Annotated in this window: 47 protein-coding genes and 2 pseudogenes (1 of these 49 running past the window's edge); 33 read left to right on the forward strand and 16 right to left on the reverse strand. The window is 70.0% G+C overall.

Annotated elements, in window-relative coordinates; translation table 11 throughout:
* On the reverse strand, positions 1-254 hold a 254-nt coding region (locus A5694_RS24705; protein ID WP_234787936.1), incomplete at its 3' end, for a hypothetical protein.
* Between A5694_RS24705 and A5694_RS24710 the strand changes: the two are divergent.
* Positions 244-612: pseudogene (locus A5694_RS24710) on the forward strand (LmeA family phospholipid-binding protein); the annotation flags it as partial. The gene A5694_RS24705 and the pseudogene A5694_RS24710 sit on opposite strands and share 11 nt — an antisense overlap.
* A gap of 196 nt (positions 613-808) precedes the next feature.
* Here the strand turns inward: A5694_RS24710 and A5694_RS16130 are convergent.
* Positions 809-1633: a carbon-nitrogen hydrolase family protein gene (locus A5694_RS16130; RefSeq protein WP_064922953.1), complete on the reverse strand. Its 825-nt coding sequence runs from the start codon at positions 1631-1633 to the stop codon at positions 809-811.
* Between the two features lie 24 nt (positions 1634-1657).
* Positions 1658-2164, reverse strand: a complete 507-nt coding sequence (locus A5694_RS16135) for a DUF2505 domain-containing protein (RefSeq protein WP_064922955.1) — start codon at positions 2162-2164, stop codon at positions 1658-1660.
* Between the two features lie 26 nt (positions 2165-2190).
* On the opposite strand from A5694_RS16135, the gene A5694_RS16140 reads away from it, so the two are divergent.
* Together A5694_RS16140 and A5694_RS16145 are read left to right on the forward strand one after the other, a co-directional pair.
* Positions 2191-3252, forward strand: a complete 1062-nt coding sequence (locus tag A5694_RS16140) for a UDP-N-acetylmuramate dehydrogenase (RefSeq protein WP_064922957.1) — start codon at positions 2191-2193, stop codon at positions 3250-3252.
* Between the two features lie 5 nt (positions 3253-3257).
* A complete protein-coding gene (locus tag A5694_RS16145; RefSeq protein ID WP_064922959.1) occupies positions 3258-4601 on the forward strand; it encodes a L,D-transpeptidase in 1344 nt (447 codons plus the stop codon).
* Positions 4602-4696: 95 nt separating this feature from the next.
* On the opposite strand, the gene A5694_RS16150 is transcribed toward A5694_RS16145, so the two are convergent.
* Positions 4697-5470 (reverse strand): SDR family NAD(P)-dependent oxidoreductase, encoded by a 774-nt coding sequence (locus A5694_RS16150; protein WP_064922961.1) that lies wholly within the window; start codon positions 5468-5470, stop codon positions 4697-4699.
* A gap of 211 nt (positions 5471-5681) precedes the next feature.
* Here A5694_RS16150 and A5694_RS16155 point away from each other — a divergent pair, with 211 nt between their 5' ends.
* The 9 genes and pseudogenes from A5694_RS16155 (at position 5682) to A5694_RS16195 (ending at position 25395) form a co-directional block, all read left to right on the forward strand.
* Positions 5682-6965 carry an ROK family protein gene (locus tag A5694_RS16155; RefSeq protein ID WP_064922963.1) on the forward strand — a complete coding sequence of 428 codons (1284 nt, stop codon included), beginning with the start codon at positions 5682-5684 and terminating at the stop codon, positions 6963-6965.
* 14 nt (positions 6966-6979) lie between these two features.
* Positions 6980-8316, forward strand: a pseudogene (mshA, locus tag A5694_RS16160) (D-inositol-3-phosphate glycosyltransferase).
* Entirely contained in the window at positions 8313-8825 is a 513-nt protein-coding gene (locus A5694_RS16165) for a YbjN domain-containing protein (protein ID WP_064922965.1), read from the forward strand. The pseudogene mshA and the gene A5694_RS16165 overlap by 4 nt, the downstream one beginning before the upstream one ends.
* Positions 8826-8838: 13 nt before the next feature.
* On the forward strand, positions 8839-9588 hold the full coding sequence (locus tag A5694_RS16170) for a phosphoglyceromutase (protein ID WP_064922967.1): 750 nt from the start codon (positions 8839-8841) through the stop codon (positions 9586-9588).
* A gap of 129 nt (positions 9589-9717) precedes the next feature.
* A complete protein-coding gene (locus tag A5694_RS16175) occupies positions 9718-10902 on the forward strand; it encodes a sensor histidine kinase (RefSeq protein WP_064922969.1) in 1185 nt (394 codons plus the stop codon).
* A gap of 182 nt (positions 10903-11084) precedes the next feature.
* Positions 11085-11768: a two-component sensory transduction protein RegX gene (gene regX, locus A5694_RS16180; protein WP_064922971.1), complete on the forward strand. Its 684-nt coding sequence runs from the start codon at positions 11085-11087 to the stop codon at positions 11766-11768.
* A 212-nt stretch (positions 11769-11980) separates the two neighbouring features.
* Positions 11981-19060 (forward strand): type I polyketide synthase, encoded by a 7080-nt coding sequence (locus A5694_RS16185; protein WP_234786586.1) that lies wholly within the window; start codon positions 11981-11983, stop codon positions 19058-19060.
* A 3-nt stretch (positions 19061-19063) separates the two neighbouring features.
* A complete protein-coding gene (locus A5694_RS16190; RefSeq protein WP_064922975.1) occupies positions 19064-24403 on the forward strand; it encodes a non-ribosomal peptide synthetase in 5340 nt (1779 codons plus the stop codon).
* A complete protein-coding gene (locus A5694_RS16195; RefSeq protein WP_064922977.1) occupies positions 24403-25395 on the forward strand; it encodes an NAD-dependent epimerase/dehydratase family protein in 993 nt (330 codons plus the stop codon). Before A5694_RS16190 ends, A5694_RS16195 begins: the two co-directional genes overlap by 1 nt.
* Before the next feature lie 28 nt (positions 25396-25423).
* Here the strand turns inward: A5694_RS16195 and A5694_RS16200 are convergent, their stop codons facing one another.
* Positions 25424-26938 carry an HNH endonuclease signature motif containing protein gene (locus tag A5694_RS16200; protein WP_064922979.1) on the reverse strand — a complete coding sequence of 505 codons (1515 nt, stop codon included), beginning with the start codon at positions 26936-26938 and terminating at the stop codon, positions 25424-25426.
* 136 nt (positions 26939-27074) lie between these two features.
* Between A5694_RS16200 and A5694_RS16205 the strand changes: the two genes are divergently transcribed.
* A complete protein-coding gene (locus A5694_RS16205) occupies positions 27075-27542 on the forward strand; it encodes an SRPBCC family protein (RefSeq protein ID WP_064922981.1) in 468 nt (155 codons plus the stop codon).
* On the opposite strand, the gene A5694_RS16210 is transcribed toward A5694_RS16205, so the two are convergent.
* The 5 genes from A5694_RS16210 to A5694_RS16230 form a co-directional block, all read right to left on the reverse strand.
* The gene (locus A5694_RS16210) at positions 27539-28984 is read right to left on the reverse strand and encodes an amidase family protein (protein ID WP_064922983.1); all 1446 of its coding nucleotides are present in this window, start codon (positions 28982-28984) and stop codon (positions 27539-27541) included. The genes A5694_RS16205 and A5694_RS16210 overlap by 4 nt on opposite strands.
* Before the next feature lie 91 nt (positions 28985-29075).
* Complete coding sequence (locus A5694_RS16215) at positions 29076-30428, reverse strand: FAD-binding oxidoreductase (protein WP_082952707.1); 1353 nt, start codon at positions 30426-30428, stop codon at positions 29076-29078.
* A 13-nt stretch (positions 30429-30441) separates the two neighbouring features.
* Positions 30442-32838 carry an FtsX-like permease family protein gene (locus A5694_RS16220; RefSeq protein WP_234786589.1) on the reverse strand — a complete coding sequence of 799 codons (2397 nt, stop codon included), beginning with the start codon at positions 32836-32838 and terminating at the stop codon, positions 30442-30444.
* Positions 32839-32954: 116 nt separating this feature from the next.
* Positions 32955-33746 carry an ABC transporter ATP-binding protein gene (locus A5694_RS16225; protein WP_234786585.1) on the reverse strand — a complete coding sequence of 264 codons (792 nt, stop codon included), beginning with the start codon at positions 33744-33746 and terminating at the stop codon, positions 32955-32957.
* Between the two features lie 251 nt (positions 33747-33997).
* Positions 33998-34837, reverse strand: a complete 840-nt coding sequence (locus A5694_RS16230; RefSeq protein WP_109535720.1) for a hypothetical protein — start codon at positions 34835-34837, stop codon at positions 33998-34000.
* Positions 34838-34919: 82 nt separating this feature from the next.
* Here A5694_RS16230 and A5694_RS16235 point away from each other — a divergent pair, with 82 nt between their 5' ends.
* The 9 genes from A5694_RS16235 to A5694_RS16270 all read left to right on the forward strand — a co-directional run bounded on the left by A5694_RS16235 (position 34920) and on the right by A5694_RS16270 (position 42564).
* The gene (locus tag A5694_RS16235) at positions 34920-35909 is read left to right on the forward strand and encodes a Ppx/GppA phosphatase family protein (protein ID WP_064922993.1); all 990 of its coding nucleotides are present in this window, start codon (positions 34920-34922) and stop codon (positions 35907-35909) included.
* Complete coding sequence (locus A5694_RS16240; RefSeq protein ID WP_064922995.1) at positions 35906-36970, forward strand: hypothetical protein; 1065 nt, start codon at positions 35906-35908, stop codon at positions 36968-36970. The genes A5694_RS16235 and A5694_RS16240 overlap by 4 nt, the downstream gene beginning before the upstream one ends.
* Positions 36971-36987: 17 nt before the next feature.
* Entirely contained in the window at positions 36988-37830 is an 843-nt protein-coding gene (locus tag A5694_RS16245) for a sugar phosphate isomerase/epimerase family protein (protein ID WP_064922997.1), read from the forward strand.
* A gap of 18 nt (positions 37831-37848) precedes the next feature.
* The gene (locus A5694_RS16250) at positions 37849-38691 is read left to right on the forward strand and encodes a thioesterase family protein (RefSeq protein WP_064922998.1); all 843 of its coding nucleotides are present in this window, start codon (positions 37849-37851) and stop codon (positions 38689-38691) included.
* Positions 38692-38738: 47 nt separating this feature from the next.
* The gene (gene proC, locus A5694_RS16255; protein ID WP_064923000.1) at positions 38739-39599 is read left to right on the forward strand and encodes a pyrroline-5-carboxylate reductase; all 861 of its coding nucleotides are present in this window, start codon (positions 38739-38741) and stop codon (positions 39597-39599) included.
* 139 nt (positions 39600-39738) lie between these two features.
* Positions 39739-39996, forward strand: coding sequence for a helix-turn-helix domain-containing protein (locus A5694_RS16260; RefSeq protein WP_064923002.1), 258 nt, complete (start codon positions 39739-39741; stop codon positions 39994-39996).
* Positions 39997-40180: 184 nt separating this feature from the next.
* Positions 40181-40282 (forward strand): 30S ribosomal protein bS22, encoded by a 102-nt coding sequence (locus A5694_RS22765; RefSeq protein WP_003402602.1) that lies wholly within the window; start codon positions 40181-40183, stop codon positions 40280-40282.
* 130 nt (positions 40283-40412) lie between these two features.
* The gene (locus A5694_RS16265; RefSeq protein WP_064923004.1) at positions 40413-41528 is read left to right on the forward strand and encodes an SDR family oxidoreductase; all 1116 of its coding nucleotides are present in this window, start codon (positions 40413-40415) and stop codon (positions 41526-41528) included.
* A gap of 4 nt (positions 41529-41532) precedes the next feature.
* Positions 41533-42564, forward strand: coding sequence for a lysophospholipid acyltransferase family protein (locus A5694_RS16270; RefSeq protein ID WP_064923006.1), 1032 nt, complete (start codon positions 41533-41535; stop codon positions 42562-42564).
* Positions 42565-42576: 12 nt separating this feature from the next.
* On the opposite strand, the gene A5694_RS16275 is transcribed toward A5694_RS16270, so the two are convergent.
* From A5694_RS16275 to A5694_RS16285, 3 genes are read right to left on the reverse strand one after another with little or no spacing between them, the layout of a single operon-like run.
* Complete coding sequence (locus A5694_RS16275; RefSeq protein ID WP_064923008.1) at positions 42577-43104, reverse strand: FAS1-like dehydratase domain-containing protein; 528 nt, start codon at positions 43102-43104, stop codon at positions 42577-42579.
* Positions 43105-43161: 57 nt separating this feature from the next.
* Positions 43162-44067 carry an HAD family hydrolase gene (locus A5694_RS16280; RefSeq protein ID WP_064923010.1) on the reverse strand — a complete coding sequence of 302 codons (906 nt, stop codon included), beginning with the start codon at positions 44065-44067 and terminating at the stop codon, positions 43162-43164.
* Positions 44068-44121: 54 nt separating this feature from the next.
* On the reverse strand, positions 44122-44580 hold the full coding sequence (locus A5694_RS16285; protein ID WP_064923012.1) for a nuclear transport factor 2 family protein: 459 nt from the start codon (positions 44578-44580) through the stop codon (positions 44122-44124).
* 36 nt (positions 44581-44616) lie between these two features.
* Between A5694_RS16285 and A5694_RS16290 the strand changes: the two genes are divergently transcribed.
* From A5694_RS16290 to A5694_RS16340, 11 genes are all read left to right on the forward strand, one after another.
* Positions 44617-44874, forward strand: coding sequence for a glutaredoxin family protein (locus A5694_RS16290; protein ID WP_064923014.1), 258 nt, complete (start codon positions 44617-44619; stop codon positions 44872-44874).
* A 137-nt stretch (positions 44875-45011) separates the two neighbouring features.
* Positions 45012-46391, forward strand: coding sequence for a glutamyl-tRNA reductase (locus A5694_RS16295; RefSeq protein WP_064923016.1), 1380 nt, complete (start codon positions 45012-45014; stop codon positions 46389-46391).
* Between the two features lie 5 nt (positions 46392-46396).
* Positions 46397-47332 carry a hydroxymethylbilane synthase gene (hemC, locus tag A5694_RS16300; protein ID WP_064923018.1) on the forward strand — a complete coding sequence of 312 codons (936 nt, stop codon included), beginning with the start codon at positions 46397-46399 and terminating at the stop codon, positions 47330-47332.
* Positions 47333-47376: 44 nt separating this feature from the next.
* Complete coding sequence (locus A5694_RS16305) at positions 47377-49107, forward strand: uroporphyrinogen-III synthase (RefSeq protein WP_064923020.1); 1731 nt, start codon at positions 47377-47379, stop codon at positions 49105-49107.
* Between the two features lie 73 nt (positions 49108-49180).
* Positions 49181-50152, forward strand: coding sequence for a porphobilinogen synthase (gene hemB / locus A5694_RS16310; RefSeq protein WP_064923022.1), 972 nt, complete (start codon positions 49181-49183; stop codon positions 50150-50152).
* Positions 50149-50589 carry a hypothetical protein gene (locus A5694_RS16315; protein ID WP_064923024.1) on the forward strand — a complete coding sequence of 147 codons (441 nt, stop codon included), beginning with the start codon at positions 50149-50151 and terminating at the stop codon, positions 50587-50589. Before hemB ends, A5694_RS16315 begins: the two co-directional genes overlap by 4 nt.
* 30 nt (positions 50590-50619) lie before the next feature.
* Positions 50620-51636 (forward strand): PHP domain-containing protein, encoded by a 1017-nt coding sequence (locus A5694_RS16320; protein ID WP_064923040.1) that lies wholly within the window; start codon positions 50620-50622, stop codon positions 51634-51636.
* Between the two features lie 116 nt (positions 51637-51752).
* Positions 51753-52307, forward strand: a complete 555-nt coding sequence (locus A5694_RS16325) for a hypothetical protein (protein WP_064923026.1) — start codon at positions 51753-51755, stop codon at positions 52305-52307.
* Positions 52301-52591 (forward strand): hypothetical protein, encoded by a 291-nt coding sequence (locus A5694_RS16330; RefSeq protein WP_082952706.1) that lies wholly within the window; start codon positions 52301-52303, stop codon positions 52589-52591. Before A5694_RS16325 ends, A5694_RS16330 begins: the two co-directional genes overlap by 7 nt.
* A 26-nt stretch (positions 52592-52617) precedes the next feature.
* Positions 52618-54708: a heavy metal translocating P-type ATPase gene (locus A5694_RS16335; protein WP_064923044.1), complete on the forward strand. Its 2091-nt coding sequence runs from the start codon at positions 52618-52620 to the stop codon at positions 54706-54708.
* A gap of 18 nt (positions 54709-54726) precedes the next feature.
* A complete protein-coding gene (locus A5694_RS16340) occupies positions 54727-55026 on the forward strand; it encodes a hypothetical protein (protein ID WP_064923028.1) in 300 nt (99 codons plus the stop codon).
* A 42-nt stretch (positions 55027-55068) separates the two neighbouring features.
* Here the strand turns inward: A5694_RS16340 and A5694_RS16345 are convergent, their stop codons facing one another.
* The 3 genes in view from A5694_RS16345 to A5694_RS16355 are tightly spaced (at most 48 nt apart) and all read right to left on the reverse strand, a layout consistent with a single transcriptional unit that may run on beyond the window.
* Positions 55069-55887, reverse strand: a complete 819-nt coding sequence (locus A5694_RS16345; protein ID WP_419179733.1) for an alpha/beta hydrolase — start codon at positions 55885-55887, stop codon at positions 55069-55071.
* A 48-nt stretch (positions 55888-55935) separates the two neighbouring features.
* The gene (locus A5694_RS16350) at positions 55936-56931 is read right to left on the reverse strand and encodes an ATP-binding cassette domain-containing protein (protein WP_064923030.1); all 996 of its coding nucleotides are present in this window, start codon (positions 56929-56931) and stop codon (positions 55936-55938) included.
* A 3-nt stretch (positions 56932-56934) separates the two neighbouring features.
* Positions 56935-57671, reverse strand: partial view of an ABC transporter permease gene (locus A5694_RS16355; RefSeq protein WP_064923032.1) — the 3' portion only. The gene runs 307 nt beyond the window's last position; 737 of the gene's 1044 nt are visible here — the last part of the coding sequence; the start codon falls outside the window, past its right edge; it ends in the stop codon at positions 56935-56937.

Here is a 57671-nt window from a genome sequence, read left to right on the forward strand (position 1 = left end):
TCGGTGGTGGGACACGACGGCAACGCCGTGCCGGTCGCCGGCACCGTCACCACGGTGGCACCCACCACCGTGATCGAAGCCCCGCCCACCCGGGCGCGGTCGGCCTCGGTGCTGCGGGACCCGCTGGCCCTGGTGCTGATCTTCGTCACGGTGATCGCGCTGGCGCTGGCCGGTTTGATCGGCGCCGAGCTGATCGCCCGCCGGATCGCCGACAACAAGGTGGCCAAGGCCACCGAATGCGTGGTGCACGACAAGGCCAAAGTGTCGTTTGGGGTGACGCCGCCGTTCCTGTGGCAGCACTTCACCGGCAACTACACCAACATCTCCATCCACACCGCGGGCAACCAGGTCAAAGACGCCCAGCAGATGACCGCAGACCTGAACATCTCCGACGTCGATCTGCACGGCACCGGTGACTCCAAGGGCACCATCGGCGCCCTGGACGCCACCTTGACCTGGCCGGCGGCCGGCATCAAGGAGACCGTCCAGTCGATGGTGCCGATCCTGGGCAACCTGGTCTCGGATCTGAAGACCAACGCCAAGGACGGCACCGTCGAACTCAATGGGGCGTTCGGCCTGGCCACCGTGGTGGTCAAGCCGGAGGTGGTCGACGGCGCGGGAGCCGCGGGTGGGCTGGGAATCCGGGTGGTCGGCTCGTCGCGGTGCGGGCCGCTGACCGGCATCTGCCGGGTCGGCGACGCGGACGGCTCCGGCCGAGGTGGCGTGATGCCCTCGGTGGGCTGGTCGGGCTGGCCGGTGGGGCGCGCCCAAGGTGACTGGTCGCCGTGGGAAGGTCCGGGCGGATTGCTCACCCGCGCGATTCTGCCTTACCGACCTGAACAAAGTCCGCACGATTGCTCAACACCGCCAGCGTTCGGCGGGCGGTGGCGACCGCGTCGAGGTCGAGGTCGCAGACCAGCAGCTGCGGTTGCGGGCCGGCCGCTGCCAGCACCTCACCCCACGGTGAGGCGACCAGGCTGTGGCCGACCCCAGTCGGTGCACCCGACGAGTTCGCCGGGTCGGGGCCACCGGGTTCGGCCTGCCCGGCGGCGAGGAGGTAGCTCGTCGAGTCCAGCGCCCGCGCGCAGGCCAGCAGTTCCCACTGCCGCAACTTGCCCGGCCCGGCGCCCCACGAGGCGCACACCGCGATCAGCTGGGCGCCGCGGTCGGCCAGCTCGGTGTACAGCTTCGGGAACCGGATGTCATAGCAGGTGGACAAACCGACACCGACGCCGTCGACATCGATCACCACCGGATCGAATCCTGGTGCGACGGTACGGGATTCGGTGAAGCCGAACGCGTCATACAGATGGATCTTGTGGTAGTGCGCCTCGGCTGCGGGCCCGGCTGCCAGCAGGGTGTTTCGCACCCGCGCGTCGTCGGCCGGGGTGAACATGCCCGCGACGACGGTGATGTTGTGCTGCGCCGCGATCTGCCGCACCCGATCCGCCCATGGCCCGTCGAGCGGTTCGGCGACCGGGCCCAGCGGCACCCCGAACCGGCACATGGCGGCCTCCGGGAACACCACCAGCTGGGCGCCCTGGGCCGCGGCCCGCTCGGTGTAATCGGCCACCAGCTGCAGGTTGTCGGCCGGGTCGGTGCCGCTGAGGATCTGCGCCAACGCAATCCGCATGGGTTCAGACTAATCCGGCGTCGGTTAACCGCCCTGCTGCAGCCACATCGAGGTGAACCGTTGCTCGGCGGTCATCAGCTCGGTCAGCTGGCTGCCGATGAAGTTCTCGATCTTGCCGCCCACCAGCGGGATGTCGACCTGCACCGTCGCGGTCAGGCGCAGCGCGCAGCCGCCGGCCGCCGGTTCGAGCACCGCATCCCCGGACAGCTTGGCCGGGGCGCCGACGATCTTGCCGGTGACCTCGGCGTGTGCCCGCCCGTCGCGGATCGGACGCCACCGCTCGTGGCGTGCCACCTCCAGGTCGCCGGGATGGAACTGGGCGGCCAGCGCCGGCAGCTTGTCGCGGTGAATGCCCTGGGTGGTGGCGACGTCGACACCGCCGTCGGTCCCGACGCTCATCGCGTCCAGGGTGGCGGTGTCGGCGCCCGAATCGGCCAGCCTGGCCAGCCAGTATTGCTCGTCGGCGAATGCGGCATACACCTGCTCGACGCTTGCCGGATAGTGCTCGGACAGCGTGAATGTACGCGGCATAGCTGGTCAGGCTACCGTTACCGGCCGTGGCGGGTTCCGAGTTCGCGGGCGCGCGTGTCGCCGAGGCGGTGCCGCTGGCGCCGTTGACCACGTTGCGGGTCGGGCCGGTCGCCCAGCGGGTCATCACCTGCGCCGACGCCGAGCAGATCGTGGCCACCGTGGGTGAACTCGACCGGGCCGGGGTCCGCCCGCTGCTGCTGTCGGGTGGCTCCAACGTGGTGATCGCCGACGACCTGGCCGACCTGACCGTGGTACTGCTGGCCAACGACGGCATCGAGATCGACGGCAACCTGCTGCGGGCCCAGGCCGGCGCGATCTGGGACGACGTGGTCGCCCGTGCGGTCGCCGCGGGCCTGGGCGGGCTGGAGTGCCTGTCGGGCATTCCCGGTTCGGCCGGGGCGACCCCGGTACAGAACGTCGGGGCGTACGGCGCGGAGGTCGCCGACACCTTGACCCGGGTGCGGCTGCTGGACCGTCGCACTGGCACCGTGCGCTGGGTATCGGGTGCGGAGTTGGGCTTCGGCTACCGCACCAGCGTGCTGAAGTACTCGGATGCGGCCGTGGTGTTGGAGGTGGAATTCGCCCTGGACCCCGCCGGGCGCAGCGCGCCGCTGCGCTACGGTGAACTGGCCACTGCATTGCAGGCCTCCGACGGCGACCGCGCCGACCCGGCCGCGGTGCGCGCCGCAGTGCTCACGCTGCGCTCAGCCAAGGGCATGGTGCTCGACGCCGATGATCACGACACCTGGAGTGTGGGCTCGTTCTTCACCAATCCGGTTGTGCCGCACGGTCTCTACCGGGAGATCGCCGACCGGGAGGATGGTCCGGTGCCGCACTGGGACGCTGCCGGCGGTGTGAAGCTGGCGGCCGGCTGGCTGGTGGAGCGGTCCGGCTTCGGTAAGGGCTATCCAAGCGACGGGCACGCGGTCGCCCGGTTATCGACCAAGCATGCGCTGGCGCTGACCAACCGGGGCGGCGCCACCACCGCCGACGTGCTGGCGCTGGCGCGCACTGTGCGCGACGGGGTGCGCGCGGCGTTCGGCATCACCTTGCACCCCGAACCGGTGCTGGTGGGCTGCACGCTGTAACGAACATCGCAGGTGGTCACCCACACCGGCCGGTATCTTGGGATGCCGTGAACCTGAACCGGCGAAGGGCTCTGGCCGCGCTGGCGGCCGGGGTGCTGGCGCCGCAGGCGTTGGCGGGCTGCTCCAGCCGCGCCGGCAAGAGCGCCGACAAGGCGCCGCCGGCCGCGCCCGCCCTGAACTTCGAGCCCCCGGTCGGCCAGACCGACGTGTTGCCCACCGCCGAAGTCGCCGTCACCGTCACCGACGGCTGGTTTCAGCGGGTGGCGCTGACCAGCCCGGCCGGCAAGGTGCTGTCCGGGACGTTCAACCGGGACCGCACCCGCTACACCGTCACCGAGCCGCTGGGCTACGACGCCGTCTACACCTGGAGCGGCTCGGTGGTGGGACACGACGGCAACGCCGTGCCGGTCGCCGGCACCGTCACCACGGTCACACCCACCACCGTGATCGATGGTGGATTTCAGCTGGCCGACGGGCAGACCGTCGGTGTCGCGGCGCCGGTGATCCTGCAGTTCGACGCGCCGATCGCGGACAAGGCGGCCGTCGAGGCGGCGCTGACCGTCACCACCGAACCACCGGTGGAGGGCGGTTGGGCCTGGCTGCCCGATGAGGTGCAGGGCGCCCGGGTGCACTGGCGTAGCCGCGACTACTTCCCGGCCGGAACCACCGTTCGCGTCGACGCCAAGCTGTACGGCCTGGCCTTCGGTGACGGCGCCTACGGCGCCCAGGACATGTCGCTGGAATTCTCGATCGGGCGCCGGCAGGTGGTGAAGGCCGAAGTCTCCTCGCACCGCATCCAGGTGATCCGCGACGAAGGCGTGATCATGGACTTCCCGTGCAGCTACGGCCAGGCCGACAAGCCGCGCAACATCACCCGCAACGGCATCCATGTGGTCAGCGAGAAGTACGCCGACTTCTACATGTCCAACCCGGCCGCCGGCTACAGCAACATCCACGAGCGCTGGGCGGTCCGCATCTCCAACAACGGCGAATTCATCCACGCCAACCCGGCCAGCTCCGGTGCCCAGGGCAACACCAACGTCACCAACGGCTGCATCAACTTGTCGACCGAGGACGCCGAGCAGTACTTCCACAGCGCGATCTACGGCGACCCGGTTGAGGTGACCGGCAGCTCGATCGAACTGTCCTACGCCGACGGCGACATCTGGGACTGGGCGGTGGACTGGGACACCTGGCGGTCCATGTCGGCCGTGCAAGCGGACTCGTCGGCGCCGCCGTCGCCCCGGACCTCGCTGCCCAGCACCGCGCCGGCCACCCCGACCGACGCGCCGACGCTCTCGGGCACCCCGACGACGCCGTCGCCGAGCGCTACACGATCCGGCGGTTAGCGAAGCTCGACGAAGGAGAGCCGAAGCTGGACCGCCGCATCAAACCCGGCGGTTAGCGAAGCTCGACGAAGGAGAGCCGAAGCTGGACCGCCGCATCAAACCCGGCGGTTAGCCCGCGTGGCGCTGGCCTGGTCGCGGGGGCGGATCACGATCTGGTCCAGGTCGACGTGCGGGGGCCGGGAAGCGACGAACCCGATCACCTCGGCGATGTCGGCCGCCGTCAACGGAGTCAGTCCGGCATAGACGGCGTCGGAGCGCTCGCGGTCACCGTCGAAGCGCACCAGAGAGAACTCGGTGTCCACCATGCCGGGCGCGATCTCGGTGAGCCGCACCGGTTTTCCCAACAGCTCGCCGCGCAGCGTGCGGTGCAGCGCGCTCTGGGCGTGCTTGGCCGACGTGTAACCGGCGCCGCCGTCATAGATCTCGAACGCCGCGATCGAGGTCACAGTGACGACCAGGCCGTCACCGGAGGCAATCAGCTTCGGCAGCAGCGCACGGGTCACCTGCAGCGTGCCCAGCACGTTGGTCTCCCACATCCACCGCCAGTGCTCAAGGTCGGCCTCGCCGACCGGAGCCAGGCCCTTGGCCCCGCCGGCGTTGTTGACCAGCACATGTATCGAATCGGCGACCCGGTCGCAGGTTTCGGCCAGCGCCGCGACCGCGGCGGCGTCGGTGACGTCCGCCACGACGGCGGTGCCGCCGATCTCGCGGGCCAGTGCGGAGATCCGGTCGGCGCGGCGAGCCACGGCGATCACGTGAAAGCCTTGCCCGGCAAGGGTTCTCGCGGTCGCCTCGCCGATACCCGAGCTGGCCCCGGTGACCACGGCGACCGGTTGCCCGGTGCGCTGATGCTGCGCAGGTGTCGTCATCGACCCAACTTTAGTGACCGTGATACATTTCTCCGTTATGTACCGCAGTGCCCGCTATCTGACAGCGGTCTGTCTCCTCGCCGACGGCGCCTGTTGTCGCTGCGCATGTTGCCGCGCTTGACCTGCTGCGAATAGCGCTCCCTGATCGGAGAGTTCGCCGGGTCGTAGCTGCGGCCAGGCCCCATTCGGACTTTCCAGACAAGGACACAGCGTGCGCACCACCTCTCTCACCACCCACCGCTCCACTCACCGCAACGGCGCTCTCCGCGCGCACCCGCGCGTCGTGCCGCCGTCACTGCAGCTGCCCGAGACCGCCGGCGCCGCCGTCTTCGCCGCGGTGCGCCAGCGCGGCCCGATCGCCCGGGAAGCCATCGCCGGCGCCACCTCGCTGAGTGTGGCCACGGTCAACCGCCAGGTCAGCGCGCTGCTGCAGGCGGGTCTGCTGCTGGAGCGCGCGGATCTGGCGACCTCCGGCGCGATCGGGCGCCCGCGGCGGCCGGTGGTGGTCAACCACGAGCCGTTCCTGGTTCTGGGTCTGCACATCGGGGCCAAAACCACCAGCATCGTGGCCACCGACCTGCTCGGACGCACCCTCGACGTCGTCGAGACACCCACCCCGGCCAACGGGGCGGCGCCGGCGCTGGCCTCGCTGGCCGCCAGCGCCAGCCGGTATCTGACCCGCTGGCAGAAGCGCCGGCCGCTGTGGGTCGGGGTGGCGACCGGCGGCGCCGTCGACAGCAGCACTGGCCACGTCGACCACCCCCGACTGGGCTGGACCGCCGCCCCGGTCGGGCCGGTGCTGGCCGAGGAGCTGCGGCTGCCGGTGTCGGTGGCCTCCCACGTCGACGCGATGGCCGGTGCCGAACTGCTGCTGGGGGTGCGCCGGCCGGTGGCCGGCAGCTCCACCAGCCTCTACGTCTACGCCCGGGAGACGGTCGGCTACGCCCTGGTGATCGGCGGGCGGGTGCACAGCCCGACCAGCGGTCCCGGCACCATCGCCGGCCTGCCGGTGTCCTCGGACCTGCTCGGCGGCTCTGGACAGCTGGAATCCACCGTCAGCGACGAGGCGGTGCTGGCCGCCGCCCGTCGGCTGCGGATTCTGCCGGACGGCAGCGGCGCGGCATCGGCGGCGGTGACCGGCCTGGTGCGCGAGGCCCGGGCCGGCAACGAACGGGCCGGCGCGCTGCTCACCGAACGCGCCCGGGTGCTCGGCGAAGCGGTGGCGCTGCTGCGGGACGTGCTCAACCCCGACGACCTGGTGGTCGGCGGCCAGGGCTTCACCGAATACCCGGAGGGCATGGCCGAGGTGGAGCGGGCGTTCGCGGAGCGTTCGGTGCTGGCCGGGCGCACGATCCGGGTCACCGCATTCGGCAACCGGGTCCAGGAGGCCGGCGCCGGCACGGTGTCGCTGGGCGGGCTCTACGCCGATCCGGTCGGGGCGATGCGCCGCTCCCGCGGGTCGGTGGCCCGAGCGGTCCCGGAAGTGTCGGCCTGACCGGACCTGTAAAGATGGCGGGGTGGCGAGTGGCGTCGGATCCGATGTGCGCCGGGTAGCGGTGCTGTCGGTTCACACCTCGCCGCTGGCCCAGCCCGGCACCGGCGATGCCGGCGGCATGAACGTCTATGTGCTGCAGAGCGCGCTGCACCTGGCCCGCCGCGGGGTGGCCGTGGAGGTCTTCACCCGCGCCACGTCCTCGGCCGATCCGCCGGTGCAACACGTCGCACCCGGTGTGCTGGTGCGCAACGTGGTGGCCGGGCCGTTCGAAGGCCTGGACAAGAACGATCTGCCCACCCAGCTGTGCGCGTTCGCCGCCGGGGTGCTGCGCGCCGAGGCCGCCCATGAGCCCGGCTACTACGACGTGGTGCATTCGCACTACTGGCTCTCCGGCCAGGTCGGCTGGCTGGCCGCGGATCGGTGGGCGGTGCCGCTGGTGCACACCGCGCACACCCTGGCCGGGGTCAAAAACGCCGCCCTGGCCGCCGGTGACACCCCCGAACCGCCGCTGCGCACGGTCGGCGAACAGCAGGTCGTCGACGAGGCGGACCGGCTGATCGTCAACACCGACGACGAAGCGCGCCAACTCGTCGCGCTGCACGGCGCCGACCGCGGCCGCATCGATGTGGCCCACCCGGGCGTCGACCTGGAGGTCTTCCGCCCGGGCGACAAGCAGCAGGCCCGGGCCGGCCTGGGCCTGTCGCCCGACGAGCCGATCGTGGCCTTCGTCGGCCGCATCCAGCCACTCAAGGCGCCCGACGTCCTGCTGCGGGCCGTCGCCAAGCTGCCCGGGGTGCGCGTGGTGGTGGCCGGGGGGCCGTCGGGCAGCAGCGGGCTGGCCGCTCCCGGCGGCCTGGTTCGGCTGGCCGGCGAACTGGGTATCAGCGACCGGGTGACGTTCTTGCCGCCGCAGTCCCGGGAGGAGCTGGCCACCCTGTTCCGGGCGGCCGATTTGGTGGCGGTGCCGAGCTACTCCGAATCGTTCGGCCTAGTAGCTCTGGAGGCGCAGGCCTGCGGAACGCCGGTGGTCGCCGCGGCCGTCGGCGGGCTGCCGGTGGCGGTGCGCGACGGGGTGACCGGGAAGCTGGTGGCCGGACACGGCATCGAGGCATGGGCGACCGCCATCGACGACCTGCTGCGCCTGGGCTCCGGGCCCCGCGGCTGGGCGATGCGGCGGGCCGCCGCCGCCCACGCGGCGACGTTCTCCTGGGAGCGCACCGTGGATGCCCAGCTGAGCAGTTACACCAGCGCGATCGAGGACTTCGCCGCGGCCCGCGGGGCGCGGATGCGGGTGGTCGGGTCGGCGCGGCGGCCCCGGCGCTGGCCGGCGCGACGCGGGGCGCGGGCGTGAACCCCGACGACGTCCGTCAGCTCATCGAGGACACCCTCAAGGCGGCCGAGCTGACCTACTCGGAGTTCCCGGGCGCGCACGGCGGGCTGCCGGGTCTGGTCGTCGAGTTGCCGGGCGAGCGCAAGCTCAAGACCAACACCATGCTCAGCGTGGGCGAGCACTCGGTGCGCGTCGAGGCGTTCGTCTGCCGCAAACCCGACGAGAACCATGCCGGGGTGTACCGGTATCTGCTCAAGCGCAACCGCCGGCTCTACGGGGTGGCCTACACCCTCGACAACGTCGGCGACATCTACCTCATCGGCCGGATGGCGCTGGCGTCGGTGACCGCCGAGGAGATCGACCGGGTGCTCGGGCAGGTGCTCGAAGCCGTCGACTTCGACTTCAACACGTTGCTGGAGTTGGGATTTGCCTCCTCCATCCAGAAGGAATGGGAGTGGCGGGTGTCCACCGGGCAGTCGCTGAAGAACCTGCGGGCCTTCGAGCATTTGATTGACAAGGACGACGACTGAGACACTGACGCCCATGTCTGACACTGCCACGCTGGTGCTGCTGCGCCACGGAGAGAGCGAATGGAACGCCAGCAACCAGTTCACCGGCTGGATGGATGTCAACCTCACCGACAAGGGCCGCGCCGAGGCGGTCCGCGCCGGTCAGCTGCTTGTCGAGCACGACCTGCTGCCGGACGTGGCCTACACCTCGCTGCTGCGGCGGGCGATCACCACCGCGAACCTGGCGCTGGACGCCGCCGACCGGCACTGGATCCCGGTCCGGCGCACCTGGCGGCTCAACGAACGCCACTACGGCGCGCTGCAGGGTCTGGACAAGGCCGCAACCAAGGCCCGCTACGGCGATGACCAGTTCATGACGTGGCGGCGCAGCTACGACACCCCGCCGCCGCCGATCGAGGCCGGCAGCCGCTACAGCCAGGACACCGACGCCCGCTACGCCGACATCGGCGGCGGCCCGCTGACCGAGTGCCTGGCCGACGTGGTGGCGCGCTTCCTGCCGTACTACACCGACGTCGTCATCCCGGACCTGCGGTGCGGCAAGACGGTGCTGATCGCGGCGCACGGCAACTCGTTGCGGGCGCTGGTGAAGTACCTCGATCGGATGACCGACGACGAGGTGGTTGGCTTGAACATCCCCACCGGCATCCCGCTGCGTTATGACCTGGACGCCGACCTACGTCCGCAGGTCGCCGGCGGTGTGTACCTGGACCCCGAGGCAGCCGCAGCGGGGGCCGCTGCGGTGGCCAGCCAGGGCGCCAAGTAGCCCTAGCTGGCCCTCCAGTGTGAATTCCGGGTGGAAACGGGGTGAAATCTTCCCCCTGAATTCACACTCGGCGCACGTCGTGGTCGAGCGCTGGTCAGATAGGGCGGTCAAACTGCGTACGATTTTGCCGTGGCTGCGACCTCGGCGCTGACGCTCGCTGCGGTGTCGGCACTACCGGCGCTCGCGGCCGGCGTGGCGGCTGGTTTCTGGCTGGCGCCGCGGCTGGCCGAGCGGCGCCGCCGGGTGGTCACCGAACGGGCGGGGATCACCGTCTCGCAGATGCTGCAGCGGATCGTCGCGCATGCCTCGTTGGGGATCGCCGTCGTCGACACCCACCGCGATGTCGTCTACCTCAACGAGCGCGCCTCCGAGTTGGGGCTGGTGCATGACCGGCTGCTCGACGATGTCGCCTGGGAGGCCGCACAGCGGGCCCTGGCCGGTGAAGAAGAGGTGGTGTTCGACCTCTCGGCGGCCAAGCGGGCGGCCGGGGCTACCCGATCAGAACTGTCGGCGGTGCGCGGGTACGCCCGGTTGCTGTCCGACGAGGATCGCCGGTTTGCGGTGGTGATCGTCGACGATCAATCCGAACAGGCCCGAATGGAAGCCAGCCGGCGCGACTTCGTGGCCAACGTCAGCCACGAACTCAAAACGCCGGTCGGGGCGATGGGCCTGCTCGCCGAGGCACTGCTGGCCTCAGCCGACGACCCCGAGGCGGTCCGCCCGTTCGCGGAGAAGGTGCTGCTGGAGGCGAACCGGCTGGCCAGCATGATCGGCGAGCTGATCGAGCTGTCCCGGCTGCAGGGCGCCGATCCGCTGCCGGACCTGGGCGCCGTGGACGTCGACAGCGTGGTCAACGAGGCGATCTCCCGGCACAAGGTGGCCGCCGACAACGCGGAGATCACCATCACCACCGACGCCCCGAGCGGCTTTCGGGTGCTCGGCGACGAGCCGCTGCTGGTCACCGCGCTGGCTAACCTGGTGTCGAACGCGATCGCCTACTCACCGCACGGCTCGCCGGTGTCGATCAGTCGCCGCAGCCGGGACGGTTTCGTGGAGATCGCGGTCACCGACCGCGGCATCGGAATCGCGCGCAAGGACCAACAGCGGGTCTTCGAGCGGTTCTTCCGCAGTGACAAGGCGCGCTCGCGGGCCACCGGTGGCAGCGGGCTCGGGTTGGCGATCGTCAAGCACGTGGCGGCCAACCACAACGGCACCATCACGCTGTGGAGCCAGCCGGGCACCGGTTCGACGTTCACTCTGGCAATTCCCGCCTACCAAGCCGATTCGGAGCGAAGGGATGAAGAGCAGCGATGACATCTGCTGTCGACGATGCAGAGCGGAGCGTGCGGAGCGATGAGGAGGAGCAGCAGCGATGACACCTGCTGTCGACGATGCAGAGCGGAGCGTGCGGAGCGATGAGGAGGAGCAGCAGCGATGACATCTGCTGTCGACGATGCAGAGCGGAGCGTGCGGAGCGATGAGGAGGAGCAGCAGCGATGACACACGTGTTGATCGTTGAGGACGAGGAGTCGCTGGCCGATCCGCTGGCGTTCCTGCTGCGCAAAGAGGGGTTCGAGGCGACCGTGGTCACCGACGGAACCGCGGCCCTGGCCGAGTTCGACCGGGCCGGCGCCGACATCGTCCTGCTGGACCTGATGCTTCCGGGGATGTCGGGCACCGACGTCTGCAAGGCGCTGCGGGCCCGCTCCAGCGTGCCGGTGATTATGGTCACTGCCCGCGACAGCGAGATCGACAAGGTCGTCGGGCTGGAGCTCGGTGCCGACGACTACGTGACCAAGCCGTATTCGGCCCGCGAACTGATCGCCCGGATCCGCGCGGTGCTGCGCCGCGGCGGCGACGACGAGGGCGGCGTGGGCGAGGGCGTACTGGAATCCGGCCCCGTCCGCATGGACGTCGAACGGCATGTGGTCATGGTCAACGGTGAGCAGATCACCTTGCCGCTCAAGGAGTTCGACCTGCTGGAATACCTGATGCGCAACACCGGCCGGGTGCTCACCCGCGGCCAGCTGATCGACCGGGTGTGGGGCGCCGACTACGTCGGCGACACCAAAACCCTGGATGTCCACGTCAAACGACTCCGGTCCAAGATCGAGGCCGATCCGGCCAACCCGGTGCACCTGGTTACCGTGCGCGGCCTCGGATACAAGCTGGAGGGCTGAGCCCGCAGCCGGTGGCTGATGGGTGACCTAACTTGCTCGTTGCGGTCGTCGTCGCCGAAAATCACGGAATTGACGTCCTCGTTCTTAATGTAGCCTTAATGAAGGTTGCCTACGGACGCTTGGGCCCAATCTAAAACCAATTTTCGTTAGCCATACGGGAGACGCGATCGATGAGCGGGCCGGACGAAACGGTGCATACCCTCCGCACGTTGGTGGACCTGCTGACGCAGCGTGCCGGGCTGCGCGGCGACCGGCCGGCGTTCACCTTCTCCCGTGACGGCGACGAGCACGAAACCAGCCAGGTCAGCTACCGGCAGCTGGACCTGCGCGCCCGCCAGATCGCCGCCGACCTGCAGCGCCAGGGGGCCACCGGAGAGCGGGTGCTGGTGCTGTGCCCGCCGGGCCTGGACTTCATCGCCAGCTTCTTCGGCTGCTTGTACGCCGGTGCGATCGCGATCCCCGTGCACCCACCGATGCGCGAGCACCTTCTCCCGCGTGTCGAGTCGATCATCGCCGACGTCCAGCCTGGCTTCGCCCTCACCACCGCCGAGATCGAGCCCAGAATCAAGCCCGCCATCGACGGGCTGCCCGGCGGGCAGGCGCTGCAGTGGTCGATCACCGACTCCTACCCGCCCGGCACCGAGGCGGCCTGGGTGGCGCCGCAGATCGACGGCGACAGCATCGCGATGCTGCAGTACACCTCCGGGTCCACCAGCGCGCCCAAGGGCGTCGTGCTGACCCACGGCAACCTGGTGCACAACCTGAAGACCATTGCCGAAGCCTGGGACGCCAACACCGACATGCCGCATGTGACCGGCGTGTTCTGGCTCCCGCCGTACCACGACATGGGGCTGATCGGCGGCCTGCTCGAGACCCTGTACGTCGGGGGGCATTCGATCCTGATGCCGCCCACGGCCTTCATCAAGCGGCCGATGCGGTGGCTGGAGGCGATCTCGCGGCACCGCGCCATGATCACCGCCGCACCGAACTTCGCCTTCGACATGTGCGTGGAGCTGTCCAGCCCGCAGGAGCGCGCGGCGCTGGACCTGTCCAACTGGACGGTGGCGCTGTGCGGCGCCGAACCGGTGCGCACCGCCACCTTGGCGGGGTTCGCCGAGGCGTTCGCGCCCGCGGGTTTCCGGGCCGAGTCGTTCTATCCGGTCTACGGGCTGGCCGAGGGCACCTTGCTGGTCTCCGGCGGATCGGACTCGCCGCTGCCGGTGGTGCATAACGTCGACCGGGTCGCCCTGGGCGACAACCGGGTTGTCGGCGTCTCCGCCGACGATCCCAACGTCGCACCGCTGGTCGGCTGCGGCAAGCCGCGCGGTGGTCAGCGGGTGATCATCGTCGACCCGGAGACCCGCCGGGAATGCGCCGCCGATCGCGTCGGCGAGATCTGGGTGGCCGGGGGAAGCGTCGCCCACGGCTACTGGGGGGCCCCGGAACTGTCCGCCGAGACGTTCGCCGCCACGCTGTCCGACAGCGGTGAGGGTCCGTTCCTGCGCACCGGAGACCTGGGGTTCATCCATTCCGGCGAGCTGTTCGTCACCGGCCGCCGTAAAGACCTGATCATCATCCGGGGCACCAACCACTACCCCAACGACATCGAACTGACCGTCCAGAACACCAACCCGGCGCTGCTGCGCGGCCGCGGGGCGGTGTTCTCGATCGCCCCGGAGCCGGGCGCGGCCGAGCAACTGGTTGTGGTGCAAGAGGTGGACCCGAGCCGCTTGGGCGGGGAGCAGGCCGACGCGGCCATGCAGGTCATCCGGACCGCGGTCACCGAGAACCACTCGGTTCGCACCTACGCGGTCGTGCTGGTGCAGCCGCTGCAGCTGCCGACGACCTCCAGCGGCAAGATCCAGCGCAGCGCCTGCAAGCAGCGCTATCTCGACGGCGCGCTGCCGGTGGTGGCGGCCTGGCCCCCGGCCGCGCCCGAGCCCGCGGCCCAGCCGCCGGCGCCGGCCGCACCCGAACCCACCCCGGTGCCGGTGGCCGAGGCAGCAGCGGGCACACGCAGCGCAGCGGAGATCAGCGCCTGGCTCGTCGACCGGTTGTCGCAGGAACTCGAGCTTCCGGTCGCCGAGGTGGACCCGGCCAAGCCGTTCGCCTACTACGGCTTGGACTCCATCCACGCGGTGCGCCTGTCGACCGCCCTGGAACAGTGGCTGGGCTGCGAGCTGGCCCCGACCATCGCCTACGAATACCCGTCGATCGACATCCTGTCGGCGCACCTGGCCCGCGCCGCCGCGAAAACGCCGGCCGCCGAGCAGACCCTCCAACATCCCGAACGGCGCGCCGCCGACGAGCCGATCGCGATCGTCGGAATCGGTTGCCGGTTCCCGGGCGCCGACGGCCCCGAGGAGTTCTGGCGGCTGCTGTCCGGCGCGGTGGACGCCACCAGCGAGGTCCCGGCCGACCGCTGGGACGTCGACGCGTTCTACAGCCCCGACCCGTCGGTGCCGGGCACCGCGGTCACCCGCCGCGGCGGGTTCCTGGGTCAGGTCGACCAGTTCGACTTCCAGTTCTTCGGCATCTCGCCGCGCGAGTCGGCGCAGATGGACCCACAGCAGCGGCTGCTGCTCGAGGTGGCGTGGGAGGCCCTCGAGGACGCCGGGCAGGTGCCCGACGCCCTGGCCGGCAGCCACACCGGGGTGTTCGTCGGGATCTCCACCAACGACTACGGCTTCCTGCGGCTGGGCCAGCCCCAGCTCGTCGACGCCTACACCGGCACCGGCAACGCCCTGAGCATCGCCGCCAACCGGCTGTCCTATACCTTCGATTTCCACGGGCCGAGCCTGTCGGTCGACACCGCCTGTTCGTCGTCGCTGGTCGCCGTCGACCTGGCCTGCCGCAGCCTGCGCGACGGTGAGTGCGACATGGCGCTGGCCGCCGGTGTGAACGTGATCCTGTCGCCGGCCCTGGCGATCAACTTTTCCAAGGCCCGGGTGATGGCCCCCGACGGCCGCTGCAAGACGTTCGACGCCGACGCCGACGGCTATGTGCGCGGCGAGGGCGCCGGTGTGGTGGTGCTCAAGCCGCTGAGTAAGGCGCTGGAGGATCGCGACCCGATCTACGCGGTGATCCGGGGCAGCGCCACCAACTCCGATGGCCGCACCAACGGGCTGATCGCGCCCAGCGGCCGGGCCCAGGAGAGCGTGCTCACCGAGGCGTTCCGTCGGGCGGGCCTGCCCGCCGGTGCGGTCCAATACATCGAGGCGCACGGCACCGGGACGTCGATCGGCGACGCCATCGAGGCCAACGCGCTGGGCGCCGTGCTGGCCGAGGGCCGCCCGCAGGGCAGTCGCTGCCTGGTGGGTTCGGTCAAGACCAACATCGGCCACCTGGAGGCGGCGGCCGGCATCGCCGGCCTGATCAAAGTGGCGCTGTCGCTGCAGCATCGGGCCATCCCGGCCAGCCTGAACTACACCGAACCCAACCCGCACATCGGCTTCGACCGCCTGCCGCTGGAAGTGGTGCAGACGCTGACGCCGTGGCCGGCGGGCAGCCGCGCCGTCGCCGGGGTGAGCTCGTTCGGCTTCGGCGGCACCAACGCCCACGTGGTGCTCACCGAGGCCCCGCAGGTGCGTAGCAGCCACCCGGACCCCTATTCCGACGACGCCGCGCCGCGGCGCGCCGAGCTGCTGGCGCTGTCCGCCCGGTCCCCGGAGGCACTGACCGCGCTGGTCGGCGAGTACGAGATGGCGCTGTTTTCCGGTGGTCTGGACGGCGGACGTTTCCTGACGGACCTGTGCTACACCGCCGGTGCCCGGCGCGGCCACCATGACTACCGGCTTGCGGTGGTCGGTGACTCCCCAGCGGCGCTGTTCGAGTCGTTGTCGGCCTACCGCCTGGGTGAGTCGCGGCCGGGCCTGTCGGTCGGGCACTGCGCGCCGAGTCGGCCCGGCCCCGGCGTGACGTTCATCTTCTCCGGACAGGGCTCGCAATGGCACGGCATGGCCCAGCAGCTGCAGGCCGATGAGCCCGTCTTCGCCGACGCCCTGGCCTCCTGCGATCAGGCCCTGTTCCCGCACCTGGGGCACTCGATCCTCGAGGAGCTGGCGCGGGGTGAGGACGAATCCAGGCTCACCGACATCGGCATCCTGCAGCCCACGATCTTCGCGATTCAGGTGGCGCTGGCGGCGTTGTGGCGTTCTTGGGGCGTCGAGCCGGCCGCGGTGGTCGGCCACAGCCTCGGCGAGGTGGCGGCCGCCCACGTGGCCGGAGCACTGAGCCTGGAAGACGCCGCGCGGGTGATCTGCGCTCGCGCCCGCATGCTCCGCGGCGTGCGCGGTCGCGGGGCGATGATGGTCACCGAGACCACGATGGCCGAAGCGCAGGAGCTCATCGCCGGTCACGAGCGCGAGGTCGCCATCGCCGCCAGCAACAGCCACCGCTCGACGGTGCTTGCCGGGGAGCGCCCGGTGCTCGAAGAGCTGATGGCCAAACTGACCCAGCGGGACCGGTTCTGCCGGTGGATCGAGGTCGACGTCGCCTCGCACAGCCCGCAGATGGCGGCCCTCGCCGCCGGCCTGCGGGGCAGCCTGGTCAAGCTCAAGCCGACCGCGCCGACGGTGCCGATGTACTCGACGGTCACCGGGGAGCTGGTGGGCGCCACGCTGCTCGACGCCGACTACTGGGTGGCGAACCTGTGTTCGCCGGTGCGGTTCTCGCCGGCGCTGCGGCGGCTGCTGGAGACCGGGCACGACACGTTCGTCGAGCTCAGCCCGCACCCGATCCTGCTGACCGGGGCCCGCGAAGATGCCGAACACCTGCATCGCAGCGCCACCCTGCTGCCGTCGATGCGCCGCGACGACGACGGTTTCCGGGGCCGCTCGACCATGCTCGGCTCCCTGGGCACTCTCTACACCCTGGGACACCCGGTGGCCTGGGAGCAGGTCTACCCCGAGGGCAGCCGGTGCGTCCCGGCCCCCACCTACCCCTGGCAGCGGGTGCACTCCTGGCTGGACGCCGGGTCCATCGCCGCGCCGCGCTACAGCGGCGCCGGTGGGAACGGCTGGCGCGGGCCCATCCGGTCGGCCACCCAGAACACCGTGCTCACCGAGATCGACGTGACCACCGGGGCGCTGTCGGCCGAGCAACTCGGTGAGCTCGCCGGCCAAGCGGTCGAGCTGGCCTTCGGCCCGGGCAGCCGGTCGGTCGGTGCGCTGAACCTGTGTGCCGGTCCGGTCGAGGCACGCACCGTGCAGTTCGCCCTGACCGACGACGCGTTCGAGTGTTACGGCAGCGCCGCCGGTACCGACTGGTCCCTGCTGGCCACCGGCAGCATCGTCACCGGCCCCTCCGGCGCGCCGGCCATCACCACCGCCCCCGCGGACCCGGCCGAGCACAGCTACCGGCTGCGCTGGCGGCCGGCGTCGCTGGCGGCCGACGGGGAGGGCCGCTCCGGGGAACCTGGCAGCTGGCTGATCCTGTCCGACGGCCCGGTGGCCGACACGCTGCGCGACCACCTCGAGGCCCACGCCCAGTCCTGTGTGCTGGTGGAGCCGGTCGTCGGGCTCGCCGAGATCGAGCGGGTGAGCGCCGACAGCTACCGCATCGACCCGGGCCGTCCCGAACACTTCGGCGAGCTGCTGCGCGCGGCGTTCGGCGGTGACCGGCCGCCGTGCCGCGGCGTGCTGCACCTGTGGAACCTGCTGGCCGACACCGAGTCGCTGGAGACGGCGACGACGCTGGGGTCGCTGAGCGTGGTGCATCTGATCCAGGCGCTGACGGTGGCCGGCTGGCTGGAGTCGCCGCGGTTGTGGTGGGTGACCCGCGGGGCGCAGCCGGCCGGCTGGGACGACGGCGCCGAATCCGCCGTCGTGTCGGTCGGGCAGGCCCCGGTCTGGGGGTTGGGCCGCAGCATCGACCACGAGCACCCGGAGCTGCGCGCCACCGGAATCGATCTGTCGACCGACGGCGGCCCCGAAGAACTGCGCGGGTTGTTCAGCGAGATCTGGGCGGACAACCGTGAGACCGACGTGGCGCTGCGCGGCCACCGGCGCTACGTGGCGCGCCTGGAGCCCTACCGGGCCGGGCAGCCGGGCGAATTCGCGCTCTCCGCTGACGCCACCTACCTGGTCACCGGTGGTCTCGGCGCGGTCGGCGGCGAGGTCGCCGGCTGGCTGGTCGAGCGCGGTGCGCGCCACCTGGTCCTGATGGGCCGCAGCGCCCCGTCGGCGACGGCGGAGGCGACGCTGGACGGGCTGCGCGCGGCCGGAGCGCAGGTGACGGTCGTCCAGGGCGATGTCACCAAGGCCGACGACGTTGCTGCGGTGCTCGCCGCCATCGGCGCGTCGATGCCGCCGCTGCGCGGCGTGGTGCACGCCGCCGGCACCGTCGACGACGCGATCCTGGCGCGCCTGGACGCACCGAAGCTGCGGGAGGTGATGGCGCCCAAGGTGCAGGGCGCCTGGAACCTGCACACGCTGACCGCCGATGCGCAGTTGGACTTCTTCGTGCTGTTCTCCTCGGCCGCCTCGGTGCTGGGTTCGCCGGGGGCCGCCAACTACGGGGCCGCGAACGCCTTCCTGGACGCGCTGGCCTGGCACCGCCGCGCGGCCGGGCAGCCCGCGCTCAGCGTCAACTTCGGCCCGTGGGCGGGGTTGGGCATGTTCACCAACTCCGAACTGCACCGGCACTTCTCCCACTACGGCGTGGAAGGCATGCCGGCGCAGGACTACTTCGCAGCGCTGGCGAACCTGCTGGCCGGCTCCGGCGGGGGAGCGCCGCAGGTCATGGTGCTCGACATCGACTGGGCGCGCTGGCGTCCCAGCGCGCAGTCGCCGTTGCTGCGCGACCTGCAGGTGTCGGACGGCCCGGCCGAGGCAGCGACCGGAAGCGGTCTGTTCGAAGCGGTGCAGGCCGCCGATCCGCAGGAACGCCAGCGGCTGCTGGAGACCTACCTGCGTGATCTGGTCGCCGGCAAGCTGGGCCTGGCCCCGGCCGTCCTGGACGTGGCGGCGCCGCTGAACAGTCTCGGAGTGGACTCGCTGATCACCCTGGAGCTTCGCATCCAGGTGGAACGCGAACTCGGGGTCGTCGTTCCTGTTGCCCGGCTGTTGGATGGGCCGAGCGTGGTCAGCCTGTCGGGCTGGCTCAGTGCGCAGCTGGGCACCGGGGCGGAACGGTCTGTGGTGCCCGAAACCGTTGCCCAGCAAGACGTTCCGGCGGCGCCGGTGCAGGAGATGGAACTGCTGTCACAAGTGTCCGATCTCTCCGACGACGCCGTGGATGCACTGCTGGCGAAGATGATCGCCGACGGTGAGCACGTCAAGGACGGGGGTTAGCCCGTGACGGAGCGACCCGAGGCGCCCATCGACATCTCCACGCTGTCGCCGGAGCGCAAGCGTGAACTGCTGGCCCAGTTGCTGTTGGCCAAAGCGCAGAACGCGGCGTCCGAACACGAGCTGTCCTACGGGCAGCGGTCGATGTGGTTCGTGCACCGGCTCGCGCCCGCCAGCGCCGCCTACACCGTCGCCTACGCCGGACGCATCAGCGGGCAGCTCGACGTGCCGGCCCTAGAGCGGGCCGCCCAGGCCCTGGTGGACCGGCACCCGATGTTGCGGACCACCTACACCGAGCGGGACGGCCAGCCGGTCGGGCTGGTGCACCCGCACTGGCCGGTGCGAATCGCCACTCATCGCATCGGTGCGGACCCGGCCGAGCTCGAGCAGTGGATCCGCACGCAGACGGACCGGCCGTTCGACCTGAGCACCGGGCCCGTTCTGCGGCTGACCCTATTAGAGCGCCCCGCCGATCACGTGCTGCTGCTGACCGTGCACCACATCGCCGTCGACTTCTGGTCCATCGACATCATCCTCGACGAGCTGCGCGCGCTGTACGCGCATGAACACGGCGCCCCGGCACCTGAGCTGACCGCGGACCGATACGTCGACTACGCCGAGCAGCAGAACCGGATGTTGGCCGGGCCCGCAGGCGAACAGCTCTGGCAGTACTGGCGGGAGAAGTTCAGCGGCGAGTTGCCGACGCTGGCGTTGCCCACCGATCGGCCGCGGCCGGCCGTGCAGACCTACGCCGGTGCGCTGCACCGGTTCAGCATCGACGCCCAGGTGACCGCCGGCCTCAAACAGGCGGGGCGCAGCGTTGGCGCGACGCCCTACATGACCCTGCTGGCCGCCTACGCGGTGCTGCTGCACCGCTACAGCGGCCAGGACGACCTGATCATCGGCTCGCCGTTCGCGTGCCGCGACCGGGCCGGCCTGATGGGCATGGTCGGCTACGTCACCAACCCGCTGCCGTTGCGCGTCGATGTGCGCGACGACCCGAGTTTCGCTGCGCTGCTGGGTCAGGTCAAAGACACCGTGCTGGGCGCGATCGCGCACCAAGAGTATCCGCTGCCGCTGCTCGTCGAGCGGCTGCGGCCGGTCCGTGATGCCGGACGCACCCCGCTGTTCCAGGTGTCGTTCGCCTGGCAGCAGGTCCGGCTGTTCGAAGACGGCGCCGGTGCGGGTGATGGCGTGCTGTCGCTGGAAACTCTGCACATCGGGCAGGGCGGCTCACCGTTCGACATCACCATGCAGGTCGGCGAGCACGAGGATCGGCTTGAGGTCGCGCTGCAGTACAACACCGACCTGTTCGACGCCGCGACCATGGCGACGATGGCGCAGCGCTTCAGCCTGCTGCTGGCCGGGATCGCCGCTGACCCGAACACCAAGGTGTCGCAGCTGCCGCTGCTCACCGACGGCGAGCGCGCAAAGCTGCAGTCCTGGAACCAAACCCGGGTCGACTACCCGGATGTCCCGGCCGGTCTGCACGAGATGGTGGCCGCCGCCGCGGCGGGCACACCCGACGCCGTCGCGGTGAGCTACGACGGCCGCGAGCTCAGCTATGGCGAACTGGACCGGCGGGCCAATGGGCTGGCGCACCGGCTGCGTCAGCTCGGAGTCGGTGCCGACGCTGCCGTGGTCCCGGTGCTGCTGGAGCGTTCCGAAGACCTGGTAATCGCACTGCTCGGTGTGCTCAAGGCCGGGGGCGCCTTCCTGCCGTTGGATCCCGCCCAGCCGACCGGGCGGATGGAGGCGATGCTCGCCGACGTGCCCGATGCGCCGGTCTGCGTCACCCACCGAAAGCACCTGACCCACGTACCAACGGGTTTCACCGGTGCCCGGCTCTGCCTGGATCAGACGCCGCCCGCGGAACAGGATTCGGCCCCCGACGCCGGCTCGGCTGACCTGGCCTACCTGATGTACACCTCCGGTTCCACCGGCGCACCCAAGGGGGCGCTGAACAGCCACGCCGGCATCCGCAACCGGCTGGCCTGGATGCAGGACGCCTACCCGCTGACTGCCGACGACCGGGTGCTGCACAAGACACCGATCAACTTCGACCCGTTCGTCTGGGAGATCTTCTGGCCGCTGATCGTCGGTGCCCGGGTGGTGATCGCCAAACCCGAGGGCCACAAGGACGCCGGCTACCTGGCCCGCACCATCATCGAAGAGCGCGTCACCACAATGCATTTCGTGCCGTCGATGCTTCGCCGATTCCTAGCGGAACCCGAGGCGGCGTCCTGCACCGGCCTGCGGCAGGTGTTCTGCAGCGGTGAGGCACTCACTGCAGACCTGCGCGATGCGTTCTTCGCCGCGCTGCCCGCCGAGCTGTACAACCTCTACGGTCCGACCGAGGCCGCGATCGACGTCACCCACTTCCATTGTGAGCGCGGGGTTTCTGACCCCATCATCCCGATCGGGCGGCCGATCGCCAACATCGCGATCCACCTGCTCGACGCCGCCGGCAACCCGGTGCCGGTGGGGGTGCCCGGCGAGCTGTGCATCGGCGGTGTCGGCGTGGCCCGCGGCTACCTGAACCGGCCCGAGGCCACCGCCGCCGCATTCGGCGACGACCCGTTCAGTTCTGTTCCGGGCGCACTGCTGTACCGCACCGGCGACCTGGCCCGCTACCGTCCGGACGGCAACATCGAATACCTGGGCCGCCGCGACGACCAGGTGAAGATCAACGGTTTCCGAATCGAGCTCGGCGAGGTGGAGGCCGCGCTGGCCAAGCACCCGGAGATCGCCGAATGCGCTGTGGTAGCCCGCAAAGACGCCTCGGGCAACACGATGCTGATCGCCCATATCGTGCCGGTTGCGGCAGCGCCAGGCACCGCCGAACTGCGCCGCTTTCTGCTGGACCTGGTCCCCGCGGCAATGGTGCCCGCCGTGTTCCGCGCAGGCGACCTGCTTCCGCTGTCGCCCAGTGGCAAGGTGGATCGGCGGGCGCTGCTGGCCCTCGACGCGGAACTTGATGGCGCGCCAACGGAGTTCGTCGCCCCGCGCAACCGCACCGAAGAGGCGCTAGCTGCCATCTGGCGCGACGTGCTCGACGCGGACCGCGTCGGGGTCACCGACGACTTCTTCGCTCTCGGCGGGGCTTCCACCCAGGCCCTGGAGGTCGCGGTGCGGGCGGGCGAACTCGGTATGGAGCTGCGCCCGGAGTCGCTGTTCGTCTACGGCACCATCGCCGAGCTGGCACAGGAGTTCGGCCCGGTCCGCGATGACGCCGCCGGGGCGGCCGCGGTCGCCCCGGTTGCTCAGCAGGCGCCCGCAGCCCCGAAACCTGTTGCGGTGCCAGTGCTCAAACCGGTGCAGACCGGTCCGGCACGCAACGTCGTGATCGAAAGCCTCGGCGTGTACCTGCCGCCGCAGTCGGTCTCCACCGAGCAGGTGCTGGCCGACTGCGTCAACGAGGTGAAGATCCCGCTGGAGCGGCTCACCGGCATCAAGAACCGCCGGATGGCCGGGGTCGACGAGTTCTCGATCGACCTGGGCCGCAAGGCCATCAGCGACTGCCTGTCCCGGTCGAGCTATGCCCCCGAAGAGATCGACCTGGTTATCGCCTGCAACATCTCCCGGTGTGACGGCCCGGAGCACATGTTCACCTTCGAGCCCAGCACCGCCTCCCAGCTGCGCGACCAGCTCGGCCTGACGGGCGCCGTCTGCTTCGACATCAACAACGCCTGCGCGGGCATGTTCACCGGCGTCAGCGTGGCTCAGGACTTCCTCAAGACTCACTTGGTGCGCAACGCACTGGTGGTCAGCGGTGAGTACATCAGCCACATCACCGAAACCGCGCAGAAGGAGATCGACGGGCCGATGGACCCGCGGCTGGCCTGCCTGACCGTCGGCGATGCCGGCGCGGCGGTGGTGCTCGAACTCGGGGCAAGCGACCGCGTCGGCTTCCACGACCTCGACCTGGCCACCTACAGCGAGTTCGCCAAGCTGTGCATCGCCAAGGCCACCGACGGCCCGCACGGCGGCGCCATCATGGTCACCGACTCGGTCACCCAGACCGCGATCGCGGTGAAGCACTCGGTGCCCTACGTCGCGGCGGTGATGCAGCGGCACGGCTGGCGGCCCGAGACGGCCGATCAGCTGCTGATGCACCAGACCTCCGAGGCGTCGATCAACGACGCGATCCTGACCATCAACCGGGTCTTCGGGCCGGGCGCGGCCAGTCGGGCCAACACCATCTGCAACCTGGCCGAGCGCGGGAACACCGCCACCACGACGCATTTCGTCGCGCTGTATGACTACATCAACGCCGGCCGGATCAACTCCGGCGACAACGTGGTGCTGTCCATCACCGGATCCGGCCAGACCATCGGCACCGGGCTGTATACCTTCGACGACCTTCCCGACCGGATGCGGCGTGCCGCGGCCGGCCACTCCGGCCGCCCGGTCCGCGCCGGACGGTCCGCCGGCCGTCGGGAACTGCCGGCGACACCGCGGGTACGTATCGACGGCATCGGCATCGCTCCGGACGGCCAGGGCCCGCCGAGCTCCATCGCGTTCGCCGCCGACGCCGCCCGGGCCTGCCTGGACGACAGCGGAGTGGACTCTTCCCAGGTCGGCCTGATGATCCACACCGGCATCTACCGCGACGACTTCTTGAGCGAACCGGCGGTCGCCACCCTGGTGGCCGGCGAGGTCGGGATCAACGCCGAGCCGGAGTCCGCGGATGCGCCCAAGACCTTCGCGTTCGACATCCTCAACGGCGCAGTCGGTTTCCTCAACGGCTGCCATGTCGCCGCCGGCATGATCGGCGCCGGCCGCACCGGCCACGCCATGGTGCTGGCTTCCGAGGTGGAGAACAACACCCCGCAGAGCGGCTACCCGCGCAACGGCATCACCGAGACCGGTTCGGCGATCATGCTGAGCCCCAGCCCCGGCCGGGAAGGCTTCGGCCGGTTCGTCTTCGAACACCACCCGGAGTACCGCGGGGCGCTGGCCACCCACACCCAGGAGCGCGACGGCCGGATGTGGCTGCGGGTGGATCGCGACCCAAACCTGGCGGCGATCTATGTGAGCTGCCTGCCGTCCGCGGTCAAGCAGTTGCTGACGGCCGAGGCGCTGGATCCCGAAGACATCGCACTGGTGTTGCCCCCGTATCTGCCCGGTGCCGCTCTGGACGACCTGGCCGCGCGGATCGGGGTGGACCGGTCACGGTTCGTCGACCTGGAGACGCAGGGCCACGCCAGTGACCCGTTCACCTCGACCCTGCCCTATCAGATCGCCGACGTTCGCCGGCGGGGGCTGGTCAAGCCGGGCGATGTCGCGCTGATCATGGCCGTCGGTTCCGGCGTTGAGGTCGGCTGCACCACCTACCGGTTCTGATGCGGGCATTCGTCACCGGGGGAACCGGATTCGTCGGCTCGAACCTGGTAGCAGCGTTGCTCGATCGCGGCATCGAGGTACGGGTGCTGCGACGTGCGACCTCGCCGATGGCCGCCCTCGAAGGCCTCGACTTTCAGACCTGCATCGGTGACGTCCTCGACGGTGTCGACGCGCTGACCGAGGCGATGACCGACTGCGACTGGGTATTTCACACTGCGGCGGTGTCGGACTACTGGCGTTACCGCACCCAGACCCGGCTGTACCGCACTAACGTCGACGGCACCCGCGACATGGCGGAGGCCGCCCGGCGGGCCGGCGTCAAGCGGTTCGTCTACACCAGTTCCATTGCCGCCCTGGGCGTTCCGCGGCGCGGCCAGGAGCTGGTCGAGACAGATGAGTTCAACATCCGTCCGCGCCGATTCCCCTACGGGCACAGCAAGCATCTCGCCGAGGCGGTATTGCGCGAGGCCGTCGCGGCGGGCCTGCCCGCAGTGATCGTCAACCCGTCGGTGGTCATCGGACCGCGCGACGTCAACCGCATCGCCAGCGCGATGATCGTCGAGGCGCAACGCGGCCGGTTGCGGGTCGCCGCACCGGGCGGCACCAATTTCGTCTCGGTCGATGACGTGGTGGCCGGCCATATCGCCGCGGCCGAACGGGGCCGGATCGGTGAACGCTACATCCTGGGAGGGGAAAACCTGCTGTTCCGTGAGGCGTTCGCGATCGCCAACGAGGTCATCGGACGCCGTGGTCCCTCGATCGTGCTGCCGCGCTGGACGATACCGGTGGCGGCGGCCGGGATCAGCGTCGCCCGCGCGGTCGTGGGGCCCCGGCTGCCGATCGGCGCCCACCAGATGCGGCTGTCGAAAGCGGAGATCTACTGCGACGCCACCAAGTCCCGCACCGAACTCGGCGTACCGTTCACGCCGTTCCGCACCGCGCTGCGCAGCGGCTACCAGTGGTACCGCGACAACGGATATCTCGACGGGTGACCTGACGCGCCTCCATCGACAGCGGTTGTCAGCCGGCATGTTCCCACTCGGCGTCGTAGCCGTAGGTGCGGTGAAGTTCTTCGAGGGCGGCGTCGTAGTCGAAGTCGTCGTAGTCGAGATCTGGCGGCTGGGGATCGGGTGGCTCGTCGGCGTCGTCATCAGATCGGGCGGGCCGGTGGTAGTCGATGACGGCTTCGATGAAGTGGAACGGGTTGATCCGGGGTTGGCCGTGGTCGAGTTTGGGTGGGGGGATCCATTCGACGCGGCCGGACTCGCCGAGTCGGGTGGTCCAGCCCTGCTCGCTGGCCATCCGGTTATCCGGTGCGCATGCCAGGGCGAGGGAATCAATGTCGGTGTGGCCGTTGTCGGCCCAGTCCCGGTCCAGATGGTGTGCCTGGGTCAAATATCCCGGCACCGTGCACCCGGGTCGGGTGCAGCCGCGATCGCGCGCGTGCAGCACGATGCGCTGATCGGCTGAGGCGATCCGCTTGGTGCGGCCCAGCCACAGCGCTCGGCCCTGGCCGTCGAAGATCGTCAGATAGTTGTGGGCGTGCGATGCCATCCGCAGCAGGTCCGGAATCGGCAACAAGCTGCCGCCGGCGGTGTGGGCCTTGCCGGCGGCGGTCTGCAACTGCTCGAGGGTGGCCGAGGCGATCACCGTGACCGGCAGGCCGTTGAGCTGCCCGAGATCCCCGCACGACAGTGTCGCCCGCAAGGCGGCCAACAGCGCATCGTGCTGGCGTTGGTCGCGGGTGCGGTGATCGGCCTGGATCTGCTCCTGCGAGGGTGTGCCCGACACGCAGGGCTGCTCATCAGCGGAATTGCACATTCCGGGTGCGGCGAGTTTGGCCAGGACCGGTTCCAGGGTGGCCCGCAGCTCCGGGGTGATCGTGCCGGACAGGGTGCTCATCCCGTCGGGGCGTTGAGGCCCCAGCCGCAGGCCGCGGCGGGCCTGGCGTTGCCGGTCGTCGGGCTCGTCGCCATCCGGGTCCAGTACCGCGATCAGGTGAGCGGCCAGGCGTTGAAAGGTTTCCGGGCCGAACAAGGTGCCCAGCTGCGCCAGGTCACGCTCGGCGCGCTCCCGATCGGCCACAGTGACTCCGGCCGGGATCTTGTCCATCGCCTTACGGGCGATCGCCACCTGCTCGGGGCCGACCTGCCCGGCGGCCTGGGCCGCGGCCAGCGCCGGCAACACCGGTTCCAGGGGCTCACCGGTGATCGCGGTGCGCGGCCCCAATACGGCGGCGTCATCGATGCGCCGCCGGGCCTCTTTCGTGCTGATCCGCAACCGCTCCGACAGCGCCTTGGCCAGCGAGCACCCCGCCAACACATCCGAATGCCCCTCGGCCACCAACCGGGCCAGGATCTGGTGATCGATCACCGGCGCCTGCCACGCCAACGCTTCGCGACGGGCCAGCACCTCCACCAACTCTTCGGAGCTCAACCCATCGAACGAGCACTGCGCCAACTGGGCATGAGCCGCCTCAGCCACATCGAGACACTCCATGATGGTGTCTCGATCCGCCAGCGCATCCCTACCCATACTTCGAACACTAGTTCGACCCTCCGACAGAAAACCGGTCCGATCCAGCAACCCAGCTCTAAGAAAACCATGAGGAAAACAGCTCTCCGCGCTCGGTAGAGTCGATCCACAACCCCATCACCGAAAGGGGAACACCGTGGCAGTCACCGTCGTCGACGCCGGCCCCGGGCAGGTCAGCCGGTCAGTAGAGGTTGCGGCCCCGGCTGCTGAACTGTTCGCGTTGGCTGCCGATCCCCGACGCCATCGCGAACTGGACGGGTCGGGAACCGTCCGCGACAACGCCAGGGCGCCGGCCGACATCACGGTCGGGTCGAGGTTTTCGACGAACATGAGGATGTTCGGGGTGCCCTACCGCATCACCAGCACCGTGACCGCGCTCCAGCCCGACGAGCTGGTCGAGTGGCGCCACCCGGCAGGCCATCGTTGGCGATGGGAGTTCGAGGCGCTCTCGCCGGGGTTGACCAGAGTCACCGAGACGTTCGACTACCGCAACGGCGGTGCGCTGCAACGGAAGTTCTACGAACTGACACGGGCGGTCAAGAGCAACGCCGCGGGTATCGAGGCGACGCTGACGGGGCTGCGTGCACGCTACCCGGCCAACTAACCGACCTGGGACAGTAACGCCTCGGTCGGCGGCCGGCGCTGAATCCACGGCCGCACCGACTCGATCTGTGCGGCAAGCGAAATCAGGGTCGCCTCGTCGTTGGCCCGCGCCACCAGGTGCACCGCCTCCGGTACGCCGTCGGCAGCCAGCCCGGTCGGGACCGAGATCGCCGGCTGGCCGCTGTAGCACTGCGGGAAGGTGAACGGGATGAACTTCAGCATCCGCAGCATGGCGCGGGTCGGGCCGTACCCCTCGAAGTAGCCGACCCGCACCGGCGGGATCGCCACTACCGGCGTCATCAGGATGTCGAAGCCGGCGATCGGGCGCTGGGAGCGGGCGGTGATCGCCGGCTCGGCGGCCACCGCGCGCCGGGCCAGCCAGTCCGGCACCAGCCGGCTGGTGCGGGCCTCGGCCTGCATACGCCGTTCCAGCAGTTCGGTTTTCGGCAGTCGTTCGATCTCGTGGGCGAACCCGTTCATGAACAGTGCGAGCACGGCGGCGATGCCCGCCACCGGATAGACCGGGTCCCGCTCGATCACCTCGTGGCCCAGCGAACGCAACAACTCCGCGGTCTCCAGCACCGGCCGGCGCACCTCGTCGCTGACGTGCACCGGCACCACCGGCTTGAACGACATGGCGATCCGCAGCGGCCGCGGCGGCGCCAGCAGCGCGTCCATCAGCGGCGGTGCCGGTGGGGGAGAGAGGATCTCGTCGTCGGGTTCGGGCCCGGTCATCGCATCGTGTAGCAGCGCCACGTCGACGACGCTGCGGGCCAGCGGGCCGATGTGGTTGAGGCCGTGGAACCGGTAGGCCCGTTCCGGTGACTCCTTGGTGCTGACCCGTCCGCGCTGGCCCTTCAGGCCGACCAGCCCGCAGCAGGCGGCCGGAATGCGTACCGAACCGCCGCTGTCACTGCCGGTGGCACCGGGCACCATGCCAGAAGCGACGGCCGCAGCCGAGCCGCCACTGGACCCGCCCGGGGTCCGGTAGAGATCCCACGGGTTGCGGGTCACCCCCCAGGTCGCCGATTCGCACACCGGGTAGGCGCCGAACTCCGAGAGGTGGGTCTTGCCGATGATCACCGCTCCGGCGGCCCGCAATCGGCGCACCGCGGCGCTGTCGGTGCTCGCCGGGCCGGCGTCAATTCCGGTGCCGCACATCGACGAAACGCCCGCCACGTCGGTGTCGTCCTTGACCGCGATCGGGACGCCGGCCAGCGGCAGCACCTCACCGGCGGCCAGCCGGCGCTCGACCTGGGCGGCCTCGGCCATCGCCCGGTCGCCGAGCACCGTGCGAAATGCGTTCAGCACCGGGTCAAGTCGGGCGATCCGATCGAGATACAGCGTCACCAGTTCGCGCGGCGACACCTCCCGCTCGCGCACCAGCTGCGCCAGACGCGCGACGCCGGCGAAGGCCAACCCATCATCGTGCGCGCCCGGCATGCTTGCGTCCTTTCCCCCGCGGACAACAATACCGACCCTGCGCTGCGCAAAACGTGTGTCGGTGTTGGCGACACACGCAAGACCGTGAACGTCAGCCCGCGGGCTTGATGTTGTGGTTGAGGGTGAACCGGTTGTGCGGGTCCAGCCGCGCTTTGAGCTCGGCGAGGCGTTTATAGCCGGCGTCGCCGAACGTCGCGCGGATGCGGTCCTGCCCTTCGTCGCCGACGAAGTTCAGGTAGGCGCCGGCTGGGCCGAGCGGCCGCAGGATCTCGAAGGCCTGACCGGCCCACGCCGTGCAGCGCGCGGTGTCGGCCGGGTCGGTCCAGGTCGTCATCAGATGGATGATGTACGGGTGCTCGCGGGTGGGCACGGCCGTCGCCTCCGGCGGCACCCGGCTGGCGTACCCGCCGAGCCGGATCAGGTGCAGCCGGGTCTGGGCCGAGGGCCGCGAGCGGCCGAGCAGGGCGATGCGGCGGATCGCCTCGTCGGTGAGCTCGGTCACGAACAGCGACTTCCAGTAGTTCAGCCAGCCGAACGGCGCGGTCTGGTCGATGGCCTGCTGCCAGGTCGGGTATTCCAGCTTGTGCTGCAGGGCCAGCACCGGCGAACTCGCCGCGCCGCGCACGTTGAGCAGGGCGCGGACATCGTCGCTGCCTACCGCATCGGTGCGCGTCGAGCAGCCCAGGATGTTGACCAGCGACTGACCGGACTTGAGGTCGGTGGAGAAGTCGAGGATGGACGCCAGGTGATCCGGGGCGTTGTCCATCTGGGCCCGGAAATGCTTCAGCGCCGCCTCGGCGTCGGTGTCGGCATAGGACTGCACGCCGGCCACCACGCCGTCGACCGGGTGCAGCCGCAGCACGAACTGCGCGACGACGCCGAAATTGCCGCCCCCGCCGCGCAAGCCCCACAGCACGTCGGCGTTCTCGGTCTCGCTGACCGTCAGCACCTCGCCGGAGGCCAGCACCAGCTCCGCGCCGATGAGGTTGTCGCAGGTCATGCCGTGGGCGCGGGACAGCCACCCGATACCGCCGCCGAGCGAGAAGCCGCCGACACCGGTCGTCGACACCACCCCGCCGGGGCAGGCCAGGCCGTAGCGGCTGGTGACCGGGTCGACATCGCCCCAGGTGGCACCGGCGTCGACGTAGGCGACCCGCGCCTGCGCGTCCACGCGTACCCCGCGCATCTGCGTCAGGTCGATGACGACGCCGCCGTCGGTGGTCGAGTGGCCGGCCACACTGTGGCCGCCGCCGCGCACCGCGATCTCGGCGCCGACGTCCACGGCGTAGCGCACCGCGGCGACGATGTCCTCGCGCGAGCGACACTGCAGCACCACCTGTGGCCGCTTGTCGATCATGCCGTTGAAGACCTGACGCACCGTGTCGTAGCGGGCGTCGTCGGGGTAGATGGCGTCGCCGGTGAACCCCGGCACGGTCGCGGTCATTGCATCCTTCATGTCACTCGTCGCGAAGTTCGGTCGCAGGGGTGGAGCGGGTGGACTTCCAGGCGGGAATGATGGCCGCGAACACCGCGGCGATGGTGGCCAGCACGGCGTAGACCACCGCGTCGGTCCAGGGGAACACCAGCGGGGTGATCAGGCCGACGTTGACGACGGCCGCCCGCCGCACCGCTTCGGAGATGGCGATCGACAGCACCGCTCCGAACAATCCGCCGGCCGCGCCGGCGACGACGGCCTCGACGGTGGTGATGGAGAACACCCGCACCCGGGTGGCGCCCAGCGCCTGGATCAGGGCCACCTCCCGCCTGCGCCGGATACCGACCAACAACAGCGTCGACAACACCGAGATGAAGGCGATCGCGAGGAGGCCGTACTTGAGGGTGTTCAGCGGCGTGAGGTAGCGGCCGATCGAGGTCGCGATCTCGGAGGCGTAGCCGGCGGTGTCCACCGCGGTCACCGGCTGGTCGAACCGGGTGGCCCGGATGTTCTCGATGACCTGACCGGCGGTGAACCCCGAGGCCGGGGTGGCGAAGATCAGGCCGGCGGGCTGCGGACCGTAGATCTGCTCGGCGACCGAGTAGGGCATGTAGATCCGGCGGCCGCCGTATTCGGGAGTGGCCACGATGGTGCCGATACTCATCGCGCGCGCGTCGAGTCCACTTCCAAACACCAATACGTCACCGATGCGGAGATCCTTCTCGCGGGCCAGGACACTGCCGATCACAACCTGATTGGCTTTCTGGCTTGCCTCCGGGGACTGCCCGGCGAGTAACCCGAACGGAAATGTGGGCCGGTCCTGCGCCTGGATATGCGCCAGTGACCCGTCTTTGAGGCTGATCTCGATCTCGGCCATCCGCTCGGTCTTCTCCACCCCGGTCACCGCGTCCAGCTTGTTGACCGTCTGCGGGGCGAATCGGGCATCAATCGGCCCGTAGTCGGCGAACTGCGTCGTCGTGATCGCAATGCGCCCGTCGGCCTGCGATTCGGCGACCTTGGTGGCCCCGATGTGGATCGCCACCAGGAACCCCGACAGCAGAATGGCAACCACGACGGGTACCGCGATGGCTCCCGAGATCGCCGCGGTGCGCGACCGGTCCGACCGCAGCGCGTTGAGGGCGATGGTCAGCGTCGCCCCGTTGGACTTGTCCGGCCGCGGGCGCAGGCTGGTGATCGCCTGCGCGCTGAGGTAGGCGGTAGCCAGCAGCAGACCGACGAGTGCCACGACCGCACCGGCGTCGGCGAGGATCGCCTGCCAGGCGACCAGCGCGCCGGACAGCGTGGCCAGCCGGGCCGCGATCACCCCGGCCAGGCCGATCGCCAGCAGCAGCAACGCCCTGGACCAGATCTTGCGCCCGGTGGTCTGCTCCTGGGCCGCTCGCCCGGACAGCTCGGCCGCGATCGGCGTGTTCGACGCCGACAGGGCGGGGCCGATCGCAGCACCCACCGCCAGCACGATGCCGGCCAGGACGCCGAGGATCAGGATCACCGGCTTGAGGACTACCGGGACGGTGACGCCGACGAACCGTTCGGTCAGCTCGCTGGCGCTGGCCACGATGGGTTCGGAGATCACGATGCCGGTCAGCACGCCCATGGCCGAGCCCGCTGCGCCCAACAGGGCGGCCTCGCTGAGGAACCCGGTCATGATCGAGGCCGGCGACGCCCCCAGCGCGGAGGCGATCGCGATCTCGCGGCGGCGTTCCTCGACCGACAGTCGGGTGATCTGGGTGATCAGGATGACCCCGACCCCGACCGAGATCAGGGCGAAGATGCCCAGCAGGGGCAGCAGCACGTCGTTGACGTTGTAGCCGCGCGCCGGTTCGCTGCGGGGCTGCACGCTGTAGGTGGGGCCGAGCGTGGTCTTCAGCCGCTGCTGCACTTCGCCGGCGTCGGCGTCGGAGTCCAGGGTCACGTAGAGCATGTCCACCCGGTCGCCGCGGGCGAACTGCACTTTGGCCATGCTCAGCGGGAGCACCGCGACCAGGCCGTTGTTGACCTCGTCGAGATCGCTTACCCGCTGGAACTTCTCCACCGACAGTTGCCCGACGTCGGTGACCAAGGTCGCCGCGGCGTTCAGCGAGTCGCCCAGCGACTTCGAGATCGCCGGCGGGGGTTCCTGCTGGCCGGTCTGGCAGACCTTCGGGTCGACGATCCACTGCGCCGAGCAGTCCACGCCCAGGCCTAGCCCGTAGCTCTCCTTGCCGTCGTCGTGGATCATCGTCACCCCGCGGATGACCGGCACCACGGCTGCCACCCCGGGCACCGACCGGGCGTCGTCGACGACGGCGGGACTGATGCCGCCGCGGGTGGCCGCACCGACCACGCGCAACGGCGCCGGGCCGGCGATCTGGTAGCCGACGTCGTCGATGGCCTTGGAGACGCTGGTGACTTCGATCATGACGGCCACGACGACTGCGACGCCGCCGCCGAGGGAGAAAGCGGCCAGTGCGGCCCGGAAGGCGTGTTTACGAACGGCCCGGAAATTGATAATCCGAAGGAGGCCGAAAGTCGCGGCTAATGTTCCGCGAGCCATGTCACATTGTTGGGCGGCTGAACCATTCCACTGTCGGTCTCGATTTCACCGTCGAGCAGCGAAACCAGGCGCGGAGCGTCGTCGGCTATTTTCCGGTCGTGCGTCACCAGAACGATTGTCTGGCCGGCCGCATTGAGGTTATACAGTGCGTCGATAACCCGTTGGCCGTTAAGTGTGTCCAGGTTGCCGGTCGGTTCGTCGGCGAGAATCACGTCCGGCTTCATGAATAGCGCTCGGGCCACCGCCACGCGCTGCTGTTCACCGCCGGACAATTCCGAGGGCACCCGCTTGGATTTGGCGGCCAGCCCGACCTGGTCCAGCAGGCTCATCGCGCGGGCGTGCTCAGAGCGGCCGGACTTGCCTGCCAGCAGCCCCGGGAGCATGACGTTCTCCACGACCGACAGCCCCGCCAGAAGGTTGAATGCCTGGAAGACATAGCCGAGCGTCTGACACCGGACGGCGGCCAATTGCTTGCGCGACAGCGCCGAGACACTGTGACCGTTGATGAGGACATCGCCGCTGGTCGGCATGTCCAGCAGGCCCAGGATGCTCAGCAGCGTCGACTTGCCCGACCCTGACGGCCCGACCAGGGCGACGAATTCCCCGCGGGTTATCTGGATATCGACGTTCCGCAAAACCGGTGTGGCCGTATCGCCGGCACCGAACTGCTTGTTGAGTTTGCGCGCTTCCAGCACTACCGGAGGCCTGAGAACGACCGGCGGCGTGTGGCCGTTATGGTCGAGCTCCACGGGGTGTATGTCGGTCCTGATCATGAATCTCCAGCGGGCTTGTGTAATACGCCGACCATGCCCGCGTAGGGCGAGGTTCTCAATTCAGTGCAGCACTCCGATGATGCTGCGTTACCGGGGAGCCCGGTGCCGATCATACCGACCCGAGCCGCCTGTCAAAAATCGTTCACCGGTGACCCCGCGCACCGTTGACGGCCCTGGTAGACGGCGGTTCCGGGGGTCGCGGGGCGGCGCCGTCGCGGCGGTGTCGCGGCGAGATTCGCGCTGACCTGCAGTTATTGCTTCATGGACTGCGGGCCATCGAAGTGCACGTCGCTCCGCTTCGTTTCCCGGGCGGCGCTGGTGGCCGGGTGCACGGCCACCAGGCCGAGTTCGTTGCGCCGCTCGCAGATCGCCGCCAGCTCGGCGTAGGCCTTGGGGCCCAGCAATTCGGTGAGCTCCGGGGCGAGGCTCTGCCACACCTGCCTGGTGCCGACGTGGGCCGCCGGATCGCCGGTGCAGTACCAGTGCAGATCCTCGCCGCCCGGGCCCCAGCCGCGCCGGTCGAATTCGGTGATCGTGGTCTTGAGTATCTCGGTGTCGTCGGGGCGGGTGACCCACTCCTGGCTGCGTCGGATCGGCAGTTGCCAGCACACGTCCGGCTTCATGGTCAGCGGCTCCACCCCCAACCGGACCGCCTTGATGTGCAGCGCGCAGCCCGCACCCCCGGCGAACCCGGGCCGGTTCAGGAAGATGCAGGCGCCCTTGACGGTCCGGGTGCGCAGCTGCTCCTCGCCGTCGTTCTCGTCGTACTCCAGGTAGCCCTTGCGGCCCAAACCCTTCTCACGCAGCTGCCAGTCGGCGTCGGTCAGCTGCGCGACCGCGTCGTCGAGCTTGGCCCGGTCGTCGTCGTCGCACAGGAACGCACCGTGCGAACAGCACCCGTCGTCGGGCCGGCCGGCCACGATGCCCCGGCAGGCCGGGGTACCGAACACGCACGTCCAACGGGACAGCAGCCAGGTCAGATCGGCGGCGATCAGGTGTTCGGGATTGTCCGGGTCGTAGAACTCCACCCATTCACGGGGGAAGTCCAGGCCAACTTCACGGCGACGGGGTGCAGGCTGTGCGGGGGTCACAAAACTCCACGCTAGACCAGAAATTCGCGTCGTCTCACGTTGTCTTGCCTTGGTCCGGGCCGCGCCCCACTAAGTTGGCTGAGTGCGATTAGGCGTGCTCGACGTCGGCAGCAACACCGTCCATCTGCTGGTGGTCGATGCCCACCGGGGCGGTCATCCGACCCCGATGAGCTCGACCAAAGCCACGCTGCGGCTGGCCGAGGCCACCGACAGCTCAGGCAAGATCACCCGCCGCGGTGCCGACAAACTGGTGTCCACGATCGGCGAATTCGCCACCATCGCCGCCAGTTCCGGCTGCGCGGAGCTGATGGCGTTCGCCACCTCGGCGGTGCGCGACGCGTCCAACTCCGAGGACGTGCTGGCTCGGGTGCGCAGCGAGACCGGCGTCGATCTGCAGGTGCTGGAGGGCGAGGACGAATCCCGGCTGACCTTCCTGGCGGTGCGCCGCTGGTTCGGCTGGAGCGCCGGGCGAATCATCAACCTCGACATCGGCGGCGGTTCACTGGAGCTGTCCAGCGGCCTTGACGAGGAGCCGGAGGTGGCGCTGTCGCTGCCGCTGGGCGCCGGCCGGCTCACCCGCGAATGGCTGCCCGAAGACCCGCCCGGCCGCCGCCGGGTGGCGATGCTGCGGGACTGGCTCGACACCGAGTTGGCGAGTGCGGCCGCGACCGTCCTGGACGCCGGACCGCCCGATCTGGCGGTGGCGAGCTCCAAGACGTTTCGTTCGCTGGCCCGGCTCACCGGCGCGGCGCCGTCGGCCGCCGGACCGCGCGTCCGGCGCACATTGACCGCCGCCGGCCTTAGGCAGCTCATATCATTCATCTCTAGGATGACCACGGCAGATCGTGCCGAATTGGAAGGGGTGAGCGCCGAGCGGGCCCCGCAGATCGTGGCGGGCGCCCTGGTGGCGGAAGCGAGCATGCGAGCGCTGTCGATCGAAACGGTTCAGATTTGCCCGTGGGCACTGCGGGAGGGCTTGATCCTGCGCCGCCTCGACCGGGAAGCCGACAGCGCCACCTTCCTGCACTCCTCGTCGATGGGCATGGTCCCGCAGGGAGGGGGTTCCCGATGACCGGACCCAAGCCTGATCCGCGTGACATCGAGACGCGGCCGATCTCGGTTGCCGAACTGCTCGCCAAGAACGGGACGATCGGCTCACCGCCGGTCACCGGGCGCCGTCGGCGCCGGCGCGGCAATGCCGACGCCGTCACGGTCGCCGAACTGACCGGCGAGATCCCGGTCATCCGCGACGACGAGAACCCGCCGGAGCAGAGTGCCGCGGCTGAACCGTCGGAGAGCGCGGACGGCTCCGACGGCGAGCCCAGCGGCGGGCTGCTCATCGGCCCGGCCCCCGGGTTCGTCGAGGACGACCGGCCCGCGACCGGGCCGCGCCCCGTCGAGCGGGACACCCGGCCCGCCACCGGCCCGCGCCCCGTCGAGCGGATCGAGCCCGGCCTGCGCTCGGCCTCCGAGCCGCGCTGGCCCAAATCCCCGGCGCAGCCGTCGCGCAGCACCGGTCCACTGCCGAGTGCTTACCCGCGGCCGATGCGCCGCTCCGATGCGCCGGCCGCGGAGAACGGCCGCCCGGCCGCCCGGCCGACGGCCTCCGGCGCCGAACGGATGCGCCCCGATCCGATCGACACCTACACCGACATCGAAGTCGACGTGATGGACGCCGACGTCCGTGACGCCGATCTGTCGGTCAGCGACTCCGCCTACGTGCGTTCCTTCCTCAGCAAGGCCGGCAGCCCCGAGCGGTCGGTCCGGTCGGATTTCGACTCCGACGCCGCCGATCTCGCCGATGCTGACGCCTTCACCGACGCCGAGGAGGCCGACGCCCCCGAAACCGAGCCGGTCGAGGAGTACGTCGGCCGACCGGGACTGGTCGGCGGGGTGCTGGTGGTGCTGCAGTCGATGCTGGCGGTGGCGTTCGGCGGCGGGTTGTTCATCGCGTTCGACCAGCTGTGGCGGTGGAACAGCATCGTGGCGCTGGTGCTCACCGGCCTGGTCACGCTGGGGCTGGTGGCCGCGGTGCAGGCCGTGCGCAAGACCCCCGACCTGGTCAGTACGTTGATCGCGGTCGCGGTCGGACTGCTGGTGACGTTGGGGCCGCTGGCGCTGCACGCCAATTAGCCGGTCACTATTAGTCCGTGCGCCCTGCCATCAAGGTCGGATTGTCGACGGCTTCGGTTTACCCTTTGCGGGCCGAGGCCGCCTTCGAGTACGCGGCCCGGCTCGGCTACGACGGCGTCGAGCTGATGGTGTGGGGGGAGTCGGTCAGCCAGGACATCGGCGCGGTGCGACGGCTGTCGCAGAAATACCGGGTCCCGGTGCTGTCGGTGCACGCGCCGTGTCTGCTGATCTCACAACGGGTCTGGGGCGCTAACCCGATCCACAAGCTGGAACGCAGCGTCCGGGCCGCCGAACAGCTCGAAGCCCAGACGGTGGTGGTGCACCCGCCGTTCCGCTGGCAGCGGCGCTACGCCGAAGGGTTCAGCGATCAGGTCGCCGAGCTGGAGGCCAAAAGCGACGTGGCCGTGGCGGTGGAGAACATGTTCCCGTTCCGGGCCGACCGGTTCTTTGGTGCCGATCAGTCCCGTGAGCGGATGCGCCGTCGTGGCGGTGGCCCCGGTGCGGGGATTTCGGCGTTCGCGCCGTCCTACGATCCGCTCGACGGCGGCCACGCGCACTACACCCTGGACCTGTCGCACACCGCGACCGCCGGCACCGACGCCTTGGACATGGCCCGCCGGATGGGCTCGGGCCTGACGCACCTGCACCTGTGCGACGGCACCGGGCTGCCGGCCGATGAACACCTGGTGCCTGGACGCGGCGACCAGCCCACGGCCGAGGTGTGCCACCTGCTGGCCGCCGGTGACTTCACCGGTCACGTGGTGCTGGAGGTAACCACCTCCCAAGCGCGCTCGCCGCACGAGCGCGAGGCGTTGTTGATCGAGTCACTACAGTTCGCCCGCACGCATCTGCTGCGCTGATCCCACAAGGAGCCCTGCGTGACTTCATCCACGCTGTTCACTGACGCCATGACGCTGGTGCGGGTCGATGGCGACGAAGAGGTTCAGACGTTCGCCGGCGCGCTGAACGAGCATTGGACGATCGGCCCCAAGGTGCACGGTGGGGCGATGCTGGCGTTGTGCGCCAACGCCGCCCGCACCTCCCTTTCCGACCTTTCCGAGCACGGTGGTGCTCACCTGCAACCGGTGGCGGTGTCGGCCAGCTATCTGTGGGCACCGGACCCCGGCCCGATGCAGCTGGTGGCCACGATCCGCAAGCGCGGCCGCCGGGTCAGCCTCGTCGAGGTCGAACTCAACCAGGGCGAGCGCACCGCGGTGCGCGCCGTCGTCACCCTGGCCGAGCCCGAACACCATGCGCCGCCGCTGCTGTCGGTCAACCCGGTGGTGCCGCTGATGACACCGGAGCCGCCGCCCGGGCTGGAGCCGATCGGTCCCGGCCACCCGATGGAACACATCGTGCACCTGGCCCACGGCTGCGATATCCGGCCGGCGCTGACCACGCTCGGCCCGCGCTCGGATGGCGGTCCGCCGGTGATCGAGATGTGGGTGCGGCCCAAAGACGCCGCACCCGATGTGCTGTTCGCGCTGCTGTGCGGCGATGTGTCGGCGCCGGTGACCTTCGCCGTCAATCGCACCGGCTGGGCGCCCACCGTGCAGCTCACCGCATATCTGCGGGCCATTCCGGCGGACGGCTGGCTGCGGGTGATCTGCAGCTGCGTGCAGATCGGCCAGGACTGGTTCGACGAGGACCACACCGTGGTCGACTGCGAGGGCCGGATCGTGGTCCAGACCCGCCAGCTGGCGATGGTTCCCGCCCGCTAGCGCGTCCCCGAGGGTGCTCGAGGGGTCATATCTGCCATGCTGTCGCCATGGCCAGAATCGCGATCATCGGCGGCGGCAACATGGGCGAAGCCCTGCTGGCGGGCTTGCTCGCGGCGGGACGCCCGGTCAAGGACCTGGTGGTCGCCGAGCGGTTCGGTGACCGGGCCCGGCAGCTCTCCGAGAAGTATTCGGTGCTGGTGACATCGGTCGCCGATGCGGTGGAGAACGCCGCCATCGTGATCGTCGCGGTAAAGCCGCAGGACGTGGACACCGTTGTCGCCGAGTTCGCCAAGAACGTCACCGCCGCCTCCGGCGACAGCCCGGAGCAGGTCCTGGTGACGATCGTCGCCGGTGTCACCACCGCATACGTGGAGTCCAAGCTGCCGGCCGGTACCGCGGTGATCCGGGTGATGCCCAACACCCCGGTCAAGGTCGGCGCCGGGGCCAGCGCGCTGGCCAAGGGCAGGTTCCCCAGCAACGAACAGGTCGAGCAGGTTGCCGCGCTGTTCGAGTGCGTCGGCACGGTGGCGATCGTGCCGGAAGACCAGCTGGATGCGGTCACCGCGGTGTCGGGGTCGGGGCCGGCCTACTTCTTCTTGATGGTGGAGGCGCTGGTGGACGCCGGGGTCGCGGCCGGGCTGAGCCGGCGGGGCGCCACCGATCTGGCCGTGCAGACCATGGCGGGGGCGGCGCAGATGCTGCTGGACGGGCGCAGCGAGACGGACGGGACCGCCAACGCGGTCATCGACACCGCCCCGGCACAGCTGAGAGCCATGGTGACCTCCCCCGGGGGAACCACCGCGGCGGCGCTACGCGAGCTGGAGGCCGGCGGGCTGCGGACCTCGGTCGATCGGGCGGTGCAGGCGGCAAAAACCCGCTCTGAGCAGCTAAGAATTACAACAGAGTAATTCACTTATTTTTCACATATTGTCCCTCAGGCGTCGCAGGAACCCCATTCGTCCCGCTATTCTCCTCTATGTCTGTGCGTGTGGGCGCAGCGGAGGGGAAGCCGCTGGGACTGCACGTGCCTGATTGAAATGGGTAACGATGACGTCTGCGAACGGGCCTTCGGCACGAGACTCCGCTGGCGGCAGAGCGGCACGGGATGCCGGCGCTGCCGACGCGGGTCGGACACAATTTCTCACCGTGGCCGAGGTGGCCGCGTTGATGCGGGTGAGCAAGATGACGGTGTACCGCCTGGTGCACAACGGCGAGCTGCCCGCGGTACGGGTGGGACGGTCTTTTCGGGTGCACGCCAAGGCGGTGCACGACCTGCTGGAGACCTCCTTCTTCGACGCGGGCTGACCGCCGGTCGACAGATAAGCGCCCCCCGGGCGTCGCCGCACGGCGACGCCCGGGGTCGGCTGTCGTGTGGGGCCGGCCAGTGCCGGTTTTCTGTCCCGCGCCTGCCTACGGGTAAAGTAACCGGGTCGAGCAAGTTCGCCCAGCGCCCCTCTGGCGGCGCGGGCAGAAGCAGATAGCGGAGTTCATGGGTTCAGTCATCAAGAAGCGGCGCAAGCGCATGTCGAAGAAGAAGCACCGCAAGCTGCTTCGCCGTACCCGGGTGCAGCGCAGAAAACTCGGTAAGTAACTCCGCCCCGATTGTCGCGCCGAGCGTGAAGTTGGCCTCACGCTGAGGGCCGAGCGTGAAGTCACCTTCACGTTGGCCGGGCGGCCGATCGCCGGTATTGCTTTTCTCCAGTGGCCGTTACGCTTGCGGAGTGGACGAGGCCGGCCCCCCGAGCGACAGCACGCGAAGCGACGTCCGGCACTACCCCAAGGTTGTGTTGGTTACCGGCGCATGCCGCTTCCTGGGTGGTTATCTGACCGCCAGGCTCACGCAGAATCCCTTGATCAACCGGGTGATCGCGGTGGATGCGGTCATGCCGAGCAAGGACATGCTGCGCCGGATGGGACGCGCCGAATTCGTCCGCGCCGACATTCGCAATCCCTTTATCGCCAAGGTGATTCGAAACAGCGAGGTCGATACCGTGGTGCACGCGGCCGCGGCGTCGTATGTGCCGCGCTCCGGCGGCGGGGCGGCGCTCAAAGAACTCAACGTCATGGGCGCCATGCAGTTGTTCGCCGCCTGCCAAAAGGCGCCCTCGGTGCGCCGGGTGGTGCTCAAGTCGACCTCGGAGGTCTACGGATCGTGCTCGCGTGACCCGGTCCTGTTCACCGAGGACAGCACCAGCCACCGGCCGCCCACCCAGGGTTTCCCTCGCGACAGCATCGACATCGAGGGCTACGCCCGCGGACTGGGCCGGCGCCGGCCGGACATCGCGGTCACCATCCTGCGGATGGCCAACATGATCGGCCCGGCCATGGACACCGCGCTGTCGCGCTACCTCGGCGGCCCACTGGTTCCGATGGTGCTGGGCCGCGACGCGCGCCTGCAGCTGTTGCACGAGCAAGACGCGTTGGGCGCCCTGGAACGGGCCACCATGGCCGGCAAGGCGGGCACCTTCAACATCGGCGCCGACGGCATCATCATGATGTCGCAGGCGATCCGCCGTTCGGGCCGGATTCCCTTGCCGCTACCCGGTTTAGGGCTGTGGGCGCTGGATTCGCTGCGGCGGGCCAACAACTACACCGAGATCAACCGCGAGCAGCTGAATTATCTCAGCTTTGGCCGGGTGATGGATACGACTAGAATGCGAACCGACCTCGGGTACAGCACCAAATGGACTACTGCCGAGGCATTTGACGACTACGTGCGGGGGCGAGGTCTCACTCCGATCATCGACCCCAAATGGGTGGAATCGGTGGAGCGGCGCGCGGTGAGCGTGGCGCAACGACTGGGCGATATCAGTATGGACAGGGCGCGGGGAGGTTAACGCCATGGCCGGTGATTCAAGGGCCAAAGTCATTCCACTGCACAAGAATTCGGGATCCGCGCGTCGGCACTCGTCGACGCTGAGCGGCCTCAGCGGACGGGCCTCGTCCGAGCAGATCAGCGCCGTCGTCCGCGAGATCGACGAGCGCCGCGCCGCCGTGGGGGCACCCGGCGCGCAGGCCGAACCAACCCCGGGTGAGTTTGCCCGGCGGGTGGCCGCGGTCGTGGCGTTCCTGCGGGAGCGGATCACCGGTGACTACCAGGTCGACGAGTTCGGGTTCGACCCGCACTTCAACGAGGCCATTGCACTGCCGCTGCTGCGGTTCTTCTTCAACGAATGGTTCCGGGTCGAGGTCAGCGGCATCGAGAACCTTCCGACCGAGGGGCCGGCGCTGGTAGTGGCCAATCACGCCGGTGTGCTGCCGATGGACGCGCTGATGCTCTCGGTGGCGGTGCACGACCACCACCCGTCGCATCGCGACCTGCGGATGCTCGGGGCGGACCTGGTGTTCGACCTGCCGCTGATCGGACCGGCCGCCCGCAAGGCGGGCCACACCATGGCCTGCACGGTCGACGCCCACCGGCTGCTGGCCGCCGGTGAGCTCACCGCGGTGTTCCCCGAGGGCTACAAGGGCCTGGGCAAGCGGTTCAAGGACCGCTACAAGCTGCAGCGGTTCGGTCGCGGCGGGTTCGTGTCGGCAGCGCTGCACACCCAGGCGCCGATCGTGCCGTGCTCGATCGTCGGCTCCGAGGAGATCTACCCGATGATCGCCGACGTGAAGCTGTTGGCCCGGTTGCTCGGCGTGCCGTACTTCCCGATCACCCCGCTGTTCCCGCTGGCCGGCCCTGCCGGCCTGGTGCCGCTGCCGTCGAAGTGGCACATCACGTTCGGTGAGCCGATTCCGACCACCGACTACGAGGCCGGCGCCGCCGACGACCCGATGGTCACCTTCGAGCTGACCGACCAGGTGCGCGAGACGATCCAGCAGACGCTGTACCGGCTGCTGGCCGGCCGCCGCAACATGTTCTTCGGCTGAGCCGGGGCGCGCCTATTTCTTGCCCAGCGCCCGGTCGCGCATCGATGCGATGGCAGCGATCGTCGCCGCCTCGGTGTCGGCGTCCTGGTTGACCGACTCGCCGAGCATGGTGACGACGCTGGTCACCACCGGATTGCCCTCGGCGTCGGAGACTTCACTGCGGACCTCGCTGACCACCGTGCCGTGGGACTCGATCACCGAGTCCAGGTAGGTGTCGAAGTACAGCCGGTCGCCGGCCATGATCGGCCGGTGGAAGGTGAACTTCTGGTCGCGGTGCAGCACTCGCGAGATGTTGATCGGGATGTCGAATTTGTCGAAGATCTCCATCTGGACCTGACGCCCGGCGACGGCCAGGAACGTCAGCGACGCCACCAGGCCGGGGTGCCCGGCCTCAGCGGCTGCGGACTCGTCGAAGTGGGCGGGGTGATCGTCCTTGACCGAGCGGGCGAATTCCCGGATCTTCTCCCGGCCGACTTCGAAGTAGTCCGGGAACCGGTAGTGGGTACCGATGATTCCCTGCGACTCGGTGTGTACTGCCATGCCGGTCTACCCCTCCGCTCGCCGTGGTCGGCGGGCGGAAGCTTATCAGCGAGCAGGTCAGCCGCGCTCGTTCCGGTGCGCCACGGCTGCCGCCAGGGCCCCGCCGACGGCCCCCAGTGCCAGCGCCGACGGCACGCCGATACGCGCCGCCTTGCGCGCGGTGCGGAAGTCGCGGATCTCCCAGCCCCGCTTGCGTGCCATCTCCCGCAACGCGGCATCCGGGTTGATCGCGACCGCGGTACCGACCAGCGACAGCATCGGCACGTCGTTGAAGCTGTCGGAGTAGGCGGTGCAGCGCCGCAGGTTCAGCCCCTCGCGGATGGCCAGCGATCGCACCGCGTGCGCCTTGCCGGGCCCGTGCAGGATCTCGCCGACCAGCCGGCCGGTGAACACCCCGTCGACCGACTCGGCCACGGTGCCCAACGCGCCGGTCAGCCCGAGCCGGCGGGCGATGGTCTCGGCCAGCTCATAGGGGGTTGCAGTGACCAGCCACACCTGCTGGCCGGCGTCGAGATGCATCTGCGCCAGTTCCCGGGTGCCGGGCCAGATCTTGTCGGCGATGATCTCGTCGTAGATCTCCTCGCCCAGTTCCACCAGCTCCGACACCGGCCGGCCCTCGATGAACGCCAGCGCCTTACGCCGGCCGGCGGCGACGTCGTCGCTGTTCTCCCGGCCGGTCAGCTGAAACTTCGCTTGGGCGTAGAGGAACCCGAGGACATCGCGGTAGGTGAAGTAGTTGCGGGCGGCCAGCCCACGGCCGAAGTGCACCATCGAGGAGCCCTGCACCAGGGTGTTGTCGACATCGAAGAACGCGGCGGCGGTCAGATCGACCGGTGCGGGCGTGGCGGTGTCGAGCACGTCGTCCAGCGCCCGGTCGGCGCTGGCCGCGAAATCCCCGCCGGCCAGCGACTCGAGGTCGGTGCCCGCGGCGGATTTCCCGTCGGTCGGGCCCGGTACAGCCATCACCCGACTCCTTCCGCTGTGCAGGGGCGGCCGGTCATCTGGCCGCCATCAACCCTATCCGGCGCCGGCCCCGAAGACCCTCAGGTGATCGCGCAGATCACCTGTGAGCTCAAGCATCGAGTAGTCACGGAAACTGAACCGCCAGACGCCGTCGACCCGCTCGAACTCGTCGTGATAGCGGCCGGCCGCGACCACCTGCAGCGGCACGGCGTCGGTCTGCTGCAACACGGTGTAGTAGGACCGGCACGTCGCCGTCCCGGACTCCTCGTCGATGTCGAGGATCGGGTTGGTGACGACGTGCTTGGTGCGCGGTGTGCCGTCCGGGTGGATCTTGACCAGGCTCTGCCACAGCTGCAACAGCCCGGCGCTGTCCAGGATGGCGGTGCCCTCGGCGTCGGCCTTGATCCGGGCATGGGCGAATAACGCGGCCGCCGATTCCAGATCGCCGGCGTCCATCAACTCGGCGTAGCGGTACAGCAGGTTCGTGATGGGGACCGCACTTCCGCTGGACATATCGAAAACATAGCCACCCTGGGCCAGACTGAACGCATGACCCGCCCCCAGGTGCAGCTGCTGACCCGCGACGGCTGTCCGGTCTGCGTGCAGGTGTACGACCAGCTGACGCAGCTGGCCGCCGAGCTGCGATTCGACCTGCACGCAGTCGACGTCGACGCGGCCGCCGCGGCCGGGGACAGCGCCTGGCGTGCGGAATTCGGTGACCGGCTGCCGGTGGTGCTGCTCGACGGCCGCGAGCACAGCTACTGGGAGGTCGACGAGGCCAGGCTGCGCGCCGATCTGGCGGGTTGATGCGGCGGTCCCAGCTTCGCCTCTCCTCCGTCGCGCCTCGCTGAACCGCCGAATTTGGTGGGCCAGCGCTTTAGCCTCTACCGTGGAGTGAAGTTTGTTCACTGGTGACAGCAAGGAGCGGACCAGGTGATATTGCCGTGAGCGTCCTGCTCTTCGGGGTTTCGCATCGCAGCGCCCCGGTCTCGGTACTCGAGCAGCTCAGCACCGCCGAACCCGATCAGGTCAAGATCGTCGAGCAGGTGCTGGAATCGCCGCTCGTCACCGAGGCGATGATTCTGTCGACCTGCAACCGGGTCGAGATCTACGCCGTCGTCGAGGCGTTCCACGCCGGGCTGTCGGCGATCGGGCAGGTGCTCTCCGAACACTCCGGCATGTCGATGACCGACCTGACCAAGTACGCCTACGTCCGCTACAGCGAGGCCGCCGTCGAGCATCTGTTCTCGGTGGCCAGCGGTCTGGACTCGGCCGTCGTCGGCGAGCAGCAGGTGCTGGGCCAGGTGCGTCGCGCCTACGCCTCCGCGGAGGCCAACAACACCGTCGGCCGGGTGCTGCACGAACTGGCGCAGCGTGCGCTGTCGGTGGGCAAGCGGGTGCACTCCGAAACCGGGATCGACGCCGCCGGCGCCTCGGTGGTGTCAGTCGCCCTGGGGATCGCCGATAAGCAACTGGGCGACAAGGGATTACAGGGGCGGACCGCGGTGGTGATCGGCGCCGGATCGATGGGCGCGCTGTCGGCGGCGCACCTGGCGCGCGCCGGTGTGCAACGCATTCACGTGGTCAACCGCTCGCTGTCACGCGCCCAGCGGCTGGCGCGCAAGATCCGCGACAGTGGCGTCGCCGCGGACGCCGTGGCCCTGGACCGGATGACGGCCACGTTGGCCGACGCCGACGTCGCGGTGTGCTGCACCGGGGCGGTGAGCCCGGTGGTGTCACTGGCCGACGTGCACCACGCACTGGCCGGCGGCAACCGGGACGAGGCGACCCAGCCGCTGGTGATCTGCGATCTGGGCATGCCGCGCGACGTCGACGCCGCGGTCGCCGGGCTGCCCGGGGTGCACGTCATCGACATGGAGCGGATCCAGCGCGAACCGTCGGCGCAGGTCGCCAGCTCCGACACCGACGCCGCCCACAGCATCGTGGCCCGCGAGGTCGCCACCTACCTGGCCGGGCAGCGGATGGCCGAGGTCACCCCGACGGTGACCGCGCTGCGCCAGCGTGCCGCCGACGTGGTCACCGCCGAGTTGCTGCGGCTCGATCACCGGCTGCCGGACCTGGACACCGCCCAGCGCGAGGAGGTGGCGCGCACCGTGCGCCGCGTCGTCGACAAGCTGCTGCACGCCCCCACGGTGCGGGTCAAGCAGCTGGCCAGCTCGCCCGGCGGCGACAGCTACGCCGAAGCGCTTCGCGAGCTCTTCGAGCTCGATCCGACCGCCGTGGACGCGGTCGCGACCGCCGGTGAATTGCCAGTGGTGCCGGACGGGATCGACGTCGGTGCCGAAACCGGGTCGGCCGGGTAGCCGTTTTGGGTGACGTAATCCGTATCGGTACCCGGGCCAGCTTGCTGGCCACCACTCAAGCGGGGACCGTTCGTGACGCCTTGGTGGCCGCCGGTCACCCCGCGGAACTGGTCAAGATCAGCACCACCGGCGACCGCTCATCGGGGCCGATCGCCGAACTCGGGGTGGGGGTGTTCACCGCCGCGCTGCGCGAGGCCATCGTCGACGGCCGGGTCGACGCCGCGGTGCACTCGCACAAGGACCTGCCCACCGCGGACGATCCCCGTTTCGTGCTGGCCGCGATTCCGCCCCGGGAGGACCCCCGGGACGCGCTGGTGGCGCGTGACGGGCTGGTGCTGGGGGAGTTGCCGGCGGGCGCCGTGGTGGGCACGTCAAGCCCGCGACGGGCCGCGCAGCTTAGAGCATTGGGTCTCGGTTTGGAAATTCGCCCCCTACGAGGCAACCTAGATACCAGGTTGAACAGGGTAAGCAGCGGCGAACTCGACGCCATCGTGGTAGCCCGGGCGGGTCTGGCCCGCCTGGGACGTCTCGACGCGGTCACCGAGACGCTGGAACCGGTGCAGATGTTGCCGGCTCCGGCCCAAGGTGCGCTGGCCGTGGAGTGTCGCGCCGGCGATACCGCGCTGGCGGCGTTGCTGGCGGAGTTGGATGACACCGACACCCGCCGCGCGGTTACCGCCGAGCGGACCCTGCTCGCCGAACTGGAGGCGGGTTGTTCCGCACCGGTGGGCGCGATCGCCGAGGTGGTCGAGTCGATCGATGAGGACGGCCGCGTCTTCGACGAGCTGTCGCTGCGCGGGTGCGTGGCGGCGCTGGACGGATCCGACGTGATCCGCGCGTCCGGCATCGGCAGTCCGGACCGAGCCCGGGAACTGGGCGTGTCGGTCGCGGCGGAACTGTTCGAGCTGGGTGCGCGCGAGCTGATGTCGGACGCGCGGTGAAGACAGCCGCGCTCGGAAGTGGCTGAAGTGACTGGGAGTAGGGAATGGCTCGCCAAGTGAGCGTGCGAGGGCAGAAGCCCAAGCCGGGCCGCATCGTATTCGTCGGCTCGGGTCCCGGCGACCCGGGTCTGTTGACGACGCGGGCGCGGACGACGCTGACGAACGCCGCGCTGGTGTTCATCGACCCCGACGTGCCCGAGGCGGTGCTGGGACTGGTCGGTACCGACCTGCCCCCGATCGCCGGGCCGGTGCCGCCGGACCCCAAGGCCGACAAGAACGGCACGGCCCCCGACGGCGCTGAAGGCACCGACGGCACCGACGTCGACGGCACCGACGCCGACGCGGCCGCTGCGACCGTCCCGGGTGGACCCGACATCCGCCCGGCGCTGGGCGAGCCGGCCGAGGTGGCCAAGATCCTGACCGCCGAGGCGCGGTCCGGCGCCGACGTGGTGCGCCTGGTAGCCGGCGACCCGCTCTCGGTCGACGCCGTCATCACCGAGGTCAACGCGGTGGCCCGCACCAATGTGGCATTCGAGATCGTGCCCGGCCTGCCGGCCACCAGCGCGGTGCCGACCTACGCCGGCCTGCCGCTCGGCTCGTCGCACACCGTGGCCGATGTTCGCGACCCGCAGGTGGATTGGGCCGCGCTGGCCGCCGCCCCGGGCCCGCTGATCCTGCAGGCCACCACCTCGCATCTGCCGGAGGCGGCCCGCACCCTGATCGAGTACGGCCTCTCGGATGCCACCCCGTGCGTGGTCACCACGTCCGGCACCACGTGCGCGCAGCGTTCGATCGAGTCCACCCTGGCCGGGCTGACCGAGCCCGCGGCGCTGGCCAGTATCGACCCGGTCATCCTGCCCAACGGTCAGGAGACCACCGCGGGCACGCTGGTGGTGACCATCGGCAAGACCGTCAGCCACCGGTCGAAGCTGAACTGGTGGGAGAGCCGCGCCCTGTACGGCTGGACGGTGCTGGTGCCGCGCACCAAGGACCAGGCCGGTGAGATGAGCGATCGGCTGGTCTCCCACGGCGCCTCGCCGGTGGAGGTGCCCACCATCGCGGTGGAGCCGCCGCGGAGCCCCGCCCAGATGGAAAGGGCCGTCAAGGGTTTGGTGGACGGCCGCTACCAGTGGGTGGTGTTCACCTCGACCAACGCGGTGCGCGCGGTGTGGGAGAAGTTCGGCGAGTTCGGACTGGACGCCCGCGCATTCTCCGGGGTGAAGATCGCCTGCGTCGGCGAAGCCACCGCCGAGCGGGTCCGGGCGTTCGGGATCAGTCCCGAGCTGGTGCCCTCCGGCGAGCAGTCCTCGCTGGGTCTGCTGGATGAATTCCCGCCCTACGACGACGTTTTCGACCCGGTCAACCGGGTATTGCTGCCGCGCGCCGATATCGCCACCGAGACGCTGGCCGAGGGTCTGCGCGAGCGTGGCTGGGAGATCGAGGACGTCACCGCCTACCGCACGGTGCGGGCCGCCCCGCCGCCCGCGACCATCCGGGAGATGATCAAGACCGGTGGGTTCGACGCGGTGTGCTTCACCTCGAGCTCCACGGTGCGCAACCTGGTCGGCATCGCCGGCAAGCCGCACACCCGCACCATCGTGGCCTGCATCGGTCCCAAGACCGCCGAGACGGCAGCCGAATTCGGGCTGCGGGTGGATGTGCAGCCGGAGACGGCCGCGGTGGGCCCGCTGGTCGACGCGCTGGCCGAGCACGCCGCCCGGCTGCGGGCCGAGGGTGCCCTGCCACCGCCGCGGAAGAAGAGCCGCAGGCGATGATCCAGCTCGCGTTGACTCTGCGCCCACGGCGCAAAAGTGCGAGTAACCCCCGCCCTCAGCGCAGAGTCAACGTATGAGAGAGCGTCCGCGCCGGCTGCGCTCCACGCCCGCGCTGCGCCGCCTGGTCGCGCAGACCTCGTTGGAGCCAAGGCATCTGGTGTTGCCGATGTTCGTCGCCGACGGCATCGACGAGCCCAGGCCGATCGTCTCCATGCCCGGCGTGGTTCAGCACACCCGCGATTCGCTGCGCGCCGCGGCTGCTGACGCGGTGGCCGCCGGAGTGGGCGGTCTGATGCTGTTCGGGGTGCCGGCAGAGGCGGACAAGGACAGCACCGGTTCCGCGGGCATCGACCCCGACGGCATCCTCAACACCGCGCTGCGCGACCTGGCCGCGGAACTCGGTGATGCCACCGTGCTGATGGCCGACACCTGTCTGGACGAATTCACCGACCACGGCCACTGCGGGGTGCTCGACGGCCGCGGCCGGGTGGACAATGACACCACCCTGGCCCGCTACACCGAACTTGCTGTGGCACAGGCAGATGCCGGTGCTCACGTGGTGAGCCCCAGCGGCATGATGGACGGCCAGGTCGCCGCGATCCGGGACGGGCTCGACGCCGCCGGGCACAGCGACACGGTGATCCTGGCCTACGCGGCGAAGTTCGCCTCGGCGTTCTACGGTCCGTTCCGCGACGCCGTCGCCTCCAGCCTGGAGGGGGACCGCCGCACCTATCAGCAGGAGCCCGGCAACGCCCGTGAGGCCCTGCGCGAGGTCACCCTGGACCTGGCCGAAGGCGCCGACATCGTGATGGTCAAGCCGGCCATGGGGTACCTGGACGTGATCGCCGCTGCGGCCGCGGTGTCACCGGTTCCGGTGGCCGCCTACCAGGTGTCGGGGGAGTACGCGATGATCGCGGCGGCGGCCGCCCACGGCTGGGTCGACGGGCGGGCCGCCGCACTGGAGTCGCTGATCGGGATCCGGCGCGCGGGCGCTGACATCGTGCTGAGCTACTGGGCGGCCGAAGCGGCCGGCTGGCTGACGTGACCGGGCCGCAGATCGGGTCGCAGCCACCGGCGGCGGCCCCGCCCGCCCGTCCGGCGGATGTCGACACCGGGTTCTGGCTGTGGCTGGCCGCCCTGCCGTTGATGACGATCGGCTACGTGGTGAGCCTGCTGGCCTCCCCGGAGATCGCCGACATGCCGGTGACCTACCCGATCGTCGGGCTGACCGCGCTGGTGGTGGTCGTGGTGGTGGCCACCTTCCTGGTGCTGATGCGCTCCGGGTACCGCTGGGCGCGCACCGGATTGACCGGCGGTGCGATCGGCTCGGTGGCCTACGCGGTGAGCGGGCTGTCGCACGCCGACGCGCGGCCGGCGGTCGCGGTCACCCTCGCCGTCACCGGCATCGTGGGCTCGGTGCTGCTCGCCGCGGGAACCTTCCTGCTGCACCGCGGCGACGCCCAGGAGTACTTCACCCGGTAAGCGGGGGCGCGGTCGCGGCAGACTGGGGTGATGGATCCGGTTGAGGCACTGCGCCAGATCGCGTTCTACAAGGACCGGGCCCGCGAGGACCCGCGTCGGGTGATGGCCTACCGCCGCGCCGCCGACGTCGTCGAGGCGCTGGACGACGACGAGCGGCGCCGCCATGGCGTGGCCGAGAGCTGGCAGTCCCTGCCGGGCATCGGACCGAAGACCGCCGCGGTGATCGCGCAGGCCTGGGCCGGCGCTGAACCCGACACCCTGGTGCGGTTGCGCGAGGAGGCGGCGGATCTGGGTGGCGGGGCGTTGCGGGCGGCGTTGCGCGGGGACCTGCACCTGCATTCGGACTGGTCGGACGGCTCGGCGCCGATCGAGGAGATGATGGCCACCGCGGTGGCGCTGGGGCATGACTACTGTGCATTGACCGACCATTCCCCGCGGCTGACCATCGCCAACGGGCTCTCACCGCAGCGGCTACGCCACCAACTGGAGGTGATCGACGGGCTGCGGGAGCGCTTTGCGCCGCTGCGGATCCTGACCGGCATCGAGGTCGACATCCTCGACGACGGCAGCCTGGATCAGGAGCCGGAGTTGCTGGAGCGCCTCGATGTGGTGGTGGCCAGCGTGCATTCCAAGCTGGCGATGGAGTCGGGCGCGATGACGCGGCGGATGGTGCGCGCGGTCTGTAATCCGCGGGTCAACGTGCTCGGGCACTGCACCGGGCGGCTGGTCACCGGTGGACGCGGCCAGCGGCCGGAGTCGCAGTTCGATGCGGAGGCGGTGTTCACCGCCTGCCGCGAACAGGACACCGCAGTCGAGATCAACTGCCGCCCGGAACGACGCGACCCACCAACCCGACTGCTGCACCTGGCGCATGAGTTGGGGTGTCTGTTCAGCATCGACACCGACGCACACGCCCCCGGCCAGCTCGACTTCCTCGGCTTCGGCGCCCAGCGCGCGCTTGACGCCGGGATTGCGGCCGAGCGGATCGTCAACACCTGGCCGGCCGAGGAGCTGCTGGCCTGGGCGGCGGCCCGAGAGTCCAGGTGAAAGATCCGCCGCTTTTTCGCCTAGCCGCGCCGCCTGACTTAGCTGAAGATGCCCCGAATACCACCGGGTCGTGGTCCCGCGACGGGCGGCCTAGCGCCGCGTTAGGCTGACCCGACATGTCTGAACCCGCGCCGACCGCCCAGCCGGCACCGCTGTTCTTCGAATGCGGTGCCAGCTGGTGGTGGGTGCTGTTCGGTCCGGTCGCAGCGGGGCTGCTGCTGTTGATCCAGAACTCCGGCGGCTATGGATACCAGCCGCTGATGCCCGCCGTGTTGATGGTGCTGGTCTCCACCATGTTGGCCATCCAGGTGAAGGCGGCCCGCATCCACACCTCGGTCGAGCTGACCGCAACCACGCTGCGGCAGGGCACCGAGACGCTCCGGATCGCCGACATCGTCATGATCTACCCCGAGGCCAAGCGGCCCACCGGCTGGGGCAAGCCCCAACCGGAGAAGTGGCAGGAAGCCCGGGCGCTGGGTGAGTTGCGTGGGGTGCCGCGCCGCCGGGTGGGGATCGGGCTGCGCCTGACCGGGCGGCGCACGGTCCAGGCCTGGGCGCGGGACCACCGCAGGCTACGAGCGGCGCTGACCGACCTGGTTCCCGAGGCGGTCCCGCCCGGCGCACTCATCGAACCGGACCTCGACGACGACGCCGAAGAATCGTCGTGGTGAGGGCCCCGATCGTGCGGGCGCTCGCCGAGCTCGTCCTGGCCGTGGCCGCGGCGGTGGGTTGCGCCGCGAGCTGGCTCAACGTGCGCTATCTGGTGCTGGTCGCGCCGGTGATCGACGGCGAACCGGCCACCACCTCGGTGACCTACCACCCTCGGATGTTGCTGTTGGTGCTGCTGTTGGCGACGGCCGCCGGTGTGCTGGCGGTGATCGGCACGGCCCGGCTACGCCGTGCTCAGCGTCACGCTGAGCCCATATACCCCGTGGGGGTATCATCGGCGGGGTGATCACCACTGACCTCGAACTGCGTGGAATGACCTGTGCGTCGTGTGCGGCGCGAGTGGAGCGCGGCCTGAACGCACTCGACGGGGTGCACGCCACGGTGAACCTGGCGGTCGAACGCGCCCACGTCGAACACGACTCGAGCGTCTCGGCCGACGACCTCGTGCTGGCCGTGGAATCCGCCGGCTACCAGGCCGTGGTGCTCGGCGCGGCCCACGAGCACTCGGCTGACCACGCCGCCGGACATGGCGATACGCCGGCCGCGCAACTGCGCCCCCGGCTGATCGGCGCGGCGCTGCTGGCCGTCCCCGTCGTCGCGCTGTCGATGGTGATGGCCTGGCAGTTCGCCGGCTGGGGCTGGGTGGCGTTGGCGCTGACCACCCCGATCGTGGTGTGGGGCGGCTATCCGTTCCACCGGGCCGCGCTGCGCACCGCCGCCCACGGTGCCGCCACCATGGACACCCTGGTCTCGCTGGGCACGCTGGCGGCCTACCTGTGGTCGGTGGTCGCGGTCGTCACCGGATCGGGTCACCTGTATTTCGAGGTGGCGGCGGTGGTCACGGTCTTCCTGCTGGCCGGCCGCTACGCCGAGGCGCACGCCAAACGCTCGGCGGGTGCGGCGCTGCGCGCACTGCTGGAACTGGGCGCCAAGGACGCCGCGGTGATGCGGCGCGGCGATGACGGACTCAAGGAGACCCGGGTGCCGATCGCCGAGCTGCGGGTCGGTGACGTGATCGTGGTCCGGCCCGGGGAGCGGGTCGCCACCGACGGCGTCGTCATCGACGGCAGCACCGCGCTGGACACCTCGGCGATGACCGGCGAGTCGCTGCCCGTCGACGTCACCGAAGGCGACCCGGTGCTGGGCGGCTCGCTCAACACCACCGGGCTGGTGCTGGTCCGCGCCACCAAGGTGGGTGCCGACACCCAGCTGGCCCGGATGGCCAAGCTGGTCACCGACGCCCAGGCCGGCAAGGCGTCCATCCAGCGGCTGGCCGACCGGGTATCGGCGGTGTTCGTACCGGTGGTGCTGGTGATCGCGGCGCTCACGCTGGCCGGGTGGCTTTTGGCCGGGCAATCCGCCGCGGCGGCCTTCACGGCGGCGGTCGCGGTGCTGATCATCGCCTGCCCGTGCGCACTGGGGCTGGCCACGCCGACCGCGATCCTGGTCGGCACCGGCCGCGGCGCTCAGCTGGGCATCCTGATCAAGAACCCGCAGGTGCTGGAGGCCGTCAAGGACATCGACACCGTGGTGCTGGACAAGACCGGAACGGTCACCACCGGCGTGATGGCCGTCGCCGGCCTCGCGGTCAACCGCGGGGAGGATCCCGACACGGTACTGGCCCGCGCCGCCGCCGTCGAAGCGGCGTCTGAGCACCCGATCGCCGCGGCCATCGTCGCCGGGGCGAAAGCGGCCGGGCTTGCGATCGGCCGGGTGACCGACTTCGCCAGCCGGCCCGGCCACGGGGTGACCGGGGTGGTCGACGGGGTGCGGGTGGAGATCACCCGGTCGGCTGCCGCGCACCAGACCGGGACAGCGGTCGAGGTGTCCTGGGACGGCCGGGAGCGCGGCACGATCACGCTGACCGACACGGTGCGGCCCAGCAGTGCGGCCGCGGTGGCCGAACTCAAGGCCATGGGCATCACCCCGGTGCTGCTCACCGGCGACGGCGCGGCGGTGGCGCGCAAGGTGGCCGGCGAGGTCGGCATCGACCCGGCCCACGTCATCGCCAATGTGCTGCCCGCGGACAAGGCCGACGCCGTCAAGAGCCTGCAGGCCCAGGGCCACCGGGTGGCCATGGTCGGCGACGGCGTCAACGACTCGGTGGCCCTGGCCACCGCCGATATCGGTATGGCGATGGGCACCGGTACCGACGCCGCCATCGAGGCCGGTGATCTGACCCTGGTGCGGGGTGATCTTTGCACCGTTCCGACCGCACTGCGGCTCTCGGCGCGTACGCTCCGAATCATCCGGCAGAACCTCATCTGGGCGTTCGGTTACAACGTCGCCGCGATACCGCTGGCGGCGGCGGGGCTGCTCAACCCGATGATCGCAGGCGCGGCGATGGCCGCCTCGTCGGTTCTGGTGGTGACGAACAGCCTGCGGCTGCGGGCGTTTCGATAGACCGGAGGAGGTCTGAAGGTGAGGATCGTTTTGTCGGCGTCTATCGCCGTTTGTTCAGTGGTGCTCGCCGCACCGGCCCTGGCTGACCCGGCCAACCCCGACCCGTTCAGCCCCAGCGACTGTATTGCCAACGCGAGTGCGGTCTGCAACGTCGGTCCCTACGGCCCTAACAGCCTGACCAATCCGGCCAACATCGACAGCCCGCTGAATCCGGCGAACCCGGCCAACATCGACAGCCCGATGAACATCGACAACCCGGCCAACATCGACAGCCCGATGAATCCGATGAATCCGATGAACCCGATGAACACGCCCTGATCCGACAACCGCTGACGATGCCGGCAGCGGGATAGGCCCGAATCAGGAATCCAGCCAAGCCAACTCGGCCGGCAGCTGCGCACGCCAGTAGGTCACGTCGTGTCCGCCCTGGGTGAACCCGCCCGCCGGCCGCGGATTCAACTGACTGACAAAGTGATTGGTCGCGTAGTAGAAGGTGTCCGACGTTCCGCAGTCGACCCGCAGCGGAATCGACGCCAGCCGGGGCGCCAGGCTGAAAACTGAATTCGTCCGCCAGTCATCGACGCTGTCGAATGCCCCGGCGGGCGCGCCGAAGTAGGTCATATAGATCGCCGGGCTGATCGCGCAGATGCCGGCGGTGCGGGCCGGGCCCAGCCGGGTGCCCAGCAGCATCGCGCCGTAGCCGCCCATCGACCAGCCCATGAACGCGACCCGCGAGGTGTCGATGCCCTTGTCGGCCAGCATCGGAAGCAATTCGTTGAGCACCATCGCCCCGGAGTCGTGGCCGGAACTGTGCGGGCGCCAGTAGGTGTTGCCGCCGTCGACCGCCACCACCGCGAACGGTGGCCGGCCCGAGGCGGTCAGTTTCGCCAGCTCCTCCTCGACCCCCAGATCCATCACCCAGGCCGCGTCGCCGTCCTTGCAGTGCAGGGCGATCACCGGCCGCAGCGGCGCGGTCTGCCCCGGTGGCCGGGCGATGATCCAGTTGGTCTCCAGCCCGCCGCGGGCCGCCGACACGAACGACCCGGACTCGCGGGTGGGGTAGGCGTTCCCGGTCGCCCGGGCCTCCGCCGACAGCAACGTGCCCGCTCCCAACAGACCCGCCGCACCGACCCCAAGGCGCAGTGCAGCCCGGCGGGTCAGATCAGCCATGACAGCAATCATCTCGTGCCCGCGCACCGCGGTTGGACAGGCACGCCGCAGCGTCGGTCAGGTTGCTGCCGGCTCGCCGGGGTCCTCCGGTGCCGGGGGCTGGCCGAACTGCTCGCGGAACGCCTCCACCGTGTAGCTCACCACGGTCGCCTCCCGGGGCGCGCGGACCGTCGCCGAACGCGGGATACGGACCATCGGCCCCAGCTGCCCCGGGTAGTGGTCCGGTTTGCCGATCTTGAGCAGGCCGCCGCCGGCGTCCGAGGACTCCGGTGCGATCTCCACCTCGCCCTCGGTGACGACGTAGATCAGATCCTCTACGGTGCCCTGCTCCAGCAGCACCGCTCCGGGCCCCAACCGCACCGGGGCCTGCTGGGCGCGTGCCGGGGCCGGCGCCGCGGTCGGCGACAGCTGGATGACGATGTCGGCGAGCGGCACGATCCGGGTGTCGTGGGTGGCGACCACCACGACGCGGTCACCGGCGGCGAGCACCCGCAGCAGTTGCACCACTTCGCCGGCCCGGACGAAATCGAGTTGTGCGGTGGGTTCGTCGGCCAGGATCAGCGGCGGGTCCAGGGCCAGCGCGCGGGCCACCGCCACCCGCTGCTGCTGGCCGCCGCTGAGCTGGCCGGGCCGGTGATCGGTCCGGTCGGCCAGGCCGACCCGGGTGAGCAGATCCCGGGCCCGCTCCTGGGCGGACCACTGCGTCCACCCGGCCGCCCACATCGGCACCATCACGTTCTCCAGCGCGGTCAGGCTCGGCACCAGGTTGAACGCCTGGAAGACGATCCCGACGGTGCGCCGACGGTAGGAGGTGATCTCCCGGCGGCTCAGTCCGGTGACATCGGTGGCGCCGAACCGGATCTCGCCGCTGGTCGGGCTCAGGATGCCGCCCAGGCAGGACAACAGCGTGGTCTTGCCGCATCCGCTGGGGCCGAGCACAACCACCAGCGATCCGGCCGGAATCTCCAGGCTCAGACCGTGAATCGGGCGGATCGGTTCCCCGCCGCCGGTGGCGTATTCGATGACCAGATCCTTGATCCGCAGGTCGCCCATGGCTTAGGGACCCCCGAACGCCAGCACCGGGTCGATGGCCACCGCGTGGCGCAGGCCCGCCAGGCTGGCCAGCAGACCGATGCCCACCGCGGTCAGCACCAGCAAAGCGAACGACGACGTCGTCACCGCCACCAGCATCGGAAACGCCGGCCCGATCGCCACCGCCAGCACGCCGCCGAGCACCGCCGCGGCCACCGCCACGGCCACCGCCTGCAGCGCCAGCCCGGCCAACACCATCCATGTCGTGACCCCCAGCGCCTTGAACACCGCGAAGTCGCGGGTGCGCTCCAGCGCCGACAGGTAGATCAGCGAGCCCACGATCAGTGCGGCCACTCCCCACAGCAGCACCGACATGTAGGACAGCGCCATCTGTGCTCCGGCCAGCGGGCGCACCATGTCGTCGACGGCGGCGGCGCGGTCCACCACCCGGTAGCCCTCCGGCACCGTCGCCGGGGTGCCCCGCAGGCCGATCGCCGAGGCCACCGGTTGCCCGGAGTACATCAGCCGCTGGGCGCCCGACACGGTCAGGAAGGCATTGGGTTGACCGGCCAGTGTGGTGGACTTCTCGACCAGCCCGACGATCCGCAATTTGCCCGCGCCCAGTTCCACCTCGTCGCCGACGGCCCGTTTGAGCGTGGTGGACATCGCGATCTCGTTGGGCTCGGTCGGGGCGCGCCCCGAGCTGATCGGCGGCATCGCCGCCTTGGGGACGCCGTAGATGTTGACGTTCTGCGGCGACT

The sequence above is a fragment of the Mycolicibacter sinensis genome (assembly GCF_001667945.1).
Classification (GTDB): Bacteria; Actinomycetota; Actinomycetes; order Mycobacteriales; family Mycobacteriaceae; genus Mycobacterium; species Mycobacterium sinense_B.

Excerpts from the sequence above, each read along its gene's own strand:
- A5694_RS16260 (WP_064923002.1), top strand. The coding sequence starts at position 39,739 with ATGACGTCTGCGAACGGGCCTTCGGCACGAGACTCCGCTGGCGGCAGA.
- A5694_RS16280 (WP_064923010.1), bottom strand. The coding sequence starts at position 44,067 with ATGGCTGTACCGGGCCCGACCGACGGGAAATCCGCCGCGGGCACCGAC.
- A5694_RS16210 (WP_064922983.1), bottom strand. The coding sequence starts at position 28,984 with ATGCCGGGCGCGCACGATGATGGGTTGGCCTTCGCCGGCGTCGCGCGT.
- regX (WP_064922971.1), top strand. The coding sequence starts at position 11,085 with ATGACACACGTGTTGATCGTTGAGGACGAGGAGTCGCTGGCCGATCCG.
- A5694_RS16290 (WP_064923014.1), top strand. The coding sequence starts at position 44,617 with ATGACCCGCCCCCAGGTGCAGCTGCTGACCCGCGACGGCTGTCCGGTC.
- A5694_RS22765 (WP_003402602.1), top strand. The coding sequence starts at position 40,181 with ATGGGTTCAGTCATCAAGAAGCGGCGCAAGCGCATGTCGAAGAAGAAG.
- A5694_RS16150 (WP_064922961.1), bottom strand. The coding sequence starts at position 5,470 with ATGACGACACCTGCGCAGCATCAGCGCACCGGGCAACCGGTCGCCGTG.
- A5694_RS16215 (WP_082952707.1), bottom strand. The coding sequence starts at position 30,428 with ATGACCGCGACCGTGCCGGGGTTCACCGGCGACGCCATCTACCCCGAC.
- A5694_RS16285 (WP_064923012.1), bottom strand. The coding sequence starts at position 44,580 with ATGTCCAGCGGAAGTGCGGTCCCCATCACGAACCTGCTGTACCGCTAC.
- A5694_RS16305 (WP_064923020.1), top strand. The coding sequence starts at position 47,377 with ATGGCTCGCCAAGTGAGCGTGCGAGGGCAGAAGCCCAAGCCGGGCCGC.
- A5694_RS16270 (WP_064923006.1), top strand. The coding sequence starts at position 41,533 with ATGGCCGGTGATTCAAGGGCCAAAGTCATTCCACTGCACAAGAATTCG.
- A5694_RS16170 (WP_064922967.1), top strand. The coding sequence starts at position 8,839 with ATGTCTGACACTGCCACGCTGGTGCTGCTGCGCCACGGAGAGAGCGAA.
- A5694_RS16275 (WP_064923008.1), bottom strand. The coding sequence starts at position 43,104 with ATGGCAGTACACACCGAGTCGCAGGGAATCATCGGTACCCACTACCGG.
- A5694_RS16350 (WP_064923030.1), bottom strand. The coding sequence starts at position 56,931 with ATGGGCGACCTGCGGATCAAGGATCTGGTCATCGAATACGCCACCGGC.
- A5694_RS16225 (WP_234786585.1), bottom strand. The coding sequence starts at position 33,746 with ATGATCAGGACCGACATACACCCCGTGGAGCTCGACCATAACGGCCAC.
- A5694_RS16240 (WP_064922995.1), top strand. The coding sequence starts at position 35,906 with ATGACCGGACCCAAGCCTGATCCGCGTGACATCGAGACGCGGCCGATC.
- A5694_RS16335 (WP_064923044.1), top strand. The coding sequence starts at position 52,618 with ATGACCTGTGCGTCGTGTGCGGCGCGAGTGGAGCGCGGCCTGAACGCA.
- A5694_RS16220 (WP_234786589.1), bottom strand. The coding sequence starts at position 32,838 with ATGATCGAAGTCACCAGCGTCTCCAAGGCCATCGACGACGTCGGCTAC.
- A5694_RS16135 (WP_064922955.1), bottom strand. The coding sequence starts at position 2,164 with ATGCCGCGTACATTCACGCTGTCCGAGCACTATCCGGCAAGCGTCGAG.
- A5694_RS16325 (WP_064923026.1), top strand. The coding sequence starts at position 51,753 with ATGTCTGAACCCGCGCCGACCGCCCAGCCGGCACCGCTGTTCTTCGAA.
- A5694_RS16200 (WP_064922979.1), bottom strand. The coding sequence starts at position 26,938 with ATGGGTAGGGATGCGCTGGCGGATCGAGACACCATCATGGAGTGTCTC.
- A5694_RS16320 (WP_064923040.1), top strand. The coding sequence starts at position 50,620 with ATGGATCCGGTTGAGGCACTGCGCCAGATCGCGTTCTACAAGGACCGG.
- hemB (WP_064923022.1), top strand. The coding sequence starts at position 49,181 with ATGAGAGAGCGTCCGCGCCGGCTGCGCTCCACGCCCGCGCTGCGCCGC.
- A5694_RS16130 (WP_064922953.1), bottom strand. The coding sequence starts at position 1,633 with ATGCGGATTGCGTTGGCGCAGATCCTCAGCGGCACCGACCCGGCCGAC.
- proC (WP_064923000.1), top strand. The coding sequence starts at position 38,739 with ATGGCCAGAATCGCGATCATCGGCGGCGGCAACATGGGCGAAGCCCTG.
- A5694_RS16195 (WP_064922977.1), top strand. The coding sequence starts at position 24,403 with ATGCGGGCATTCGTCACCGGGGGAACCGGATTCGTCGGCTCGAACCTG.